Source organism: Rhizobium sp. L9, assembly GCF_002531885.1.
Classification (GTDB): domain Bacteria; phylum Pseudomonadota; class Alphaproteobacteria; order Rhizobiales; family Rhizobiaceae; genus Rhizobium.
Window position 1 is genome coordinate 114,218 of the sequence record NZ_NWSZ01000021.1, and the last position, 57,231, is coordinate 171,448.

Here is a 57,231-nt window from a genome sequence, read left to right on the forward strand (position 1 = left end):
GAAATACATGCCGGAGGTGCGCTTCCGGGACGACACCAGCTTCGACAACTACAAGAAGATCGACGAGCTCTTGCGTTCGCCCGAGGTGAGCCGAGATCTCGACGGCGACAACGACGAACAATAATAGAAGAGACTGATGTCCAAACCACGCAAACCCAAGGGCCGGCCGATTTCCGGCTGGCTGATTCTCGACAAGCCGGTGGATTTCGGCTCGACGGAAGCCGTTTCCAAGATCAAGTGGCTCTACAAGGCGCAGAAGGCCGGCCATGCCGGCACGCTCGATCCGCTCGCCTCCGGCATGCTGCCGATCGCGCTCGGCGACGCGACCAAGACGGTTCCCTATGTAATGGACGGCCGCAAGATCTATGAATTCACGGTGAGCTGGGGAGAGGAGCGCGCGACCGACGACCTCGAAGGCGAGGTCACGCAGACATCCGACAAGCGTCCGACCGAACAGCAGATCCGCGACATCCTGCCAAAATATATCGGCACGATCAGCCAGGTCCCGCCGCAGTTTTCCGCCATCAAGATAGCGGGTGAACGCGCATACGACCTGGCGCGCGAAGGGGAAGCCGTCGAGATCCCCTCGCGCGAGGTGGAAATCTTCCGGCTGACCCTGCTTGCCTGCCCGGACGCCAATACCGCGCATTTCGAAGTGGAATGCGGCAAGGGCACCTATGTCAGGGCGCTGGCCCGCGATTTCGGCCGCGAGCTCGGCTGCTACGGCCATATATCAGGGCTGCGGCGCACCTTTGTCGCGCCCTTTTCGGAAGACGCCATGGTGCCGCTCGCAAATCTCGTGGCACTCGAAGCGATCGAGGATATGGACGAGCGGCTTGCCGCCCTCGACGCGCTGCTGATCGACACCTGCGAAGCATTGTCGGCCCTGCCCCACCTCGTCATCAACGACGACCAGGCGCACCGGCTGAAGATGGGCAATCCGATCCTGGTGCGCGGTCGCGATGCACCGATTACCGAGAGCGAAGCCTATGCGACGGCACGCGGCAGGCTGATCGCGATCGGCGAAATCGGGCAGGGCGAGTTTCGACCGAAGCGAGTTTTCGCCTGAGTCGGCACCACTGACGATTGTCAGGCGGTAGCGATGCGATATCTTCCTTTCGGGCCATAGCGCCCGAGGGGCCATGGTGGCCCGACAAGGGGATGAAAATGCGCGCAACCGCTATCGGAGTACTGACGTTCTTTTCGATGTTCCTGACCATCGCCGGCGCTCAATCCGCCGAGCGCTGGGCCGAGCTGCCGGCCTTTCCTTCGATGCCCGCGGCGACGACGAGCGGCGTGGCCGATGTGAACGACATCAAGATGTATTATGCCGAATATGGTGAAGGCGAGCCGATCCTGTTCATCCATGGCGGCCTTGGAAATGCCGACGTCTGGGGTCACCAGATCGCCGATTTCGCCAGGGATCACTTGGTCATCGTCGCCGACAGCCGCGGCCATGGCCGCTCGACGCGCAGCGGGCAAGCTTTCGGCTACGATCTGATGACATCGGATTACGTGGCCCTTCTCGACCATCTGAAGATCGGCAAGGTGACGCTGGTGGGATGGTCGGACGGCGGCATCATCGGCATCGACATGGCAATGAAACATCCGGAAAAGCTGACCCGCGTCATTGCCCAGGCGGCAAACGTCACGACCGACGGCGTCAAGGCCGACGTCATGGAAAACCAGACCTTCAAAGCCTACATCGATGTCGCCGGCGATCAGTACCGAAAGCTTTCGCCGACGCCGGACGAGTACGATGCCTTCGTCACGCAGATCTCCCACATGTGGGAGACCCAGCCGGCATGGACGGCCGGCGATCTTGGAAAGATCACGGTTCCCGTCACGCTCGCGATCGGCGATCACGATGAAGCCGTCAAGCTCGATCATACGGAATTGATGGCCAAGGAGATTCCCGGCGCCAAGCTCGTGATCCTGAAGGATGCCAGCCATTTCGCCATGCTGCAGGATCCCGAAGGTTATGATGCAATGATCCGGGACGCCATGGCGGGCCGTTGAAAGCGGCTGCGGGGGTCCCCTCTTTCCATCGCTGCAGATTTGGTTTATAGGCAGCGCCAGCGTCAGGTTCGCCTGCTCGCATTCACGGCCAAAGCTGGACGGCATCCCGGCTTGTGGCGACTTCTTCTCCTCTCATAGAAAGGAACGTCCGATGTCGATCACTGCTGAGCGCAAGGCTGCGCTGATCAAGGAATATGCAACCGCCGAAGGCGATACCGGTTCTCCGGAAGTCCAGGTTGCGATCCTGACCGAACGCATCAACAACCTGACCGAACACTTCAAGGACCACAAGAAGGATAACCATTCCCGCCGTGGCCTGCTGACGATGGTTTCGAGCCGCCGCTCGCTTCTTGATTATCTCAAGAAGAAGGATGAAGGCCGCTATTCCAAGCTGATCAACAGCCTGGGTATTCGCCGTTAAAATTGTCCGGCGGACGCTTTTAAGCGTCCGCCGGATCTGTTTCGGGACGACGCTCCCGATGAAATGTTCCGCCCGCGCCCTATCTCATGCGGTGGAACGACCGGCAGACCCGGATGGGCCGGTTCTGCCAAACCAACCGCTGACCTGTCATGGGGCAGGATTGCCGGATGCTTTCGGCCAAAGCTCTCCAAGGCTTTGGCCCAAGTTTCTCAGGAACTCTCAAGTTCGGGAAACTGCCGATGAAAAGCCTCCCGTTGTCTTGCCCGTGATACGTCACATTGATTGCGGTCGACTGTGCGCTGCGCCCTGATATCGGCGATGGCGCGTGCTCCCGCATTGAAGGACAAGATATGTTTGATACACACACAGTGGAAATCGAGTGGGCCGGCCGCCCGCTGAAGCTCGAAACCGGCAAGATCGCCCGTCAGGCCGACGGTGCGGTTCTCGCTACTTATGGTGAGACGGTCGTTCTCGCCACCGTCGTCTCGGCCAAGGCGCCGAAGCCTGGCCAGGACTTCTTTCCGCTCACCGTCAACTACCAGGAAAAGACCTACGCGGCCGGCAAGATTCCCGGCGGCTATTTCAAGCGTGAAGGCCGTCCGAGCGAAAACGAAACGCTCGTCTCCCGCCTGATCGACCGCCCGATCCGCCCGCTCTTCCCGGAAGGCTACAAGAACGACACGCAGGTCGTCGTCACCGTCGTCCAGCACGACCTCGAGAACAATCCCGACATCTTGTCCATGATCGCCTCTTCGGCGGCGCTGACGCTTTCCGGCGTTCCCTTCATGGGTCCGGTCGGCGGCGCGCGCGTCGGCTACATCAATGGCGAATATGTTCTCAACCCGCATCTCGACGAGATGGATGAGTCGAGCCTCGACCTCGTCGTCGCCGGCACCTACGACGCCGTGCTGATGGTCGAGTCCGAAGCCAAGGAACTGCCCGAAGACGTCATGCTCGGCGCCGTCATGTTCGGCCACAAGGGCTTCCAGCCGGTTCTCGACGCGATCATCAAGCTCGCCGAAGTCGCTGCCAAGGAGCCGCGCGACTTCCAGCCGGAAGACTATTCCGAGCTCGAAGCCGAGATGCTGAAGCATTTCGAGGCAGAGCTCCGCGAAGCTTACAAGATCACCCAGAAGGCCGATCGCTACGCCGCCGTCGACGCCGTCAAGGCAAAGGTCAAGGCGCATTTCCTCCCCGAGGAAGGCGAAGCCAAATATACGGCCGAGGAAGTCGGCGCGATCTTCAAGCACCTGCAGGCCAAGATCGTCCGCTGGAACATCCTGGACACCAAGAGCCGCATCGACGGCCGCGATCTTGAAACCGTTCGTCCGATCGTTTCGGAAGTCGGCCTTCTGCCGCGCACGCACGGTTCGGCGCTCTTCACGCGCGGCGAAACGCAGGCGATCGTGGTTGCCACGCTCGGCACCGGCGAAGACGAGCAGTATGTCGACAGCCTGACCGGCATGTACAAGGAGCGCTTCCTGCTCCATTACAACTTCCCCCCCTTCTCGGTTGGTGAGACCGGGCGCATGGGCTCCCCAGGTCGCCGCGAGATCGGCCACGGCAAGCTCGCATGGCGTGCGATCCGTCCGATGCTGCCGTCGGCTGAGCAGTTCCCCTACACGCTGCGCGTCGTTTCCGAGATCACCGAATCCAACGGCTCGTCGTCGATGGCAACCGTCTGCGGCACGTCGCTGGCGCTGATGGATGCAGGCGTCCCGCTCGCCAAGCCGGTTGCCGGCATCGCCATGGGCCTGATCCTCGAGGGCGATCGCTTTGCCGTCCTCTCCGACATTCTCGGTGATGAAGACCACCTCGGCGACATGGACTTCAAGGTTGCCGGCACGGCCGATGGCATCACTTCGCTGCAGATGGACATCAAGATCGCCGGCATCACCGAAGAGATCATGAAGGTCGCTCTCGGCCAGGCCAAGGGCGGTCGCGCCCATATCCTCGGCGAAATGGCCAAGGCCATCACCGAAAGCCGCGGCCAGCTTGGCGAATTCGCTCCGCGCATCGAAGTCATGAACATCCCGGTCGACAAGATCCGTGAAGTCATCGGCTCCGGTGGCAAGGTCATCCGCGAAATCGTCGAAAAGACCGGCGCGAAGATCAACATCGAAGACGACGGCACCGTCAAGATCGCCTCCTCTTCCGGCAAGGAGATCGAAGCGGCCCGCAAGTGGATCCACTCGATCGTCGCCGAGCCTGAAATCGGCCAGATCTACGAAGGCACCGTCGTCAAGACCGCCGACTTTGGCGCTTTCGTCAACTTCTTCGGCGCCCGCGACGGCCTCGTCCACATCTCGCAGCTCGCTTCCGAGCGCGTCGCCAAGACGACTGATGTCGTCAAGGAAGGCGACAAGGTCTGGGTCAAGCTGCTCGGCTTCGACGAACGCGGCAAGGTTCGCCTGTCGATGAAGGTCGTCGACCAGGCTACTGGCCAGGAGATTCCGAACGAGAAGAAGAAGGAAGAAGCGGCCGAATAAGCCGCCTCTGCCAGCTCCAATTCCGGGCGCGGAATCTTCCGCGCCCTTTTTCTATTCTAAATGAGACGATATCCATGAGCCGCGAAACGCTGAAGACCCTTTTCCATCCCTTTGCCAGCGGCACAATCGCGGCGCCCGGCGAAGGCGAGCGTGTGCTCTTCCTCGGCGCCGAGGCCGGGTTTGCGCTGCCGGAAGGCTTCGCCGCCTCGCTCAGCGCCGTCCAGGGCTTCCGGCCGCTCTACCGCCAGCTGCTGGCGCAGCGGATCGAAGCGACGCCTGAAATCGACGGCGAGGATTATGACGCAGCACTCGTGCTCTGCACCAAGCACAAGGGCGAGAACGAGGCCAACCTCGCCGCCGCAATCGCCCGCACGCGAGCCGGCGGGCTGATCGTCGTCGCCGGCGCCAAGGAAGACGGCATCCAGCCGTTGCGCAAGCGGATGGAAGGTTTTGGGTTCGCCATCGACCATATGCCGAAATATCACGGCGTCGCCTTCTGGTTCGGCCGGCCGGCCAATGCCGACGACATCATCTCGAAACTGGCAAAGGCGCCGGTGCGCGTCGACGATCGCTTCCATGCGACGGCCGGCATGTTCTCGCACGACCGGATCGATGCCGGATCGGAACTGCTCGCTTCGCGCCTGCCGCAGGATTTTACCGGCGACGTTGCCGATTTCGGCGCCGGATGGGGTTATCTCTCGATCGAGATGGCGCAGAGATCGCGCGGACTGGCGCGCCTTGACCTCTACGAGGCCAATCACGCGGCCCTGGAGGCCGCGCGGGATAATCTGGCGGAGAACTGCCCGAACGCGCCGGTGCGCTTCTTCTGGCATGATCTGGCGGGCGAGCCGATCAAGGACAAATACGATCTCGTGATCATGAACCCGCCCTTCCACGAGGGCCATGCGGCCGAGCCATCGCTTGGCCAGGCGATGATCAAGACAGCCGCCTCCGCCCTTCGCGGCGGCGGCCGGCTGATGCTCGTCGCCAATCGCGGCCTGCCCTATGAGCCGGTTCTGGCGGCGAACTTCAGGGAAAGCGGCGAAACCTGCCGCAATGCACGTTTCAAGGTGCTGTGGGCGAAGAAATAAGGCTCAAGCCGCCTTTGAGCCGACTTGCAGGGAAAACAAAAAGGCCGTGCGCAGGATCTGCGCCCGGCCTTCGAATTTCAATCAACTGCGTTTATTCCACGTCCGCCGTACGCAGGGCATCCAGTGTCGGCATCGAGGTGATGTTGAAGCCGGCATCGACGAAGTGGATTTCGCCGGTGACGCCGGCTGAGAGATCGGAGAGCAGGTAGAGCGCCGAACTGCCGACCTGATCGATGGTCACGGTCTTGCGCAGAGGCGCATTACGCTGGTTCCAGGAGAGGATCGCGCGTGCGTCCGATATGCCGGCACCGGCAAGCGTGCGGATCGGGCCGGCGGAAATCGCATTGACGCGGATGCCGCGCGGGCCGTAGTCGGCGGCGAGATAACGAACCGAAGCCTCGAGCGCCGCCTTGGCGACGCCCATGACGTTGTAATTCGGAATAACGCGCGTCGAGCCGTTATAAGTCAAAGTCAGCATCGCGCCGCTGCCTTCCATCAAGGGGGCGCAGCGCCTGGCGATCTCGGTGAAGGAGAAGCAGGAGATGACCATGGTGCGGCTGAAATTCTCCCGCGTCGTATCGGCGTAGAGGCCCTTCAGCTCGTTCTTGTCGGAGAATCCGATGGCATGGACAATAAAATCGAGCTTGCCCCAGCGCTCGCCGAGCGCGTCTACCACGGCATCGACCGAAGCGATGTCCTCGACGTCGCAAGGCAGCACGAAATCCGAGCCGACTTCGGCGGCAAGCGGCCTGACGCGCTTGCCGAGCGCATCGCCCTGATAGGTGAAGGCGAGGTCCGCACCCTGCGCGGCAAGCGCTTTTGAAATCCCCCAGGCAATCGAATGGTTGTTTGCGACGCCCATGATGAGGCCGCGCTTACCCTGCATGATTCCAGTCATGTTGTTATCCGTTGTAGCGCTGGAAGACGAGCGTGGCGTTCGTCCCGCCGAAGCCGAAGGAATTGGAGAGAGCGATATCGATCTTCGCATCGTCGATACGCTTGCGCACGATCGGCACGCCTTCGAATTCGGGATCGAGCTCGGTGATATGGGCGCTTTCGCCGATGAAGCCTTGCTGCATCATCAGCAGGGAATAGATCGATTCCTGCACGCCGGCCGCACCCAGCGAATGGCCGGTCAGCGATTTGGTCGATTGGATATGGGGGATCTTGGCGCCGCCGAATACCTCGCGGATGGCGCCGATTTCCTTGCTGTCGCCGACCGGAGTCGAGGTGCCGTGAGTGTTGATATAGTCAACATCGCCTTTGACGGTGGAAAGCGCCTGGCGCATGCAGCGGATAGCGCCCTCGCCGGAAGGCGCGACCATGTCGTAACCATCGGAGGTCGCGCCGTAGCCGACGATTTCGGCGTAGATTTTGGCGCCGCGGGCCTTGGCGCGCTCCAGCTCCTCCAGCACCAGCACACCGGCGCCGCCGGCGATGACGAAACCGTCGCGGTTGACGTCATAGGCGCGCGAGGCAGTCTCGGGCGTATCGTTATATTTAGAGGACATGGCGCCCATGGCATCGAAGAGATTGGACATCGTCCAGTCGAGATCCTCGTGGCCGCCGGCAAACATCACGTCCTGCTTGCCCCACTGGATCATCTCAGTGGCGTTGCCGATGCAATGGGCGGAGGTCGAGCAGGCCGACGAGATCGAATAATTGACGCCGTGGATCTTGAACCAGGTGGCAAGTGTGGCCGAAGCGGTGGAGGACATCGCCTTCGGCACGGCGAAGGGACCAATGCGCTTCGGGCTGTTGTTCTTGGTGGTGATCTCGGCCGCCTCGATCAGCGTACGGGTGGACGGTCCGCCGGATCCCATGATGATGCCGGTGCGCTCGTTCTGGGCATAGTCCTTCTCTTCCAGGCCGGAATCGGCGATCGCCTGCTTCATGGCGACATGGTTCCAGGCGCCGCCCTGCGACAGGAAGCGCATGGCGCGGCGATCGACCAGTTCGGCAAGTTCCGCCGGGCCGAGCTTCGGGCTGCCCCAGACTTGGCACTTGAAGCCGTGTTCGGCGAAATCGTTGGAAAAGGAAATGCCCGACTTTGCCTGGCGCAAGGATTCGGTGACTTCGGCCGCATCGCTTCCGATCGAGGAAACGATACCCAGACCCGTGACAACTACCCGTCTCATCTGATCAAACCTTTGTTGTTTTCGTCAGCCGCTCGAAATGCCGTCAGGCGGTCTTGTCTTTCGATAGACCGACGCGAAGGTCGGACGCCTGGTATATGGTCTCGCCGTCCGCCTTCAGCCAGCCGTCGGCCGTGCCGAGCACGAGGCGACCGCGCATGACGCGCTTGAAGTCGATGCCGTATTCGATCAGCTTGGTATGCGGCCGGACCATGCCCTTGAATTTCACTTCGCCGGTTGAAAGCGCCATGCCGCGACCTTCCTCGCCGAGCCAGCCCAGAAAGAAACCGGTCAGCTGCCACATGCCGTCGAGGCCGAGGCAGCCCGGCATGATCGGATTGCCTTCGAAATGGCAGGGAAAATACCAGTCGTCGGGGCGTACGTCGTATTCGGCCCTGAGATAACCCTTGTCGAAGGCGCCGCCTGTTTCGGAGATGTCCGTGATGCGGTGAACCATCAGCATGGGCGGCAGCGGCAGCTGCGCATTACCGGGTCCGAACAGCTCGCCATGGGCGCAAGCGATGAGTTCTTCATACGAGAAGCTGGACTGTCTGGTGGTCATAAAATTTCTTTTTCCCCCCGCGTGAAGCCGATGGATGTGAACGTGTAGTCCAAGCTCTTCAGAAAATGAAGCACAAGCAAGGCAGCTTCATTCATCGGTTTGGACCAGGCTTACGCCATTATTTGGTGGTCGCATACAGGAAGGCCAGAGCTGCGACCAGACCTATTTGCATCAAAAGCCCGTTTTTGCCGCGTTTATCAGGCTCCCGTCCCCACTGAACTATTGAAAGGCTCCGATGCAAAAGTTATACCGCTTGAAGAAACATGATTGCTTTATGCAGGAATAATCGGAGTTCGTGTTGATGACGGGTACACTCCCGATCGCAATAGAGGTAAGGCTGCGCGGCGCGGGCCTGCGCCCTACACGCCAGCGCGTCGCGCTCGGCGACCTCCTGTTTGCCAAGGGCGACCGGCATTTGACCGTCGAGGAACTGCATGAGGAGGCGGTTGCCGCCGGCGTGCCGGTTTCGCTGGCGACCGTCTACAATACGCTGCACCAGTTCACCGAAGCCGGTCTCATCCGCGTTCTCGCCGTCGAGAGCGCCAAGACCTATTTCGACACCAATGTTTCCGACCACCATCATTTCTTCATCGAAGGACATAATGAGGTGCTCGACATTCCCGTCAGCAACCTGACGATCGGCAATCTGCCGGAGCCGCCCGAAGGCATGGAGATCGCTCATGTCGACGTGGTGATCCGCCTGCGGGCCAAACAAGGCTGACGGCACCTAAAAGATTCACATCACATCGTCTGGATGCCGACCGGGCTTATGTTTGTAGATCGGGAAGGTCCAACCGAACCAAAGAGCGCCGCCGCGAACAGCAAAGGCCGCCACGACACCGCAGCCCGAGGCCAGATAGAGCGGCATCCCCAGCGCGTTGGCGAGCGTAAACACGCCGGCGCCGATCAGCGCCGCCGTCACATAGATTTCCGGCCGCAACAGCACCGAAGGCTCGTTTGCCATCAGATCGCGCAGGATGCCGCCGAAGGTTGCCGTCAATGTACCGGTGACGATCGCGATGGTCGGCGAGCCGGTGGCGGCAAGTCCCTTGGCGGCACCCAGAACGCAATAGGCGGCAAGACCGATCGCATCCAGCCAGATCAGCAGGCGATAACGCGATTCCAGCAGGTGGGCGGTGAAGAAGACAATCACGCCCATGATGCAGCAGACGAGGATATAGGCGGGGTTCAATACCCAGAAGACCGGCACGCGGCCGAGCACGATGTCGCGCACCGTGCCGCCGCCGGTTCCCGTCACCATGGCGAAAAACAGAAAGCCGATCAGATCGAGCTGCTTGCGCGAAGCGGCGAGCGCGCCTGTCGCGGCAAACAGCGCAATACCGGCATAATCGAGATAGACAAGCAAGGACATGCGGACCCCGGGACCGGCGAACAGTTTCCGGAAAGAACCATGGCGGCAAGGGCGGCGCAAGGCGGCGCGGCCATAAAGCATCGGTCTTTATTCGATGCATGTCACTATCCATAAACTGCTGCACAGTTTTGGGCGGCATGCATGGACTACGGAGCCTTTGCCCAAAAGAGGAAAGCTTGTGAAAACGCTGGTGCTCGCCGTTCTCAACATCGTCCTGTTGCTTGCCATGCCGGTTGCCGCGCTTGCCCAGCAATCGCTGATCTCCGACCCCGAGATATACGAGAAGAAGCATTTTCAGGAGCAGTGCAAGGCGGCCGAATTCGCTGACGGCTTCATCACCCGGCAGGACATCAACAATGACGGGCTGATCGACGCCGTGGTCAATGAAGGCCAGCTGACCTGCGACGGGCAGAAGGGGCCGCAATGCAACGACGACGGCTGCACCTATAACTTCTATCTGCAGGTCGCAGAAGGCGGTTATTTCATGATCGCGACGGCGCAGATCTACGGCTATGACTTCGTCCAACGCTTCGGCAACATGGTGCTGGCGATGAAGATGCATCCGCGTTTCTGCGACCGCACCGAAGGCGACCCCTGCATCGTGACCGCGCGTGTGCGCGGCACGAAATTCGTCACCATCTCGAAGAAATAAGCTTAGCGCGGATAAAGCTCCGACGTCCGGCCGGCGAGATAGTAGCCGACCAGGCCGTACCATTCGCGGATCGCCGTTGCCATATTCTGGGCATTGAGGTTCGGCTGGGTGAAATCCAGGCCCGGACTCACCCGCCCGTCGGTCCGATAGTCGGTTGGCCAGGGCACGATGTCGATGCCGAGCTTACGAAAGATGCCGACGGAACGCGGCATATGGAAGCCCGAGGTGATCAGCAGGCAATTGGAAAGCCCCTGGCTCGCCAGGAATTCCTTGGTATTGACGGCATTTTCGAAGGTTGTGCGCGATTGCCGCTCCTCGATCAGACGATCCCTCGCGATGCCGAAGAGCGGGAAGAAGCGCTCGGATGCCGCCGCATCGCCTTCGTAAATGCCTGAGAGTGAGCCGTCGCCGCCCGAGATCAGAATCCGCGACTGCGGAAATTTCTGCGCGAGCCGCAGGGCTTCGACGAAGCGGTCGGCGGCAGGGTTGAATTCAATGCCGTGACGCGCCGTATTCACCTCGTTTTCGAAGGCGCCGCCGAGCACGATCATGCATTCGAGGCTATCGGGATCTGCGGCGGGTTTGGCGAAGCGCTGCTCCAGACCCTGCATCAGAAGGTTGCCGGCCGTGGTGTAGAGCGTGACGAAGAGGATGAGGGCTGAAGCCATCGCGCCGAGAATGCTTAAGCTGCGCCAGCGCAGGAGGCCGGCGGCAAAGGCGAAGAAGACGAGAAGGAATGCCAGCGACAGCGGCTGGGCAAAAATCCAGACGAGCTTCGAAATGACGAACAAGACCTACTCCTTAAGGACGAGCGGCATCCTTCCTATCCGATTCGACGGTAACAGGAATGCGACGGGTCCTATCTCTAGCGCAGGGCGCCCGTGTGGTGCGGCGCGAGCTTCTGGTTGAAGCGCCGCTGAAGCGGCCGGGGAATGAACATGGCGACAAGCGCCAGCGCCATGGCAAAGATGGAGACCAGCCACAAGGCATGGGCGCCGCTCAGCCGCGTCAGGACCGCACCGGCGATCGCGCCGAGCATCATGCCGCCCCAGGGTACGAGCTGGATGGTCCATTCGATACGGCGATCGCCGATGATCCAGCGGCCGATGCCGCGGCCGAAACGCGACAGCGCGCCTGTCACATAAGTCAGGCCGATCGGCAGACCTTCGATATGTTCGACGGCGGCGTTCACCATGCCCATGGATAAAACGATCATGTAGAACCGCGCGAGCATCAGGCCCTCAGCCGTCGTCATCGAAGCAAGCGCCAGAAGGGCGCCGACGCAGCCGAGCACGACGAAGATGCGCCGCTCGGAGACATGGGCGATGACGATGCCGGCCGCATTGCCGAGCACGAAAACGAGAATGGCGGAGATCAGCACCGCCGCATGATAAAGATTGCCCTGGCTGAGGGCGAGTGCAGCCCGGGTCGTATTCCCCGTCATGAAGGAGACGAAATCGCCGGTCAGCAGCAGCCCGGTCGCATCGGTCATGCCGGCCAGAAACGAAATTGAACCAACGAGGGCGAGCCCAGTCAGGGTTCGTCGTGTACGAATGATACGGCGGCGTCTTGCTCTGGTCATTGTCGAAGGGTCCTGAAGCCGAATCACTGAGATTCTTGCATGAAGGATAAGTCCTCTTCTTGAGGAATTGGCAAAGGATTGGCCGAGACGGACGCTTGCACGGCCGCATTTTTTCGGCGATAAAACGGCGTCGCTTCAGACCGAAGCTCCGTAAGCGTTTACGTCAATCAACGCGCAACCCGCCGGTCGGCGCTGCGCGATTGTTCGATCGGCATCTTACGGAGATTCAAAATGTCCAAAGGCAAACTCCCCAAGCGTTACAACTCGATCGTCATGCCGCTCATCCTCTCGCTGCTGATGACATCCGTCGTCTCGGCGATCAGCATCGTCAGAGCACAAGGCCTGACCACGGCTGCACTTGCCGTGTGGCCATCCGCCTGGGCTCTCTCCTGGGCAATCGCCTTTCCCGTGCTGCTCCTGGTGCTGCCGGTGGTGAAGCGGTTGACGGCAGCGATCGTGGAGGCTTGAGACGAAAGACGCCGGCAGGCTGTGGGGGCGGTCTGCCGGAGTTGACGGGCTGGTTAAAGTCTTTTCTTTGCGAATGCTCTGCCGGATGCCGACTTCAAGTATCTCTCAAAGGCAAAGGCTTGAGCTTCGTCGGAGAAAGCGAGATAGGTCTTCAGAGACCAAGGGACGTATTTTGAAGTGTGCGAGACCTCTCCAGCATTGTGTTTTGCCAGACGCGACTTAAGGTCGCCCGTCACGCCAACGTAATAGCGATCCGGAAAGGTGATGCTATGGAGAATGTAGACATATTTCATGAAGGAATCACGGCCCGCCTACGTTGCTTCGCAACTTCGTTGCGGCAGCCTCCGCTTCCTTCTCGTCTTCGTCCGCCAAGCCTTCCGGCTTGCCGAGCCGAAGCTCGAAGAGCGTAGGCTGGTGGAGCTAAGCGGGATCGAACCGCTGACCTCTTGCATGCCATGCAAGCGCTCTCCCAGCTGAGCTATAGCCCCATCAAGGCAGTCCGGCGTGGCCGGTCCTGGGATGCTCCGGAGGGCGTTTCCTCTGGAGTGGCGGCTTCTTACTTGCGGTTTTCGCAGATAGCAAGCCTAAAAAATCCGACCCGGAAATTTTTTGTCATCCGGGCCGGCATTTGTCTGATCAGACTTCGTCTTCGTCGCCGGTCACGCCGATGATGTCGCTCATGTCGTCGTCATCGTCGTCTTCGTCAGGCGTGAGGAAGGTGTCGTCATCGTCGTCGCCTTCGATTTCGACATCGTCATCGCCGATATCAGGGATGTCGTCGCCGCCGGCGGCGTCATCGGCATCCTCAAGCGAAACCAGTTCGACTTCGGTGTTTTCGGTATCGACTTCCGCGACCTCGTCTTCCTCGGCAACGTCGGCGATTGCCGAGGTTTCCTCGAAGAAGGACAGGGGATAGGACTTGCCGGTATAAGGGGAAACGATCGGATCCCGGTTCAGATCATAAAACTTCTTGCCGGTTTCCGGATCGGTGCGCTTGGTTCCAAGTTCCGCTTTCGCCACTATAAGCCTCGTGAGAATGGCCGAATCCGCGATTCGGCAAAATGCCGTGCAAGCCGGCGTTCCATCGGAATTTATAAGCCGGTCCCCTTAATCGCTGTGGCTTCCCATGTCAAAGCCAAACTTTATCATCTCCGTGCGGCCGTTTTCGCCGGCTGGCGGATGACCGCTGACGGCGTTTGTGGTAACGAGCCACGGCGGTAGAAGAAGCGGACGAAGGCAGCAGCCGGCCAGGCCGACGCTTCGGAAGAAATGCGCTGCAGTTACAGAGGATTACGCGATGCATGGCTCTGCGCCGCAGCCCGCCGCCAGCTTCCAGCTGTTCCAGCCGCATCCGCGCAGGATGACCCCTTCGGCGCCTCGCGGCGCATCATTGCAGGATTGATCCCCATGGCAACAAAGAGTTTCACCATCGCCATCGACGGTCCGGCGGCGGCCGGCAAGGGGACGCTTTCGCGTCTTATCGCTGAGCGATACGGCTTTCACCATCTCGACACGGGCCTGACCTACCGCGCGACCGCCAAGGCGCTGCTCGATGCCGGCCTGCCGCTCGACGACGAGGCGGTGGCGGAAAAGATCGCGCGGGAGGTTGAACTTGCCGGGCTGGATCGCGATATACTTTCCCGACACGAGATCGGCGAAGCCGCCTCGAAAATCGCTGTCATGCCGGCGGTGCGCCGGGCCCTGGTCGAGGCGCAGCGTCGGTTTGCGGCAAAGACGCCGGGCACGGTGCTCGACGGACGCGATATCGGCACGATCGTCTGCCCGGATGCGCCGGTCAAGCTCTATGTGACGGCGTCGCCGGAGGTGCGCGCCAGACGGCGTTACGATGAGATCCTCGGCAAGGGGGCGACGGCGGATTTCGATGCGATTTTCGAGGACGTCAAGCGGCGCGACGAACGCGACATGGGACGGGCCGACAGCCCTTTGAAACCAGCCGATGATGCGCACTTGCTTGATACGTCGGAAATGAGTATAGAGGCCGCGTTTCAAGCCGCTCAATCGATCATCGATGCGGCCTTGAGCCGAAATGCCTAAATTCAAGCGATTTTGCATGCTCAGACGCATGGATCGCTTTAATGCAGCCTGAAATTCCGTCCAAGCGCCGGATTGCCTTCGTGAAAGAGGGCGGACTGGGTTCAGGCCCATTCAACTCGAACCAACCGGCGCATACGTGGGCCTTGAAGCTATCGAAGGCCACGCAGGAGATTTTATGTCAGTAGCAACTCCCTCTCGCGAGGATTTCGCGGCCCTTCTCGAAGAGTCCTTTGCCAAGAACGATCTGGCTGAAGGCTATGTCACCAAGGGTATCGTCACGGGCATCGAAAAGGATGTCGCCGTTGTCGACGTCGGCCTCAAGGTCGAAGGCCGCATCGCGCTCAAGGAATTCGGCGCACGCGCCAAAGACGGTTCGCTGAAGGTCGGCGACGAAGTCGAAGTCTATGTCGAGCGCATCGAAAACGCGCTTGGTGAAGCCGTCCTGTCGCGCGAGAAGGCTCGCCGCGAAGAAAGCTGGATCAAGCTCGAAGCCAAGTTCGAAGCCGGCGAGCGCGTCGAAGGCGTGATCTTCAACCAGGTCAAGGGCGGCTTCACCGTCGACCTCGACGGTGCAATTGCCTTCCTGCCGCGTTCGCAGGTCGACATCCGCCCGATCCGCGACGTCACGCCGCTGATGCACAACCCGCAGCCCTTCGAAATCCTCAAGATGGACAAGCGCCGCGGCAACATCGTGGTTTCGCGCCGTACGGTTCTGGAAGAGTCCCGTGCCGAGCAGCGTTCTGAAATCGTTCAGAACCTCGAAGAAGGCCAGGTTGTTGACGGCGTCGTCAAGAACATCACCGATTACGGTGCGTTCGTCGACCTCGGCGGCATCGACGGCCTGCTGCACGTCACCGACATGGCATGGCGCCGTGTGAACCATCCGTCGGAAATCCTGAACATCGGCCAGCAGGTCAAGGTTCAGATCATCCGTATCAACCAGGAAACCCACCGCATCTCGCTCGGCATGAAGCAGCTCGAGAGCGATCCGTGGGATGGCATCCAGGCGAAGTATCCGGAAGGCAAGAAGATTTCCGGTACCGTCACGAACATTACCGATTACGGTGCGTTCGTCGAGCTGGAGCCGGGCATCGAAGGCCTGATCCACATCTCGGAAATGTCCTGGACCAAGAAGAACGTTCACCCCGGCAAGATCCTGTCCACGAGCCAGGAAGTCGAAGTCGTCGTTCTCGAAGTCGATCCGTCCAAGCGCCGTATTTCGCTCGGCCTCAAGCAGACGCTGGAAAACCCGTGGGCAGCATTCGCCCGCAGCCATCCGGCCGGCACTGAAGTCGAAGGCGAAGTCAAGAACAAGACCGAATTCGGCCTGTTCATCGGCCTCGACGGCGATGTCGACGGCATGGTGCACCTCTCCGACCTCGACTGGAATCGTCCGGGCGAGCAGGTCATCGAGGAGTACAACAAGGGTGACGTCGTCAAGGCTGTCGTTCTCGACGTCGATGTCGAGAAGGAACGCATCTCGCTCGGCATCAAGCAGCTCGGCAAGGACTCGGTTGGTGAAGCAGCCGCTTCGGGCGACCTGCGGAAGAACGCAGTTGTTTCCTGCGAAGTCATCGCCATCAACGACGGCGGCATCGAAGTGAAGCTCGTCAATCACGAGGATATCACTTCCTTCATCCGTCGCGCCGATCTCGCCCGCGACCGCGACGAGCAGCGCCCTGAGCGCTTCTCGGTCGGCCAGATCGTCGACGCCCGCGTCACCAACTTCTCCAAGAAGGACCGCAAGATCATGCTGTCCATCAAGGCTCTGGAGATTGCGGAAGAGAAGGAAGCCGTCGCTCAGTTCGGTTCGTCCGACTCGGGCGCTTCGCTCGGCGACATCCTGGGCGCAGCCCTGAAGAACCGCAGCGGCGAATAAGCCTCGCAGTCACGTCTGAAATATGGAACCCGCCGGAGCGATCCGGCGGGTTTTTTATTTTCAACTAATGAAAACCGCTATTCCCAGCCGACCATGCGCTGATAGAGCGCGTAGACCGGATCGGCTGCCGTGTCGGGCCGATACGCCGACGGCTCGGTGTCGATCATCCTTGGCGTCCTGCGCTCTGGTGCCGCTTCCGCCCCGTCAGCATCGGGCTCGGCATCCTCACCGCCGGATTTCGCCTGCTGCTCGTCCTGCGGCGCACCGTCCTGGTGATGGTGATGCTGGTGACTGGTTTCACCGGCCTTTTCGTTCGACGGCGTATCCATGGCGAACTGATAGGGCAGCTGGGCATAGGCAAAGCCCTCCGGCACCCTGGCCGCGAGCGGCACATAAGAGGCCTCGGCCATCTCGGGAAGCGGCATCGGTTGCGGCTGTGCGGCGATTTCTTTCGACTGTCGGGCGGCGGCAGCCGTGGCTCCGGTTTCCATCTGCGACGGGTGGAGCGCTGCGGACCGTCGAGCGTCGGCGGCGGCCAGATCTGCCGGCTGTCTCGTCAAGGTCTCCTTCGCTTCGCTGATGACGGCTTCGTCGAGAATGACATCGATCTCCACCGCCGCCTCGACAGCACCATCCTCCATCACGTTTTCCGAGTCCTGCTCGCGGATGATGGTGACGATCATCTCGGAGACCTCTTCGGTCATCGAGGCGACGATTCCCGTCCAGTTCCGGGGAATGACAGGATCGGCTTTTTCCGACGTTGCGCGAGGCTGAATGACCGGCAGTTCCGTCACCTCGGCCGTGTCGTCACCTGGCTCCGCCGGTGCCGGGCGCCGAGCTTCGACCTTCGGGGCAACCTCTGCTTTTGTCGCCGAAGCGGAGCGAATCCGGTTTTCAGACTGCGAAATTTCAGCATCAGCGGCTTCCACGGTTGCGACGGTCACCGCTTCCTCGGTTGCCGCAAGCAGGGCGGTCTCGAACAATTTGCCGGCTTGTTCGGTTCGCTTTTCCGCCGGCTGGCGCATCGGGGCGGGCAGGCTGTCTTCATGCAGCTGGATCTCGGGCCGGGCTTCGGCACGCATCGGCGACGCGTCGTTCTGGCCATAGGAGCGGACAACGGCACGGGCGGCAAGATCGCGATCCTTGTAACGCACCATTTCCAGATAGGCGATGATACGCGCCGCCTCAGGCCCCGCCGGGTTCTTCAGGGCTTCGGCGATCATCCGGAGCGGCAGGTTGTGACCTTGCTCATTCAGCTGGCGTTCGACCTCATCGATTCTGGCGGCCGGCAGCCGCTGAATGGCGTCGGCAAGCCGAGAGGCGAAGGCCAGATTGGTCTCGTCTTCACGGCGATCGTGGGAAATGGAACGGCCGGCCGCATCGATGACATCGAAAAGGGCTTCGACCATGCGCTCGCGCGCCGCAAGGAGCAGGATATTGAGCTTGCCGGCAATGGCGGAATTCAGGTCGGCGGCTTCGACCGCGTTGACGGGCGCGGGGGCAATCACCAAACGGTCAAGACCGCCGGCAACGATCGCCGCAGTCTGGCCCTGAGATGAAAAGCTTGCATTGGACGCTGCACGAACGGGGGTCAACATGGCATGCCCTTTCGTAAAGTGACGATGAAAGCAGGCTCTATGAAAGGACCGCGCTCATCCGGTCCCTTGCATCCCGAGCAGATCCTCCTGTCCGCATGACGCAAGCGGCGCCATCGAATGCCTAAAAATTAAATCGGATATTAAGAAACAGAGATTAACCAATCGCTAACGCCCGCGGATCAGTTCATCCGCGGCTGCAGACAGTGGAGACTGACGGCAATTCGCTTAGCTGTGAGCGAAGATATCGGCCTCTTCCCAGCCGAGAAGGTCGAGCTTGGCGCGGGTCGGCAGGAATGCGAAGCAGGCCGTAGCGTGGTCGAAGCGGCCGTCGCGGATCAGGCGGGCCGTCAGCTTGTCGCGAAGCGCGTGCAGATAAAGCACGTCGGATGCGGCATATTCGAGCTGGGCCGGCGACAGTGTCTCGGCCGCCCAATCGGAAGATTGCTGCGCCTTGGAGACGTCGACATCGAGCATCTCCTTGAGATTGTCCTTGAGGCCGTGGCGATCGGTGTAGGTGCGGCAGAGGCGCGAGGCGATCTTGGTGCAGAACACCGGGTTCGGCGTGACGCCGAAAGTATGGAAGAGCACGGCGATATCGAAGCGGCCGTAATGAAAGATCTTCTGGTGCGTGGGATCTTCGAGCAGAGCGGCGAGATTGGGGGCCTCTTTCTGGCCGGCAGCGATGCGGATGATGTCGGCGGTGCCGTCGCCCGGAGAAAGCTGGACGACGCAGAGACGATCCCGCCGCGGCACCAGGCCCAGGGTCTCGGTATCGATCGCGATCGCGCCGGTATAGCGGGCCGCATCGCTCGCGGAAATATCGCCTTCGTGATAACGGATGGTGGCGGCCATGAGACTGTCTTTCGTTCGGATATTCTCCACTCGCGCTATAGCGCAAAGGCACACATTGCGAAACTGCTTCCTGCTGCGGCTGGTTCAGAATGTCGGCGGCGTGTTGATCCAGAGGAGCACGGTTTCGCCATCGTGGCGGTTGCGCCAGGAATGGTAGCGGCGGCTTTCGAAATACAGTGAATCGCCCGGGCCGAGATCGAAGAACTGGTCGCTGTCGAGCACCAGTTCCAGCCGGCCGGACAGGACATGCATGAATTCCTCGCCTTCGTGGCGATAGGCGCCCTCGCTGGCGGCGCCCGGCGCCAGCACGAAACGATGGCAATCCATCATCCTGCGGCCTTCGGCAAGCAGCTGCACCGTAACTCCGGGGGTCGTTTCCGGCCAGGTGCGCCACTCGCCGGCGCGTATCACTGCCGGCACCTCCTCGCTTTCCTCGCCGGAGAGGCGGGAGACGGTGGTGGCGTAGTATTCGGCGAGGTCGTGAAGCGTCTTGAATCCGACGCCTTGCGAGGTGCGCTCCAGCGTCGAGAGCGTCGAAGCGGTGATGCCAATATCACCGGCGACCTGATCAAGCGTTTTGCCTGCGGCGTGGCGGAGGCTCCGCAATTTACGGCCGAGGCCGGAATCCTGGCCGGGTTCGGCACCGTCGGCGGAAGGTCCCTCGCTCTCCAGCGCCTCGCGAATGGCCGCGGGATTGAGACCGCGCTCGGCCCGATACCAGGAGATGCGCTTCAGTCGCGCCACGTCGTCGGCGCTGTATTGGCGATGGCCGGTTTCGGAGCGGCCGGGAACGACCAGACCCTGGCTTTCCCAGAGGCGCAACGTCGAGGCGGAGACGCCCGCCAGCCGCGCGGCCTCCGCCACCTTGTAGCGCACAGGCCCGTTGTCACTCATCAGCCAATACCCCGATTCTCGTTGCGCGAGCATTCATCAAATCGCGTGATGTTTGAAGCAAAAAATGCCGCTTGTTTTCTTGCAGAAAAAATGTAGGAATTTCCAGAGCATCTTACAGAACTTATGTAAGATAAATCCAAAAACTTCAAACGGGAGCAGATCGATGACCGCGACACACCTTACCGACCGGAAGAATGCCGCGATTTCGCGCGGTGTCGGCATGACCACCCAGATCTATGCGGACCGCGCAGAGAATGCCGAAATCTGGGACAAGGAGGGCCGCCGCTATATCGATTTCGCTGCCGGCATCGCCGTGCTCAACACCGGTCACCGCCATCCCAGGGTTATTGCAGCCGTCAAGGAGCAACTCGACCACTTTACCCACACCTGCCATCAGGTCGTGCCCTACGAGAACTACGTCAGCCTTGCCGAACGGTTGAACGCGCTGTTGCCCGGCAATTTCCAGAAGAAGACGATCTTCGTCACCACTGGCGCCGAGGCGGTCGAGAATGCCGTCAAGATTGCACGCGCGGCAACCGGCCGCTCGGCCGTCATCGCCTTCAGCGGCGGTTTCCATGGCCGCACCTTCATGGGCATGGCGCTGACCGGCAAGGTCGTGCCTTATAAGATCGGCTTCGGCGCGATGCCCGGCGACGTGTTCCATGTTCCTTTCCCGGTCGAACTTCACGGCGTCTCCGTCGACCAATCGCTTGCAGCGCTGAAGAAACTCTTCGCCGCCGATGTCGATCCGCAGCGCGTCGCCGCCATTATCCTCGAGCCGGTGCAGGGCGAAGGCGGCTTCTATCCGGCGCCCGTAGCCTTCATGAAAGCACTGCGCGAACTCTGCGACCAGCACGGCATCCTCTTGATCGCTGACGAGGTGCAGACCGGTTTTGCCCGCACCGGCAGAATGTTCGCGATGGATCATCACGAGGTGGCCGCCGACCTGACGACGATGGCGAAAAGCCTTGCCGGCGGCTTCCCACTTGCTGCCGTCACCGGCCGCGCCGAAGTCATGGACGCGCCGGGACCGGGCGGGCTCGGCGGCACATACGGCGGCAACCCGCTCGGCATCGCAGCTGCCCATGCCGTCCTCGACGTCATCGCGGACGAAGACCTCTGCAGTCGCGCCAACCAGCTCGGCGGACGGCTGAAGCAGCGGCTTGAATCCTTGCGCGAGAAGGTGCCGGAGATTGCCGATATTCGCGGACCCGGCTTCATGAACGCCGTCGAATTCAATGACCGGACGACGGGATTGCCGAGTGCTGACTTCGCCAACAAGGTGCGGCTGACAGCGCTCGACAAGGGGCTGATCCTGCTCACCTGCGGCGTCCATGGCAACGTCATCCGCTTCCTCGCGCCGATCACCATTCAGGACGAGGTCTTTGGCGAGGCGCTCGACATTCTCGAGACGTCAATGCTGGAAGCAAGCACGGGCAAGTGACCGCATCGGAACCGCATTCAATTCCCAATGAGGATATGACATGGCTTTCACCACCGCACTGACAAAGCACGTTCCTTTCTCTTCTCCCTTGCTTCGCGACGCCGGCTACATCAACGGCGTCTGGACATCAGGCAATGCTGCTGGAACTTTCGACGTGCTCAACCCGGCAACCGGCGAGCTGCTCGCCTCCCTGCCCGATATGGGCGCAGCCGAAACGCGAACGGCGATCGATGCGGCCCATGCCGCCCAGCCGGCCTGGGCTACCCGCCCGGCCAAGGAGCGCAGCGTCATCCTGCGCAAATGGTTCGACCTAATGGTCGCCAATGCCGACGAACTCGCGGCGATCCTGACGGCCGAAATGGGTAAGCCCTTCGCAGAAGCACGCGGCGAGATCCTTTATGCCGCCGCCTATATCGAATGGTATGCGGAAGAGGCCAAGCGCATTTACGGCGAGACGATCCCGGCGCCTTCCAACGATAAACGCATGATCGTCATCAAGCAGCCGGTCGGGGTCGTCGGCACGATCACGCCGTGGAATTTCCCGGCGGCGATGATTGCCCGCAAGATCGCGCCGGCGCTTGCCGTCGGCTGCACTGTCGTGTCGAAGCCGGCCGAGCAGACGCCGCTGACGGCGATTGCCCTTGCCGTGCTCGCCGAACAGGCCGGCATTCCCGCCGGCGTCTTCAATCTCATTGTCGGGCTCGATGGCCCGGCGATCGGCCGCGAGCTCTGCGGCAATGAAAAAGTGCGCAAGATCAGCTTCACCGGCTCGACCGAGGTCGGCCGTATCCTGATGCGGCAATGCGCCGACCAGATCAAGAAGGTCAGCCTGGAGCTCGGCGGCAACGCGCCGTTCATCGTCTTCGATGATGCTGATCTCGACGCCGCCGTCGAGGGCGCGATCGCCTCCAAATATCGCAATGCGGGCCAGACCTGCGTTTGCGCCAACCGCCTCTATATCCAGTCCAGCGTCTATGACGCCTTTGCCGCGAAACTTGCCGCGAAGGTCGCCGAGATGTCGGTCGGCGACGGGTTCAAGCCCGGTGTCGAGATCGGGCCACTGATCGACGAGCAGGGTCTTGCCAAGGTGGAGGACCATGTCGGCGACGCGCTTGCCAAGGGCGCCAAGGTTCTGACCGGCGGCAAGCGCCTCGACGGCGCCGGCACCTTCTTTGCGCCGACGGTGCTGACCGGCGTGACCCGCGGCATGACGGTGGCGCGCGAGGAAACCTTCGGGCCGGTGGCGCCGCTCTTCCGCTTCGAGACGGTCGAGGACGTCATCGCTCAGGCCAACGACACGGAATTCGGGCTGGCCGCCTATTTCTATGCCGGAGACCTCAAGAAGGTCTGGCGGGTGGCGGAAGCGCTGGAATATGGCATGATCGGCATCAATACCGGCCTGATGTCGTCAGAGACGGCGCCCTTCGGCGGCATCAAACAATCGGGCCTCGGCCGCGAGGGCTCGCGCCACGGCGCCGACGATTATCTGGAGATGAAATATCTCTGCATCGGCGGGGTCTGACCTGCTGCATTGATCGGGGAAGCACTGGCAGGCGGCGCAATGCCGCCATGCCTTCAATAGTGCGGCGGCCGGGTAATCGCCGGGGCTTCCAGCGTCTGCTCCTCCAGCGACAGGAACCGTTCCGTCAGCCGGTCGAGCTTGGTGCGCATCTGCTCGACGATCTTCCATTGCTCGGCGAGTTGATCGGAAAGCTCTTCGATCGTCTTTGCCTGATAGGCCAGCATTTCCTCCAGCCGGGTGATGCGGTTGGTCTCGTCGGACATTGATCCTCCTTTGCCGGCACCGGCAGAACAGATGATTTTCCCAAAGCGGAAATAGGCCACCGCGTCAATGCTTTCGAGGGCGGGCGCGCCCACGCGCGAAACCGAACCGTTTGGTTACTAAAAGGCCTTGCCGTGCCTGATGTTGTGGGGTAGGCCCTAATCCATCAGGGAGGAATACTGATGGATGCAGGCGACGGCTTTCTTCATCCGGACCGGCTCTTTCCGGCCGACCCGGCGACACGGACGATCGCGCGAAACCTCTACGAGACGGTGCGCAATCTTCCGATCGTCAGCCCGCACGGGCACACCGAGCCATCCTGGTTCGCCGACGACAAGCCCTTCGAAGATGCGGCCTCGCTGCTGGTCATTCCCGATCATTATCTCTTCCGCATGCTGCACAGCGTCGGCGTTGCCCTGGACCAACTCGGCGTTCCCAGGCTCGACGGCAAGCCGGTGGCCGAGGGCCGTGCCATCTGGCGGACCTTTGCCAAGCATTACCATCTCTTCCGCGGAACGCCCTCGAGCCTCTGGGTGGACCACGCGATGTCAGCCGTTCTCGGCTGCACCGAGCCGCTGACGGCTGATAATGCCGACGCGCTCTACGATCACATCAATGCCCAGCTCGCCCTTCCCGAATTCCGCCCGCGGGCGCTGCATCAGCGATTCGGCATCGAAACGATCGCGACGACGGAAGGCGCGCTCGACCCGCTTGTCCATCACCAGAAAATGGCGGCGGAGGGCTGGATCGGCAAGGTGCGGACCACCTACCGGCCGGACAGCGTCACCGATCCTGATGCCGTCGGCTTCCGCGACAATCTCGTCAAATTCGGAGAGATCACCGGCGCCGATGTCACGCGCTGGGACGGCCTGATCGAGGCGCATCGGCGCCGGCGTGCCTCTTTCCGCCAGTTCGGCGCGACCGCGACCGATCACGGCGTACCCACGGCCTTCACGGCTGATCTGCCGCTTGCAGAAAAGCAGGCGCTGCTCGACAGGGCATTGAAGGGCCCGCTTTCGGCTGTTGATGCCGAGCTTTTCCGCGGCCAGATGATGACGGAGATGGCCGGTCTTTCGGCCGAGGACGGCATGGTGATGCAGATCCATGCCGGTTCGAGACGCAATACCGACAGCGGGCTCTTTACCACCCGTGGCCCCAACATGGGCGCCGACATTCCGACACGCACCGACTGGATCGGCGGCCTGAATGCGCTGCTTTCCAAGTATGGTCACGCGCCGGGCCTGCGTATCCTCCTTTTCACGCTCGACGAGACGACCTATGCCCGGGAGCTCGCGCCGATGGCCGGCCACTGGCCCTGCCTGATGATTGGCCCGCCCTGGTGGTTCCATGACAGCCCGCTCGGCATCCGCCGCTATCTCGACCAGGTGGTAGAGACAGCAGGTTTTGCCAATATGGCCGGGTTCAACGACGATACGCGCGCGCTGCTGTCGATCCCTGCCCGCCATGACGTCTGGCGCCGCGAGGTCTGCCGCTTCCTCGCCGGGCTCGTCGCCGAGCACCGGATTTCCGGGAAGGACGCCGAGTTCGTGGCGCGCGAACTCTCCTATGACAATGCGAAGAAGGCCTACAAGCTGTGAGCGACAGACTGCAGAACGTGACCGGCCTTGCGCCGACGGCGAAGCTTCCCGCCTATAACAGGAATGCACTGAAGGCCGGCATCCTGCATCTCGGCCCCGGCGCCTTCTTCCGCGCCCATTTCGCACCCTTCACGGATGCGGCGCTCGCAGCCGCAGGCGGCGACTGGGGTATCGAGGTGGCGAGCCTGCGCACGCCCGATGTCGCGGACAATCTCTCCGCCCAGAACGGCCTCTATACGATGCTGATCCGCGATACGTCGGGCACGACGGCCGAGGTGATCGGTTCGATCCTGAAGGCGCATGTGGGGCCGCGCGATCCGGCCGGGCTGCTGGCGCGGCTCGAGGATCCTGCCATCCGCATCGTCAGCATGACGGTGACGGAAAAGGCCTATGGTTTCGATCCCGCAACGGGCGGCCTCGACCTCAAACATCCCGATATCGTCGCCGACCTCGCCAACCGGCATGCGCCGCGCGGCGTTATCGGCTATCTCGTCGAAGGCCTCGCGCGCCGCCGGCAGAAGGGCATCGCGCCCTTCACGCCGCTCAGCTGCGACAATCTGCCGAGCAACGGCGCCGTGCTGAAGCGTCTCGTGCTCGAATTCACCTCCCGCATCGATACCGACCTGCACCGCTGGATCGAAGCGAATGTGCCCTTCCCCTCAACGATGGTCGACCGCATCACGCCCGCCAGCACCGAGGCGACCTATGCCGATGCCGAGCGGCTGACCGGCCGCACCGACTTGGCAGCGATCGAGACCGAGCCCTTTACGCAGTGGGTCATCGAAGACCATTTCGCCAATGGTCGTCCGGCCTGGGAAAAGGTACGCGGCGCACTGATGGTCGAGGAAGTCTCGGCGTACGAAAAAATGAAGCTCCGGATGCTGAACGGCGCCCATTCACTGCTTGCCTACCTCGGTTATATCGGTGGCTATGAATTCATCCGCGACGTGATGGACGATGCCGGTCTCGCCGCCCTTGCCTATCGCCATATGCATGCGGCGGCGCGTACCCTCGATGCGGTGCCCGGCATCAATCTCGATGACTACGCGAATGAATTGATAGCGCGCTTTGCAAATAAGGCGATTGCGCATCGCACCTATCAGATCGCCATGGACGGCACGCAAAAACTGCCGCAGCGGCTGCTGGAGCCGGCCTGCGAGGCGCTGGCCCATGGCGACCGTGCGGAGACCTATGCGGTCGCCGTCGCGGCATGGATGCGCTATGCGATCGGCGAGCGCGGCAATGGCGAGCGTTACGAGCTGCGCGATCCCCGTGCCGGCGAAATCGCCGCGCTCATTGCCGATGTGCCCCGCACCGGTCCGGCGATTTCGGCGGCGCTCTTCACCCTCCCCGGCCTTTTCCCGGCGGCTTTGACGGGCCATCGGGCGTGGACGCAGGATGTGTCGGATAAGCTGGAGATTCTAATCCAGGATGATCGGCTGCCTCTGTTTTAAGGCTTGGAGCCTTTCGGGAAAGAGAGGGTGTGCCGTGTGACACCCCCCTCTGCCCTGCCGGGCATCTCCCCCACAAGGAGGGAGATCGGCTGGGCGCGATGGCTTCCCCAACCACCTCAGGCCCAAACAACTCAAGCATTGTGGTTGTCGGTGCCCGTTTGAGAGGGAGCGATGGTCAAGCCTCTTGCCGATCTCCACCCTTGTGGGGGAGATGGCCGGCAGGCCAGAGGGGGGTGCCACACGATACACCCTCTCCTTGAGTCAGCTCAGCCCTTCACCCGCGCCATATCGGGATCGTAAAGCGGCGACAGCGACACTTTGCAGGGAATGCGCTCCCTGGCGACATCGAGCTCATAGGTGCCGGAGAGGACGAAATCCTCGGTCAGCCCCTCGGGATTGCGGACATAGCCGTAGCCGATCGCCTTCCCAAACGTATAACCGAAGCCGCCGCTCGAGAGCCAGCCGACACGCTTGCCGTCGCGATAGATGGTTTCGCGGCCGAGCAGCACTGTATTGGGATCGTCGGGAACGAAGCAGCCAAGGCGCTTTTTCACGCCGTCCTTCAGCTGCCGCTCGATCGCCCCGCGACCGCGGAAGGGGATGTTCTTGCGGATCTTCACCGCCCAGCCGAGGCCGGCTTCGACAGGCGTGTGATCGGGGCCGATATCGGATCCCCAGGCGCGATACCCCTTTTCCAGACGGCAGCTCTCGATGGCGCGATAGCCGGCATTGATCAGGCCGAATTCGCCGCCTGATGCCATCAGCACGTCATAGACTGTGGTGGCATATTCGACTGGGACATGCAGCTCGTAGCCGAGTTCGCCGACATAGGTAATGCGCAGCGCGCGCACCGGGCAGCCCGATATGCCGATGGTCCTGACCTGGCCGAAGGGGAAGGCCGCATTGGAGACATCGGCGCCGGTCACGTTTTCGAGCACCGCTCGCGCATTCGGCCCCATCAGCGACAGAACGGAATAGGCTGACGTGACGTCGACAAGTTCGGCATGCATCTCGTCCGGAATATTGCGTGCGATCCAATCGAAGTCGTGGGTGGCGAAACCCGTGCCGGTGACGATGTAATATTCGTTCTCGGCGATACGGGCGACGGTCAGATCGCATTCGATGCCACCCCTGTCGTTCAGCATCTGGGTGTAGACGAGCGATCCCACAGGCTTTGCGACATCGTTGGAAGCGATCCAGGAGAGTGCTGCCTCGGCATCCCTGCCCTTCAGCACGAATTTGGCAAAGGAGGTCTGGTCGAAGATGACCGCCGCTTCGCGCACCGCCTTATGCTCGCGGCCGACGGCCTCGAACCAGTTCTGACGGCCATAGCTGTACATATCCCGTGGCTCTTCATTGGCGAAGAGATCGGCAAACCAGTTCGGCCGCTCCCAGCCGAGCTTCTCGCCGAAACAGGCGCCCTGTGCCTTCAGCCGGTCATAGAGCGGCGATTTGCGGCAGGGGCGGCCGCTCGAATGCTCCTCGAACGGCCAGGCCATGGTGTAGTGTTTGCCATAGGCTTCGAGCGTGCGGGTGCGCACCCAGTCGGTATCGAAATGCGGGCGTCCAAAGCGGCGGATGTCGACCGGCCAGAGATCATAGGGCGGTTCGCCCTTCGTCACCCATTCGGCCAGCGCCATGCCGGCGCCGCCGGCAGACGCGATGCCGAAGGCGTTGAAGCCGGCGCCGACGAAGAAATTCTTCAGTTCCGGCGCCTCGCCGAGAATGAAGTTGCCGTCGGGCGTGAAGCTTTCCGGGCCATTCAAGAGCTGCTTGACGCCGACATTCTCCAGCGCCGGAACACGGCCGAGCGCCTGCTCCATGATCTGCTCGAAATGCTCAAAATTGCTGTCCAGCAGCGTGTAGTGGAAACCCTCGGGGATCCCATCTTTCGCCCAGGCAATCGGGTTCGGCTCATAGCCGCCCATAACGATGCCACCGACCTCCTCCTTGTAATAGGTCAGGCGATCGGTATCACGCAGCGTCGGCAGGTTAGAAGGCACACCGAAGGATTCGGTGATGATATATTGGTGCTCGACGGAGACCAGCGGCACGTTGACGCCGAAGCGGGCGGCGAAGGCGCGTGTCCATTGACCGGCACAGACGACGACCCGCTCGCATTCGATGCGCCCCTCAGCGGTGATGACTGCACGGATCTTTCCCTTGTCGATGTCGAGGTCGAGAACCTCGGTATCCTCGAAAATCGAGACGCCTGATATACGGGCGCCTTTGGCCAACGCCTGGGTGATGTCGGAGGGGTTGGCCTGACCGTCGGTTGGTAGAAAGGCGGCGCCGACGAGATCGTCAATCGTCATCAGCGGCCAGAGATCGAAGGCTTCTTGCGGCGTCAGCAACTGCATGTCGAGGCCGAAGGACTGCGCAGTGGTCGCCTGGCGCCTAACCTCCGTCCAGCGCTCCTCATTGCAGGCAAGCCGCAGGCCGCCATTCATCTTCCAGCCGGTGCCGAGGCCGGTTTCCGCCTCCAGCCGCTTGTAGAGATCGACGGAGTAACCGAGCAACTGGGTGATGTTGGCGCTCGTGCGCAGCTGGCCGACGAGACCGGCAGCATGAAAGGTGGTGCCGGAGGTGAGCTTCTTGCGTTCGAGCAGGACGGTATCCGTCCAGCCGAGCTTGCCGAGATGATAAGCTGTCGAGCAGCCGATGATGCCGCCGCCGATGACCACGGCCTTTGCCGTCTTCGGTAATTGTCTCGTCATTTATTGATCCCGTTCAAAGGCTTGGTAGGCGCGCTCGAAACGAGCGAGATTCTCGGCCGTATAGGCGGCATAGTCGAAATCGATCGTGGAATGGATTTCCGAAATCATGCTCCAGAACGTCTCGCGGAGCAGCGAGGCGCATTTCATCGCGGCGTATCGTCTGATCAGCTCATCGGCTGGCGGCCGGTCGAAATAAATTTCCAGCATCAGCCGCTCGGCCGATTCCGGCAGTTCGTTGTTGGAGGCCAATCCACCTAGATCGAAAAGCGGCGTGTTGAAGCCCGCATAATCCCAGTCGATCAGCCAAAGCCGCTTGCCGTCATCGAGAAAATTGGCTGCCAGCAGATCATTGTGGCCGAAGGCGATATCGAACGGCCCTGCCGCTTCTTCCAGTGTCTCGGCGTTGGTGACGAGTTTCGCAAGCAAGGGAAGGTAGGCGCTGCCTGCCGCTTTCAGGTTGGCGGCATAATCGCGGATGACGTGGAAGACCCAGAAGATCATCGCCGGGCCGCGGAAATGCCGGGCGATATCGTGGTGACAGGCACGCACCAGCGGGACCACCCGGGCAAGCATGCCAGGCGCCCTGATATCCTCCGGCAAGAGCGCCCTCGCCTCGATATATTCGAGCACCAGCACGCCAGGAGAATGGTGAATGACGGCAGGCGACAGGCCGGCGGCATGTGCGGCGCGGCTGGCGGCAAGCTCGTTCTGGCGGCTGATGTGATGGATCGGAATGTCGGTGCCCAATCTCACCACGCAACGCGCGACGGCATCGCTGACCAGAAAGTTCCTGTTGGTGATGCCGCCTGCTATCGGCGATATTTCGATCGAGCCCTGCCAGATGCCAAGCGCATGAATCCTATCCTCAGGCGTCATGCTCACCCCTCCTTGCGGCCCCTTCCGAAATGATGGGACAGAGCAGGATCGGCTGTCAAGGAGCGGCGGCAGCGCCACGCATCCTTCCGGACTCGCGGGAGCGCTCCCGAGAGTCAGATCGTTTTACCGGCGGCGTCGAATACGTGGCAGCGGGCGGGATCGAAGAAGGTCTTCACATTGGCGCCCCGCTCGACCTTCTGCTGGCCGTCAAGGGCGATCGTCAAGAGCTGCCCATCCGGCGTCGTGGTGTAGAGCATGGTGGCGCCGCCAAGATTTTCGACGAGATCGACATTGACGGTCGAGAGCGTGATCGCACCCTCTGCAAGCGAAAGATGTTCGGGACGAATGCCGAAGGTGACCTCCTGACCGGCCTCGCCTTTCAGCCGGCGCGGCAGGCGGACGGAGTTGCCGCAGACGTGAATGCTGGTTTCGGCCTCGCCGACCTTTTCGATGCGGGCCCTGAGGAAATTCATCTTCGGGCTGCCGATGAATCCTGCGACGAAGCGGTTGGCCGGGTTGTTGTAGAGATCGAGCGGCGCGCCGACCTGCTCGATGCGGCCTGAATTCAACACGACGATCTTGTCTGCCATGGTCATGGCTTCGACCTGGTCATGCGTGACGTAGATCATGGTGTTGCCGAGCTGCCGGTGCAGGCGGGAGATCTCGACACGCATCTGCACGCGCAGTTCGGCATCGAGGTTGGACAGCGGTTCGTCGAACAGGAAGATGCGTGGCTCGCGCACGATGGCGCGGCCGATCGCCACGCGCTGGCGCTGGCCGCCGGAGAGCGCTTTCGGCTTCCGCTCAAGGAGCTTCTCGATCTGCAGGATCTCGGCGGCGCGCTTTACTTTCGGCTGGATCTCGGCCTTCTTGTACCCCGCCGTCTCCAGACCGAAGGCGAGGTTCTTGTAAACGGACATATGCGGATAGAGCGCGTAGGACTGGAAGACCATGGCGATGCCGCGCTTGGCCGGCGCCACCTCGTTCATGCGCTCGCTGTCGAGCAGCAGCGCGCCGCCCGAGATCTCCTCGAGGCCGGCGATCATCCGCAGAAGGGTGGATTTGCCGCAGCCCGAGGGGCCGACGAAAACGACGAATTCGCCGGGATCGATCGTCAGGTCGATGCCATGGATCACATCCATTGCGCCGTAGCGCTTCTCGACCTTCTGAAGAACGACACTGGTTGCCATCTTCTCAAAACCCCTCTCTTTTGCAGGTTACTTCGTTCTTGCGCGCCAATCGGCGTATTTCGGACTGTCGGGACCGACCGGCAGCGGCACTTCGGCGCCGCTGTCGGAAGACTGGTAGATGGCGGTGACGAGTTCGAGCGCACGGCGCGCATCCTTCGTAGTCACCGGCAGGGGTCCAGTGCCGCTGAGGAAGGCGTGGAACTGACCCATCTGGGTGGTGAAGCGCGGCGCAACGGGCTGCCAGTCGCCGACCACGCGATCGATCTTTTCCTGAACGTCGTCATTGGCGGCGATGATCTTCCAGGGATCCTTGCCCGGCGTATAGGGTTCGTGCGTGCTTTCGAAGGTGACATTCTCGAAATGCAGTCTCAGCCGGCTGATCTGTTCCTGCGAGCCGAGCGTGCAGGACAGCGAGACGAAGGCGCCGTTTTCCATCAGCAGGCTGGCGGAGGCACAATCCTCGACCTCGATATCATTGACGCGGGTGGCGACGCGGCCGAAGACCCTTGCCGCTGGACCCATCAGATGCATCAGCATGTCGTGCAGGTGCAGGGCATGGGTGACGAGCACGCCGCCGAGTTCGGTCGCCCATTTGCCGCGCCAGGGCACGGCGTAATATTCGGGCTTGCGCAGCCAGAAGGTTTCCACGGAAGCCGTATAGGGCTTGCCGGCAATGCCGGCATCGATGATCCGTTTGGCCTTCTGGATGCCGTCGCCGTAGCGGTACTGGAAGATCGGCATCAGCACGCCTTTGGCGGTCTTTTCCGCTTCCATGATCGTATCGACGCCGGCTAGCGAGCCCGTCAGCGGCTTTTCGCAGATGACATGCTTGCCGGCACCGAGAGCGGCGACCACCTGCTCCAGATGAATGCCGGGAGGGGTGCAGATATCGATGATGTCGATCGTTTCGTCGGCCAGCAACGTCTCGAAAGAGGTGGTGCGGCGTTCGATGCCGAACTCGTCGCCGACGGCAGCCATGCGTTCTTCGTTCAGATCGCAGATCGCCGCCACCTTGAACTTATCGGAATGCGGCAGATAGCCTTCGACGATATGCGAACGGCCAATGCCGCAGCCGACGATCGCGACGGTCTTGATGCTCATGTCACTCTTTTCCATTGCCGCCATCAGCGTTTCATGCCGGTCGTGGCGATGCCTTCGATCAGCAGGCGCTGGAAGAACAGGAAGAAGAAGAACACCGGCACCAGCGTCAGGGTCGACATGGCGAAGAGACCACCCCAATCCGAAGCGCTGGTGGAATCCACGAAGGTGCGCAGACCGAGCTGGATCGTGTAGGTGTTCATGTCGTTCAGGTAGATCAGAGGTCCGAAGAAATCGTCCCAGGTCCAGATGAAGGAGAAGATGGCGGCCGTTGCCAGCACCGGCAGCGACAGCGGCAGCATGATCTTCCAATAGATCCGCCAGGCGCTGCAGCCGTCCATCATCGCTGCCTCGTCGAGTTCGCGTGGGATGCCGCGGAAGAACTGCACCATCAGGAAGATGAAGAAGGCGTCACTTGCCAGGAACTTCGGCACGACGAGCGGCAGGATGGTGTTGACCCAGCCAAGGTTGAGGAACAGCACATATTGCGGAATCAGCGTCACGTGATAGGGGATCATCAGCGTGCCGAGCATGATCGCGAACCAGAAGTTCCGGCCGGCAAAACGTAATCTGGCAAAGGCGAAGGCCGTCAGCGAGCAGGCGATGACATTGCCCGTCACGACCAGCAGCGAGATGACGAGCGAATTCCAGAAGAATCGGCCGAAGCTGACGTCGAGGCCGACCCACCCGCGCGCATAAGACGAAAAATCGATCGACGACGGAATGAGCGAAGTCGACGAGAATATCTCGGTTTCCGGCCTGACCGAAGCCGAAACCATCCACAGCAACGGATAGACCATGAGCAGCGAAGCGGCGATCAGCAGGGCGTGGACAATGAGCGACCCGGGCAGGCTGCGTTTGGTGATATCGGATGGCGGCCTGGCCGCAGTCACGGAAGCGGTCATCTCAGTCATCGTAGTGCACCCAATAACGCGAGCTCAGGAAGGAGAAGGCGGTGAAGATCGCGATGATAACTACCAGGATCCAGGCAAGGGCCGAGGCATAGCCCATGCGGAAATTGCCGAAGGCCTCCTGGTAGAGGTAGAGCGTGTAGAACAGTGTCGAGTTGATCGGGCCGCCGGTGCCGCCCGATATGATGAAGGCGGGCGTGAAGGCCTTGAAGGCTTCGATCGTCTGCACGACAGCGTTGAAGAAGATCACCGGCGTCAGAAGCGGCAGCGTGATCTTGTAGAACTGCCGGAATTTCGAGGCGCCGTCGAGGCTGGCCGCCTCATACATGTCTTGCGGGATCTGGCGCAGGCCGGCGAGAAAGATGATCATCGGCGAACCGAACTGCCAGACGGACAACGCGACCAGCGTATAGATCGAATAGTTCGGATGCGAGATCCAGCTCGGCCCTTCGATGCCAATCTGGGCGAGGGCGGCGTTGACGAGGCCGTCGCTGGCGAAAAGCTGGCGCCAGAGCACGGCGATCGCGACGCTGCCGCCGAGCAGCGACGGCAGATAGAAGATGGCACGGTAGATAGGCAGACCGCGCAGGCCGCGGTTCAGAGCCATGGCGACCAGCAAGGCAAAGGTGAGCTTGAACGGCACCGAAAAGACGACATAGGTCAGAGTGACGTGCATGGCGGCCGAGAATTTCGGATCCGCCGTGGCGATGCGCACGTAATTCGCCATTCCCACCCACCGCGGCGACTGCAGCATGTCGAAATCGGTGAAGGAGAGGTAGAGCGAAATCAGGGCCGGCCCGAGCGTCAGCCCGAAAAAGCCGATGAGCCACGGAAGGAGGAAGAGATAGCCGGGAGCATTGGCATTCCAAAGACGCCTGAATCGTCCTTCGGCCACGGCCCCCTGATATCTTTCCACTGATATGGCCCCTGCGGGCGTGCGCATCGCATTGCTCATACGGGATCAGCCTCGTGCGAGAATCTGCGTAATTTCAGTGACAAGCTGCTTGCCGCCGTCGGAGGGAGAGAGCTGTCCGAAACCGACCTGTTCGGCAATGTTGCGCAGCATCAACTCGCCTTCGCCGGCACCGGCCGGGGGCGGCGGCGGCAATTTGCCGGCGAGATCGCCAAGGCCGCTGACATAGGCCAAGGCAACCTTGCCGTTGTCATCGAGCTTCGCCGCGACGACCTCGCGCATGGCGGCCGATTCCGGAATGCCGCGCTCGACATCCAGTAGCAGCACAGCCTCGGGGTTCTTGACGAAGAAGTTGATGTAATCAACCGCCTGATCGATCGACTTCGACTGCGCCGAGACCGAGAAGAACATCGAAGGCTTGCGATAATGGCCGCCCTTCGAATCCGGCTTGATGCGCATGTAGTTGGTGAGCGCCAGCTTGTCCTTGTTCATGGCCTGATAGGCGACGAACTGGTTGGAATGGGCAAAACCGGCGGCAGCCTTGCCGAGCGACACCGTGTTGGTTTCGATATCATTCTTGTCGAGAGCCTGGATATCGGCAGGTACGCAGGCGCCGGCCGCACGGAACTTGGCCCACATGTCGTACCATTCCGATGCGTCGTCCACGTCGAAGGCGATCTTGCCGTCGGCGGTATAGAGCGCCTTGCCGCGCTGGCGCAGCCAGTTTTCGAACAGCGGTTCACCGCCGCTGCCGTCGGCGAGGCCGAACATGCCCTTGCGTTTGCCCGCCTTCGTAATTTCCGCACCCATGCGGGCGAATTCATCCCAGGTGGTTGCCTGCGTCGGCAGATCGACGCCGGCTTCTTTGAAGGCCGTTGTGTTCAGCACCGTTGCAGCCGAATTGGCGCCCAGGCTGACGCCATAGAGATGGCCGTCGACGCTGCCGCCTTCGATCTGCGCCTTGTCGAAATCGTCGAGATTGAGCTTGGCCGGCATGTAGGATTCAAGCGGCGCGAGCGCGCCGCGCCGGGCGTATTGAACGATGTAGCGATAGTCCATCTGAATGACGTCGGGCGCATTGCGGCCGGCAACCTGGGTCGCCAGACGCGGCCAGTAATCGCCCCAGCCAAGGAATTCGCCGGTAATCGAGGTGCCCGGATTCTTCGATTGATAGAGCTGCGACACCTTGTTGGTGCGGTCGGCGCGAGGCTGCGAGCCCCACCATAGGAGACGCAAGCGCGTTTCCTGTGCCAAGGCGCTGGTTCCGAGCGCCGAGAGCGACAGAAGCGCTGCGCTTCCTGCAACGAAATTACGTCTGCTAACACGTAGAGTCATGTTTTCCTCCTCCAAAGGGAAGCGCCTCCACACGCTTCCAATTTAGTTTTGCTTGCGCAAATAACTAATTGGTTACAAGCTACGAGCAAAGCGGCAAGCCTGTCAAGCGGTGTCGGTCAGAGCATGATGCCGAAAGCGCTAGAGGTCACGGCGACATCATGCTTTCAGCATTCCGATCCAGCGGGCCGCCCTTCCAAATTCGGTTTTTACAATTTCGAACCGAAGGCTTATGAGCACAACACGTGAAGACAGGGGTGGAGCGATGAACGACAGCGGGGGAAACAGGGACAAGAAACAGACGCGGCGACCGTCCACGGAGCGGACGGCGCAACGCGATCCGGAGCGGACGCGCGCCGCGATCCTTGAAGCGGCAACCCGGGAATTTGCCGAAAACGGCATGGGCGGAGCCCGTGTCGACGCCATCGCCGAACGCGCCGGCACCAACAAACGCATGCTCTACCATTATTTCGGCGACAAGGAGCAGCTCTACCTCAAGGTGCTCGAAGAGGCCTATGTCGGCATCCGCACGGCCGAGCGCGCGCTGCATATCGGCGACCGCAGCCCCGAAGAAGGGATCGGCGAACTCGCGCTCTTCACCTGGCGTTATTTCCTCCAGCACCCGGAATTCCTGAGCCTGCTCGGCACCGAAAACCTGCACCGCGCCCGGTGGCTGCGCCAATCCGTCCGGCTCAAGGAGCTGCATTCGCATCTGATCGGCGAGCTTTCCCAAGTGCTCGAGAAGGGAAAGAAACAAGGCGTCTTCATCGAGACCGCCGATCCCCTGCACGTCTATCTGACGATTGCCTCGCTGGGTTATTTCTACCTTTCCAACCAGTACACGCTTTCGACGATCTTCGGCCGCGACCTGATCGAGCCAGCCAATCTCAGTGCCTGGGAGAGGCATATCGTCCATGTCACCCTTGCCTCGATCCGGCGCTGATACCGAAAGCAGGATTTGACTATTGACAGGCTCGCCGCTCTTCTGCCATCAAGTAACCGTTTAGTTACCGGCTTGGGAGAGCCGGGCAGGACGCCCGCTCCCGCCGCAAAAGATTGCAGGGAGGAAAACATGGCACGCTTGGGGATCATCTTGCACGGCGTCACCGGCCGCATGGGTTACAACCAGCACTTGGTGCGCTCAATCCTGGCCTTCCGCGACCAGGGCGGCATCACGCTGAAATCGGGCGAGAAACTCGAGATCGACCCGATCATCGTCGGCCGCAACAGCGCCAAGATGGAAGAGCTGGCGAAGAAGCATAACATCAAACGCTGGTCGATCGATCTTGATGCTGCGCTCGCCAATTCCGACGACACGATTTTCTTCGATGCCGGCACGACGCTGATGCGCGCCGAGCTTCTGTCCAAGGCTCTCGACGCCGGCAAGCACGTCTATTGCGAAAAGCCGATTTCCGACGATCTGCAGGTGGCGATCGAGCTCGCCCGCAAGGCACGGCGCTCCGGCCTCAAGCACGGCGTCGTGCAGGACAAGCTTTTCCTGCCGGGCCTGCGCAAACTTGCGCTGCTGAAGGATTCCGGATTCTTCGGCAAGATCCTCTCCGTGCGCGGCGAATTCGGCTACTGGGTTTTTGAAGGCGATTGGGGCGTGCCCGCCCAGCGTCCCTCCTGGAACTATCGCAAGGGCGACGGCGGCGGCATCATCCTCGACATGCTCTGCCACTGGCGCTACGTGCTCGACAACCTGTTCGGCGAAGTAAAGGCTGTCTCCTGCCTCGGCGCCACCCATATTCCCCGGCGCATCGACGAGCAGGGCAGGCCCTATGATTGCGACACGGACGATGCCGCCTATGCGACTTTCGAACTGGAGGGCGGAGCGATCGCGCAGATCAACTCCTCCTGGGCGGTTCGTGTCCGCCGCGACGACCTCGTCACCTTCCAGGTCGACGGCACCCATGGTTCGGCCGTCGCCGGCCTGACGAAATGCTGGAGCCAGCATCGCGTCAACACGCCGAAGCCGGTCTGGAATCCGGACCAGCCGCAGACGATCGATTTCTACAGGACCTGGGACGAGGTTCCGGACACACAGGCCTTCGACAACGGCTTCAAGGCGCAGTGGGAAATGTTCATTCGCCATGTCGTCGAAGATGCGCCGTGGCCCTATGGCTTGGAAGCCGGCGCCAAGGGCGTGCAGCTCGCCGAGCTCGGGCTGAAATCCTGGGCCGAGCGCCGCTGGCTCGATGTTCCCGCACTGGAGTTCTGAGCCGTGACGACGATCAATCTCCCCCTCGACGGCAAGATCGTTCCCTACACACTGACCGGCACGCCGATCGAACTGAAGAAGCGCGACGCCAAGAGTTTTCCGCGCATCGCCTTTGCCGCCGCCCATGTGGTCGCCGATCCGTTCACCGACAATGATCCGTGGCTGACCCCAGCAATCGACTGGGAGCGGACACTCGCCTTCCGCCACCGGCTCTGGGATCTCGGTCTCGGCGTCGCCGAAGCGATGGATACGGCCCAGCGCGGCATGGGCCTCGGCTGGCCGGAGGCGCGCGACCTGATCCGCCGGGCGCTTGGCGAAGCGGCCGGCCGCAAGGACGCCCTGATTGCCTGCGGTGCCGGCACCGACCACCTGTCGCCGGGTCCCGACGTGACCGTCGACACGATCATCAAGGCCTATGAAGAGCAGATCGAAACGGTGGAGGCGGCCGGCGGACGCATCATCCTGATGGCGAGCCGGGCGCTTGCCGTCGCGGCAAAAGGGCCGGACGACTACATCAGGGTCTATGACCGCATCCTCCGCCAGGTCAGGGAACCGGTCATCATCCACTGGCTGGGCGAAATGTTCGACCCGGCGCTCGAGGGATACTGGGGCAACGGCGATCACCTGAAGGCGATGGAAACCTGCCTTGGCGTGATCGAAGCCAATGCCGCCAAGGTCGACGGCATCAAGATCTCGCTGCTTTCCAAGGAGAAGGAAGTGACCATGCGCCGGCAATTGCCGAAAGCGGTGCACATGTATACCGGCGACGACTTCAACTATGCCGAACTGATCGCCGGCGACGAAGCGGGCTATTCGGACGCGCTGCTCGGCATCTTCGACGCGATTGCGCCGGCGGCTTCGGCCGCTCTCGACGCGCTCGGCCGCAAGAGCAATCACGAGTTCTTCGATCTGCTCGAGCCGACCGTGCCGCTATCGCGCCACATCTTCAAGGCGCCGACCCGCTTCTACAAGACCGGTGTCGTCTTCCTCGCCTATCTCAACGGGTTGCAGGATCATTTCACGATGGTTGGCGGCCAGCAGAGCACGCGTTCGCTGACGCATTTGGCTGAACTTTTCCGCCTAGCCGACAAGGCCCGCGTTCTTGCCGATCCGGAACTCGCGACTGATCGCATGAAACAGGTGCTTGCCGTCCACGGCGTTCACTGAGTGCCGGTGCGGCAATGGGAGAGAAATGACATGCAGGTCGAAGGACTTTCGATCAATCTGGCGACGATCCGCGAGCAATGCGGCTTTGCCGAAGCCGTCGATATCTGCCTGAAGCACGGCATCACATCGATCGCGCCCTGGCGCGACCAGGTCGCCAAGGCGGGTCTCGACGAAGCAGTGCGGATCGTCAAGTCGAACGGCATCAAACTGACCGGCCTTTGCCGCGGCGGCTTCTTTCCGGCGGCAACCGAGGCCGACTGGCAGAAGAACCTCGATGACAACAGGCGTGCCATCGACGAGGCGGCGGCCTTTTCCGCCGACTGCCTCGTGCTCGTCGTCGGCGGCCTGCCGGGCGCTTCGAAAGATATCGTCGCGGCTCGTCAAATGGTCTTCGATGGCATTGCGGCCGTGCTGCCGCATGCGCGGGCCGCTGGCGTGAAACTTGCGATCGAGCCGCTGCATCCGATGTATGCCGCCGACCGGGCCTGCGTGAACACGCTCGGCCAGGCGCTCGACATGTGCGAGCCGCTCGGCGAGGATGTCGGCGTTGCGATCGACGTCTACCATGTCTGGTGGGATCCCGATCTTGCCAATCAGATTGCCCGCGCCGGACGCATGAACCGTATCTTCGCCCATCACATCTGCGACTGGCTGGCGCCGACGAAGGACATGCTACTCGACCGCGGCATGATGGGCGATGGCGTCATCGACCTGAAGGGCATAAGACGGATGATCGAAGCCGCCGGTTTCTTCGGCGAGCAGGAAGTGGAGATCTTTTCGGCCGAAGACTGGTGGAAGCGTCCGGCCGACGAGGTGATCGCCACTTGCGTCGAGCGCTTCTGGAGCTGCTGCCAGATCTGATTCTTGAGCATTTCCGTTTTTCTTCGAAACACGAAAATGCTCTATCTCTTTGTTTTTACGCAGTTCCCGACGCAAAAACCGCTGCACACTTTTGCTGGAATTGGACTGAAATCCAATTGTTTCATCACGTATGAAAGAGGAGTCATTCGATGGAGAAACGCCGTTTTGCCCTGATCGGCACCGGTAACCGCGGCACCACCATGTGGGGCAAGGACCTGCTTGCCGGCTGGCGCGAGCATGTCGATCTCACAGCCATCGTCGAAAAGAACGCGCTTCGCGGCGAGCGCGCCCGCACCATGATCGGCAGCAATGCGCCGCTCTATGACAACATCGATTCCATGCTTGCCGAGCAGAGGCCGGATCTCGCCATCGTCTGCACGCCCGACCATACACATGACGATATCATCGTTCGGGCGCTGGAATCGGGCATCGACGTCATCACCGAGAAGCCGATGACCACCTCGATCGAGAAAATTCGCCGGATTCTCGACGCCGAGAAGCGCACCGGCCGGCGGGTCGACGTCTCCTTCAACTATCGCTATGCGCCGACAGCTGCGAAGATCAAGGAGCTTCTGAATGCCGGCGAGATCGGCCGGGTGACCTCGGTCGATTTTCACTGGTATCTCAACACCAAGCACGGCGCCGACTACTTCCGCCGCTGGCATGCCTATACGGAAAATTCCGGCAGCCTGTTCGTTCACAAGGCCACCCATCATTTCGATCTGCTGAACTGGTATCTCGACAGCGATCCCGAGGCAGTCACCTCTTTCGCCGATCTGCAGAACTACGGCCGCAAGGGTCCTTTTCGCGGACCACGCTGCAAGCTCTGTCCGCATGCGCAGGAATGCGACTATTATCTCGATCTCGAAAAGGATCCGTTCCTCTATCAGCTTTACGAGGATCCTTCGAAGATCGACGGCTATTTCCGGGACGGCTGCGTCTTCCGCGAGGATATTGACATCCCCGACACGATGGTCGTGTCCATCCGCTACCGCAACAACGTCCATGTCTCCTATTCGCTGAATACCTTCCAGCCGATCGAGGGCCATCACCTCGCCTTCAACGGTACCAAGGGACGCATCGAGCTTCGCCAGTATGAGGCTCAGCCTTGGGAAGTGCCGAAGGAAGACACGATCCTTCTCATTCGCAATTTCCCGAATGGGAAGGAGGCGGTGGAACGCATCGTCGTGCCGCATTTCACAGGCGGCCATTACGGCGGCGACGACCGGATGCGCAACATGATCTTCAAGCCTGACATGGAAGATCGGCTCAGCCAGCGCGCCGGCACACGGGCGGGCGCCATGTCCGTGCTCTGCGGCATTGCCGCGCTGACGAGCTCGCGCACCGGCAAGGTGGTCGATATCGCCGAACTGATGCCCGAGCTCGCCAATGACGGTTCGCCTAATTCGTTGAGAACACCGCGCTGACCGCATGGCCAGCGTGATGGCGCGCGTCAGGCGATGTTTTCGAGATCCTGCCGGCGGATCTGGTAGAGCAACGGCCGGCCTGTTGTAAAACGCTCGACCTCGTCCGCCGCCATCGCGCCGAGACGCGCCCGTTCCAGGCCGATGGCGCCGGCAATATGCGGTGTCAGGAAAACATTCGGAAGATCGTAGAAGATCGAACCTGCCTCCGGAATTTCCGGATCGGTGACGTCGATGACCGCATCGATGCGGCCGGTCTTCAGCTCCGACAGCAAGGCGGCCTCATCGATGAGAATGCCGCGCGCGGTGTTGATGAGCGTTGCCCCATCCTTCATCAGCGACAGTCTTCGCGCATCGATCATATGCCGCGTCGACGGTAGTGATGGCGCGTGCAGGGAAACGATATCCGCGCGCCGCATCAACTCGTCGAGATCGACCTTTTCCGCGCCCAGTCCGGCTGCTTCGGTCGCTCCGAGCATTGGATCGAACAGCAGCACCCTGTAGTCGAAGGGTTTCAGGAGTTCGATCACCCGCCTGCCGATGCGCGAGGCGCCGACGATCCCGAGGGTGCGGCCATAGTTGCCGATCGCTTCGCGTTGCATCGGATAGGTCCGATCGCGATTGCGGTCGGCGACGTAAAGATCGTGGAAGCGGAAGGCGCGTTTGCCGGCAAAGAGGATCGCGGCGAGCGTGAATTCGGCAACGGGAACCGCATTGGCCTCGGCCGCGTGGCTCACCGCTATACCGGCTTCGAAGATGGCATCGTCGATGATGCCCTTCACCGTGCCCGCCGCATGGACGACGAGACGAAGCCGCGGCGCAGCGGCGAGAATTTCAGAGCCGATATAGGGCGCTCCCCAACCGGTGATCAGGATCTCCGCTTCTGAAAGCAGGCGTCTTGCCCGCACGTCGTCCAGCCGCTGCAGCGGCTCGGGATCGAGCAGACGGCCGATCGTATCGAGCCCGCGCAGGATCTCGTCGGGCAGGACATGTTCCGTGCGCGACGGTTCCATGGCAAGGACGATGGCCGGGCGGCTCATGGCATCTGACCGGGCGCTTCGATGGCGCTGACGGTTACGCCCTTTTCCCGCACCAGCGCCTCCAGCGCCGTAATATCAGGCGCTTTCGGCGGCCGCGCCCAGGCCGAGGAAACGGCAGCGGGATCTTCGAGCGCCAGCACCGCCGTCACCAGGATGGTCTCACCTGCCGGGATCTGACCGCGCAGTTGCGGCACGATGGTCTTGGCGACGATTACATTGGTATTGGGCTGGGCCTTCTGCGCGAGTCCGGCGCGTTTGATCGACGATCCCAAGTCGAGAATGCCGGTGAAATCGGCTTCGCCGATTGCATAGGCAGCGCCATCCGAAGCCGACAGCGTGTCCAGCTCGAAATCCCGGCGGGCGATGGCGAAGCCGCCTTCGGCGACCCTCAGCGGCCGGGCCGCCCTGATCCGGTGGAGGCGGATATGCCAGGGGGCCGCGGGCGCGAGCCAGCTCTCGACGCTGACATCGGGGGAAGGTGACCATTTCGCATAAAGCACGTCGCCCGCGAGTTTTGCCTCTTCATTCGTCTCTCGCACGCGGTAGTGCAGGCCGTCTTCGCTGAAAGCCAGCATCGAATCGAAGGCGGCGAGGGCAAAGCCGCGCTCATCGGATTCGACGCTGAAGCCATAGCGGGTGGAATAGGCGAATTTGGCGTATTTTTCCGTGCCGAAACGCATCTGCAGGTTTTCCTGGCCGGAAGACAATGCGACGACATCGCTGCCCGCCCGCATGATCACCATGCCGGGATGGCGCTGGGGAACGACTGCCGACGTCTGCTCCGGCGCCTTTTCTTCAGCGGTCCAGAACGGGTGGTCCTCCGAGATCGCAAGCGGCAGAAAAGCCTTCAAGGCCCAATAGGGCGAGCCGGCGGAATTATAGCTCTCCGACATCAAGAGGTTTGGATAGCCAAAACCGATCGACAGCACGCCGTCGCGGTCGGCAATCGGCTTGTCCCTCCACCAGCGCAGATGCTGCAGGCAGAGATGCTTGACCTCACCCCAGGGCAAAGCCTCGACATCGGCAAAGGCGAGCGCTGACCAGAAGCCGGCGCAGGCAAAACGATAAGTCAGGCTGCGGCCGAACGGAATCGTCGCCCCGTCAGCGGCAAACCAGTGGCGGAAATCCCGGGCGAAAAGGACGGCGCGCTCGCGGTAGCGCTTGGCGTAATCGTCACCGACGAGCTTCGAATAGATCAGGCCATAAAAATGCATGGCGAAGGGGATGTAATGGTCGATGCGGCGCACGTTGCCGTCGCGATACCAGCCGTCGCCGATATAGAAGCCCTCGAGTTCCTGCAGATATTGCCGCGTCAGGCTGCGGTCGAATTCGGTGCCGAGACGATCGAGGGCGATATCGACGAAGATGCGGAAAAATTTCCAATTATTGTCGGCATAGTCGAACTGCCTGGCATGTTTGAGATAGGCGACGACATTGCTGCGGGCGCGCGCATCGAGCGGCTCCCAGATCTCTTCCGGCACCAGCGCCAGGGCAAAGCCGAGGGCAGCAAGCTCGACCATCCGCTGATCCCGGCCATTGACCGTTCCCCAATATTCGGGATGGGCAGGGTCGGTGCCGTTTGCCAGACCTTCGGCAAAACGATGCCAATGGGCGAAGTCGCCGCCGCCGGCGCCAAAAGGCGCCAAGCCCCAGAGCGGCCGGGCAAAGCCCTCGAGATCGGCGGCTGCCCGGTCGAAATGGGCGGCGGCGCCACTGAGCCTGACGCGGGCATTGCCCTTGGAAAAACAGGGAAGCAGCGGATCGAAGAGAGCAAGCAGCGCGCGGCTCATATCGGCGCGGGTTTCAAGCGGATTGCCGGCAAGCGGATTGGCGCTGGCGGGATCGTAAGTCATCGACACCTCTTACTGGTTCTCGGCATTGGCAATGGTCCCCCCCGGAACGGGAACGACCGCCTGGCAGATCTGGCGCGCAGCCGCTGTCCTGTTGCGGAATCGGGACAGCATCAGGGATACGGCTTCCCGCCCGAGAGCGGCACGATCGACGCGCATGGTGGAAAGTCGCGGATTGGTCATCAATGCGCAGGGCAGATCATCAAAGCCGATGATCGCGAAATCCTCCGGCACCCGCAGGCCGGCCTCAGTGACAGCTTCGAGAACGCCAACGGCAATGAAATCATTCATGCAGAAAGCCGCTGTGAAGCCGGCATTCTCGGCAAGGACCGCCGCCGTGCTTTCATGAGCCTCGCGGCTTGCGCTGCCCTGGAGCGCGAGCGAAACGAATCGCCCTTCGGCGCCGGGGACGGCGGCGACCGCCGCCTCAAAGCCGCGAATGCGTTCCCGAATCGTATGGCGGTGAGAACCGCTCAGATGCAGGATGCGGCGGTGGCCAGCGCTTGTCAGCCGACTGGTGGCTTCAAAGGCACCAAAGAAGTTAGCCGGAGAAACACCGTCGAACTGCATCCTGGGATCAGTGCCGTTGACAAGCACGGTCGGTATTGTGCTGGCCTGCAGCCAGTCGCGCAAGGCTTCGTTGGGATCGATGCCGACGAGAAAGAGGCCCTCGGCCTCCGCATCCCGCATATAATCACGTACGGCATCCGGCGTGATACGATCCTCGCGGGCTAGGCGAATTTCAAATGGCATTCCCGCCTCGGCGGCTCCAGTGCGCAAGCCGTCGACGATCGCTTCGTAGAAGACGCTGAGCCCGCCCGTGATGCCGTCGCTGGCGATCAGCGCCAACCCGCCGGCAACGGCCTCGGCGGTAGGCCTGACGGGATAACCGTGGTCAGCCGCAACCTTCAAGATATGACGGCGGACGCTTTCGCTGATGCCCGGCTCATTGGCAAGCACGCGCGACACCGTGGAGACGGAGACGCCGGCCAGAGTGGCTATGTCGGCCTGCCGCGGCCGCTTCGTTTTATGCTCGTTCATACAGCAAACACTATGCAAATAATGCAAATTTGCAAGATATTGATTAATTCTTGCAACAGAAATATTTTTGCGTACTCTATCCGCCGAGTGTCCCGGCACGCCGTTGGAGGATGGCAGAGGACATATTGGGAACAAGGAGGAATATGATGCATCTCAATCGCCGTTCATTCCTAGTGAGTTCGGCCGGCGCCGCCGCCGGCTTTGCCTTTGGCGCGGGAAGCGCTATCCCGGCCTTTGCCGAGGAGGCGCAGCTGCGCGCCATGTGGTGGGGATCCAACGACCGTGCCAAACGCACGCTCGATGTCGCCAAGCTCTATCAGTCGAAGACACCCGGCGTCACGATCGTCGGCGAATCGCTTTCCGGCGAAGGCTACTGGACGAAGCTCGCCACACAGATGGCCGGCCGGGCCATTCCGGACGTTTTGCAGCTCGAGCCGGGAACAATCTCCGATTATTCCAAGCGCGGCGCCTGCCTGCCGCTCGACGAATTCGTCCCTTCGACGCTCAAGGTCAACAGCTTCGGCCCCGACATGCTGAAACTGACCACCGTCGACGGCAAACTCTATGGCGTCGGCCTCGGCCTCAACTCGTTTTCGATGTTCTTCGACACGGTCGAATTCGAAAAGGCGGGCATTCCGCTGCCGACGACAGATCTTACCTGGGATGAATATGCCAAGCTTGCCGTAGAACTCGCCAAGTCCTCGGGCAAGGGCGGTGGCCCCTATGGGGCGCGTTACAACTATGTGTTCGACGCGTGGCTGCGCCAGCGCGGCAAAAGCGTCTTTGCCAAGGAAAGCGTCGGGCTCGGCTTCGCGGCCGATGATGCCAGGGAGTGGTTCGACTATTGGGAGAAGCTGCGCAAGGCGGGGGGCACCGTTGCCGCCGACGTCCAGACGCTCGATCAGAACACCATTGACACCAATTGCCTCGGTCTCGGCAAATCGGTGATCGGCATGGCCTATTCCAACCAGATGATCGGCTATCAGCTGATCATCAAGAACAAACTCGGCATTACCATGCTGCCGCGCGAAAAGAAGGGCGGCCCTTCCGGACATTATTATCGCCCGGCGCTGATCTGGAGTATCGGCGCGACCACAAAGCATGGCGAAGCGGCCGCGAAATTCATCGACTTCTTCGTCAACGACATCGAAGCCGGCAAGATTCTCGGCGTTGAGCGCGGCGTGCCGATGTCGCCAGCCGTGCGTGAAGCCATTCTGCCGCAGCTGAACCCGACAGAGCAGGAAACGGTCAAATACGTCAACATGCTCAAGGATCAGGTCGGTGAATATCCGCCGCCGGTGCCGATGGGTGCGACCCAATTCGACCAACGCGTGCTGCGCCCGATCTGCGACGAACTCGCCTTCGAGCGGACTTCGCCCGCCGACGCAGCGACCCGGCTCGTCGAAGAGGGTAAGGCAACGCTTAAGGGATGATCGCTTGCCCGATATGAAAGGAGGGCCCGCAGACGCCCGCGGGCTTCTCTGACGCCCGGCTGAAGCGCGTGTGGACCTTGATTGCGTGCTTCAGCTTGCTACTTCCAACCTCGCCTCGCAAACCGCGGCATGCGCGACATGGCGCTTAGTTGGCGGCCAGGCTTTTCACCACGCGCCAGTCAGGCCGGCCGAGATTGAACGGCCAGGCATGCACCTCCTGATCATTGAAATAGACCACTTCCTGAAGGTTCGGGAAGGCGCTCTGTTTCAACGTCGCGGTTTCGATCCACGGCCTCATATAGGCGTCGCCGCCTTCGTAGCCGAGCTCTGCGACCCAGATGGGCTTTCCATAGCCGGCGACAAGATCATAGCCCTGCTTCAGCGCTTCTGAGAAGGTCCGGTGCTTGTTGTAGGCAAGCTCGTCGTAGCGCTCCAGCCCGAAAACCGAGAGCCCGACAAGATCGACATAATCGTCGCCGGGATAATAGTCCTGCAGGCCGGGCACGCCCTTCGGCGACCACATTGTCTCGGTGCCGGGCGCCTCGTCGCGAACGATGTCCATCATGCGTCTGTAGGCGGCGATGAAGTCTTGCGGGTTCCAGCCGGCCCACGAAAACCGCCCGGATTTGTCTTCCATTTCCTGTCCCCAGCGGATGATCACGGGGCTTTTCAGCTGGGATATCATCTGCGCGATCGCCCGCATGTTGACATCGTAGTCGCCGCGCAGAACCTTTGCGCGAAGCTCGCCAGAAGTCAGCCGCCGTTCAACGTCCCAGGACCAAGGCTCCACCGTTATCAGCAGGTTGCGGCCCCTGGCCAACGCATAGGCATCCGCAACGCGCAGCGTCTCCAGGTCAACGTCTTCCCAAGGCAGGAACAGGGCTTCAGTCGAGACATTGGCCTGAGTGCCGAAATCCCCATGCGGGTCGTAGGCACCGAACTTGATGCCGTCGGCGTGAACGACCGGGCGTTTGTCGATGATCGTCCGCGCGCTCGCCGCCGGGTTCGGCGCAATGCCCGCATATTGCACCTCGCTTCGGCCCGGCAGCCCTGCGGTGCACAACAGCAGCAGCGCGATTGCGGCGGTCGAGAGGTGGTTTTTCGTCAGCCGCTTCATGCTCACCCTCCTTTTCGAGCTATTTCCTGATTCAGCAGGAGCTGCTTCAGTTCAAACGCCTTGGCGCTGACGGTATCTGCGGAGACGAGCTTGCGGAATTCGTCATCCTCGCGCACAGAAGAATGGCGGAAGATGTACCAATTGCCGTCCGGCTGGCGGCGCTGGTAGATCGTGTTGCCGATCTTGCGATGACCGAAACAGGTGCTGGCACGCGCAGCCCCCTCGGCATTCGTCCAGGTCGCGCGCATGCAGAGCTGGCCGAGATCGTCGACCACCCATCTGCCTTCGGCGAAGGACTGCTTGCCCTTGTCGTTGGTCCAGGCCACGAACCGCCGTCCTTCATCGAAGAAACGACCGCCGCCGGTGGCCCAGGTCCAGGTCTTGTCAGCGTAGATGCGGTAGAGTTCATAGGCGCTGAGCGGCGTCGGCGGATTCTTCTCAGCGGCCTCGGCAGCGTGCGCCGCCAACGGCAGACACAGGCTGAGAGCCAGGGCTGCGCCATACAGTCTCGATTCGATGCTCATTATATGCTCCTCCTCGACACGTCCGGGTTGGCCGGTTCATACACCCTGTTGGTCCCGCCCGGTGTTTCCGAATCCATTCCACCTGAGACGAAACTTCACGGTCCTGGTCTTGCCGTGACCGGCCCCGGCCACCGCAAATTGCGATTGGCTGAAACTGATGAGCGTCTGGCCATGGGAAAGCGCCTCGAGACTGCGCAGCCCATGGCTGCCGGTCTGCATGCCGCCGGTGACACAGATCGCCAAACCCGTAGCCGTCGCAAGCCAGAGGCCGCGCGATTGCGGCAGCAGCGGCAGGCCGTTCTCGAACGCATGGCGAACGACGATTAGCACGGTTAGCGACAGATAGAGCGCGAGGTTCATCGCAGCGAAAAGATAAAAGCCCTGAGCGGCAGCGGCCTCGCCGGCGAACACCATGGCCGCGGCGCAAAGCCCCGCGAGAGCAATATAGGGCGCAACGACGCGCAGCGGCAAAGACTGCTGCTGCTGCCTTCCCTTCGGGGTGATGCGAAAGTCGACGAAAGAACCGGAGAAATGGTCGCGAATGGCCGCCATGCTGCCGGCCAGCGACCATGGCCAGCGCAGAAAAATGAAGGCCAGCCCTTCCCAGCCAAACAGTTTCGCGTCGTGCGGCCGGAAGGTTCCCGTGGCCCGCCAGAAGAAAGCAAAGAGCATCAGCACGATCGACAGCGGCGCGAAATGCAGCAGAAAATCCGGATAGGTCACGTTGACGAAGACCTGGCCCGTCAGCAAGGCGGCAACCGGCAGCAGGAACATCACTGCCATGACGGCGGAAAAGAGCGGATACCACAGCTGCGAAAAGACGAACTGGAATTTCAGCCGCCAGGGCAGATTGATGACGTAGCGGCGGGAATATTGCAGCAGGATGGTGACGAGGCTGCGCGACCACTGGAATTCCTGCACGGCGAGATCGACGAAATTCGCCGGGCCGTCGCCATGAGCGATCGCATCGATCGCGTGGACGCCGCGCCAGCCGCCGGCGTTCATCATCAGCGTCGTCGAATGATCTTCGGCAAGCTCGGGGCCAAGGCCCCCTATCTGGCGAAGGGCTGATGTGCGGACCGCATAGTGGGAGCCGATGCAAAGGGGCGCCCAACCATGGTTGTAACCGGTCTGCAGCGAGCCGTGCAGACTTGCCTCCGCATAGAGCCTGCCGCGCGCGACCCAACTCGTCGCGGCATTCGCATCACAGATGCTGGGTGCGGAAACATAGCCGACGGCAGGATCGGCGAAAGGGCGCAGGACTTCACGGAGATAGGTCGGTGTCGGCACATGATCGGCATCGAACTGGGCGACGAAATCGTAACGCGCATAGCCGAAATGGTCGTAGAAATAAGCAAGATTGCCTTCCTTGCACCGCGTCCGGCGCGGCCAGGTCGTGCGGTGATACTCCGCCACGCCCTTCCGCGTCGAGATCAGCACGCCGTGCTCGGCGCACCAGCGTCTGGTTTCCGCGGACGGATCCTCGTCGGCCAGCCAGACATCGAACTCGACACCAGTCTGATCGAGCATCGCCTGAAGCGTGGCTCGGACGACGGCAAAAGGTTCGGACGGCGCCTTGGTGACGACCATCGCCACGCGTCCTTCTGGCAGCCGGGCGCGCGAACCGATCGTTCTCGCATCGAGGAAGATCAGGATGAAATAGGCGGGGACAAGCGTAATCCAGGCAAGCACGACGGTGACGAGCACGAAGGCTGACCAGGAAATGATGTGGGCGGACTGACACCACCAGCTCCAGAAATAGCCGAGCGCCGCCAGCCAGCAGAGGATGCCGAAACCATAGGCGACACGATTCCACCCTGTGAACACGGGGTTGAATGGGTCCGCAGCAGCTTTCGCCGTCCTGACCCGGTGATCGATCTCCGAAACCAGGCTCATGCCGTCACCTCCAGCCCGAAGGTCGGGCCGGCCGTGCGGATGATCGTGTCGAGATCGGAAAGAGCCGGCACGAAGCCGAGCTCTGCCTTCGCCCGTGCTGTATTGGCAAAGAGGATCGGCGGGTCGCCGGGGCGGCGGGCGCGATAACGGACGGGGACTTCGCGGCCGCTGGCGCGATAGACCGCGTCGATGATCTCGCGCACTGACGTGCCACGGCCGGAACCAAGATTGACGCTGAGCGAGGCGCCGTCTGCGATCAGGTGGTTGACGGCGGCCAAATGTGCCTGTGCGAGATCGCTGACATGGATATAGTCGCGAACGCAGGTTCCGTCCTCGGTCGCATAATCGGTTCCGAAGACATCGAGCCGGTCCAGTCTGCCGGCGGCAGCAAGAAGGGCGCGGGGGATAAGATGTGTCTCGGGCTCGTGACGCTCGGCAAGCTCACCCTCCGGATCGGCGCCGGCCGCGTTGAAATAACGCAAGGCAGCGAAGCGGATGCCATAGGCAGCGGCAAAATCCTCGAGCGCCATCTCGAAGATCAGCTTGGTGCGGCCATAAGGATTGACCGGCTGCTGCAGACTTTCCTCCCGTATCGGCAACGAGGCGGGAACGCCATAGGTGGCGCAACTGCTGGAAAAAACGATCTTGTCGATTTCCTGGTCGAGACAGGCCTCGAGCAGCGTGAGACTGCCGACGACATTGTTGCGGTAATATTTCCGCGGCATGTCGACGGATTCGCCGACATAGGCATTGGCGCTGCAATGGATGACGCAATCGGGCGAAAATTCGGCCATCGTCCGGCGCAGCGCAGCGGCGTCGCCGAGTTCCCCGCGGACGAGCGGGCCCCAGCGGACGCTGTCGGCATGTCCGGTCGAGAGATTGTCGTAGGTAACGGGGATCATCCCGGCGCGCGACAGCGTTTTGCAGATATGACTGCCTATGAAACCGGCGCCGCCGGTGACGAGTATATAGCGGGGCATCTCATACGGCCTCCGCCTGTTCCGTCCCGGCAAGCAGACCGTCGAAATATTCGACGGTGCGCGCCAGGCCGGCTTCGAGCTCGATATGAGGCTGCCATGCCAGTTCCGTCATCGCCCGTGAGATATCCGGCCGCCGCTGGCGTGGATCGTCGACGACAGCCGGAAGGTGAACGATGCGGGAACGCGAATTTGTGAGGTCCCGGACGATTTCCGCCAGGCGTCGAACGGTGAACTCGCCCGGGTTGCCGAGATTGATCGGACCGTGGCATGCGCTGCCGGCTGCCGAGAAGCGCAGAAAACCTTCGATGAGATCATCGACATAGCAGAAAGAGCGAGTCTGCTGGCCGTCGCCGTAGATGGTCAGGTCGGCGTTGCGCAGGGCCTGCACGATGAAGTTGGAGACCACCCGCCCGTCATCGGCGCGCATGCGGGGCCCGTAGGTGTTGAAGATGCGGCCGACCTTTATGTCGACGCCGTAGGTCCTGTGGTAGTCGAAAAACAGGGTTTCGGCACTGCGTTTTCCCTCATCGTAGCAGGCTCGCGGCCCGATGGAGTTGACATTGCCGCAATAGGATTCGCGTTGCGGGCTCTGGGTCGGGTCGCCATAGACTTCCGACGTCGACGACTGAACGACGATCGCGCGGGTCTTGCGCGCACAATCCAAGGTGTTGACGGCGCCGAGTACGCTGGTAAGCAAGGTGCCCACCGGATCCCGTTGATAGTCGGGCGGAGAGGCAGGAGAGGCGAAGTTGAAGATCAGCGACGCTTCGATATCGAAGGGCTGACGCACATCGTGCTCGATGATGCGAAAGCGGGGGTTCGATGCGAGATGCTCGACATTTGCACGGCGGCCGGTGGAAAAGTTGTCGAGGCATATGACGCTGTGGCCGCTTAGCAGAAGCCTTTCGCAGAGATGCGAGCCAAGAAAGCCGGCTCCGCCATTTACAAGAGCGGTGCCCAGATTCTTGAGCACCGCTATGTTCTTTACTTCCGAATAGCCTTCGCCGGGAACGAAACTACGCATTACAAACTCCTCCCCACGCTTTAGTCTTTTGTATTATTTACGCGGCTTACATCTTACCCTACTCGGATGGATATTCATGCAATTGCGTACCAATACATGAATAAGTTCGAGGTTATTCTTCAGTTAACTCATTTACTATTGAAATGATAAGGCGATTGTTATCAAGGTCAACTTCAAAAAACATAAAATATCCCAAATAATTACGCAGTTGTTCTTCAGAGTAACAAATGATTAATCATTTTACTTATTTTTTCACGTAAGACGGGAAACACGCCGTTGCTCAAACTTTGCTTAATAAAGATGGGATAGAAGAAGGAGAGGTCGGCTTCGCAAGGGCTGCGCCACCGGTCTTGCATCCGGAAGCGTCCTATGAGAGGGATTTGGCATGTTCAAAAATCGCGCCACAGCCCAGCCGAAAGGCTGGCGTCCATTTCATTTTGCGATGCTTGCGGGGGGAGTGACGCTTCTTGCGATCGGAGCGACGGCTTGTGCGGTCGTTGACGACGACATGGCCGCTATCGCGAAAAAGAATGTTGTCGTCGTCGAGACGCGACCCGTTTCGAAGGCTTACACCTACCCGGAAAATCGAACCGCTCGGCCTGTTGCGGCACGAGCCCGCATCGTCGCCTATCACGGGTCCGCGCCCTATATCTGCTCTCCAAGCGGCTTCGGACAGAAGTCGCGCTGCTTTGCCCGTCGCTCGACCTGAAGCAAAAGCGCAACCCAAGCGCAACTCAAAGTGTGATAGCGTTCTTTGCGCGCCTGAAAAAGCGCGGCGCTATCGATCAGTTGCGCCACCGGCTGGACATGTCGTCATCGCCGACCGGATGGTCGTTGAAGAAGCGAGACGCTGCTTCCGTACGGTTTCGCACGTTCATCTTCTTATAGATGTTGCGGACGTGAACCTTCACTGTGTTTTCGGAAAGATGCAGCTTGTCGGCAATAATCTTGTTCTGCGTCCCCTTGCAGATGAGATCCAGGATCTGAACCTCCCGGGTCGTCAAGGCGGAGATGCTGTCGCGTCTCAGCTTGAGCGCATTGTTGCGGGCGGCATCAACCGACTTGGTCTGATAAAGTGAGGGCTCCAGTTGGGTCCCCTTATTGGTGAGGCGGTTGAGAAGCGCCGAGGGAAAATGCTCCCCGCCCTTCATCAGCAGATCCACCGCGGCCATGAAGACATCAAGCCGAAGATTGAGCGGCAGGACACCGTCGATGATCCGTGCCTCGACCAAACGGCTGACATAGGGCTCCATCATGTCGATGGCTTCGACGACAAGTCCGATCGAGGTTTCCGGATGATTTTCCCTGACCGCCTGCAGCGCTTCTTGCAACTCCGGCGTAGGTATATGGTAAAATAAAACCAGCTTTATATCGCTGCTATCCTTTGCCAGCATCGGAGTTGCGTTCGTTATGCTTGGCACATCGCAATTTGGAAATTTCTTTGCCAGCGCCTCCACCATGCATTCTGAAAACAGATCAGCCTTGGCTACTACAAGGATAGTATCTCCGGATGGGCTAGACTTTCTCGTCTGGTCCGCATTCTCCATTCCTGAACCTGTCATGAACATATACGCCTCCCCTAGCGGTACACTTTACTCAACATGAAGCGATGGCAGGTATAAGATAGTATGAAATGCCGGTCTTATTGTGTCATCGCCTTTTTCTTTAGACATTTCTTAATTATGTTAATACGGATTGAGAAGGAAGGAAATGGCCCAAAGTGATTAGTTTTAGGGAGCGAGAAACAATAAGATACTACGTATCGGTTGTATTTTTGCTCACCCTTATACTTCGAGGTTATATTTGCCCCCACTATAGATAATTCAGTAAATGTAATATTTCAGTACAAATTGTAATATTTTTTCGCCCGCCCCTGATGATTACGAGACTCGCAAGTTGTCACTCAACCCGGTCACTCCTGGCAAAAGCCTCGCATTCCCGGCTGCTTATGCCGGGCCGTGATCTCTGCAAGGCCAGCGCTGCGCTCGAAAGTGTCCGGTCGGTCGCCAGGGCAGCGCATCGCAGAGGCTGATATCGTCCAGAGACCCTCGTGCGCTGGAACAGCGGGCACCAGCAAGATGAAGAAGGCGCGGCGTCTGCACTGGCGCACCTGCGCGGCTGTTGAAATGCACTCGACCGGGCGCATCATCACCATGCTCTTTGATTTTGAGCTGCAATCGCTGCTAAAGAGGCGTGAGCCTATTTTGCACTCCTCAGTGAGACGTCATGCAGATCGATGCGGACAGGGCAGAACGGGAACGGCTTCTGGCCATTCTCGATTTCTGGCATAAGATCGAGTTTTTCATACCTTATGATCTCTCCACTCGCCTCGTCTCGGGCGAAGGACGCACCGTTTTCTGGCTGCATGCAGAGACGCTCTTGCAGGACAGCGCTGCACTCAGCCGTCCTGTCATACCCGAGGAGAAGCAGATCACCGGCTTTACCTTGTTTCTCGGCGTTTTCAGCAAATCCGAGATCTCCGACGTCCGCAGGCACTTCGACAGCGCTGCGGTCGACATTGCCGAGTGTGAGGATGCCGAACGCAGCGATCTCGATGGCGATACCTGCTTTGCCAGCCTGCAGCTTACTCCGCTCGGACAGCCGATGTTCGAAACATTTTCCGTCTCGACGCTTCCGTGGGCCCTCGGACGGGTACGGAAAACCGGTCTCTCCTCGCTCAGCCATGAGGCATTTGCCAACGGCAAGCGGCAGCTGTTGGAATTGCTTCAAAACTTTCAGGCGCAGCGACAGCTGGGGTCTTCATCCTTCGAGGCTGCCACCGATCAGCCGATCGATGCCGGCGAAATCGTGGCGCTGCATGAATTGCTCTGCGATTGGGCAGGTTTTGCCTCACGCCAGGAAAAGCCCATCGCCGCCGTTGAAATACGCTACCGCGACAGGTCGGAAAGACCCGAGCTCATCTCGTTGCCGCCTCAACAGGAGGATCATGCACCCAACGCCGATGAGGAAGACGAAAGTGCCAGCCTTGATGAAGACATTGGCATTCTGAACAGCTTCTTTATCGAGGATATCGAACGGGCGATGATCTGCGTCAAGCAGGGCAATGTCCCGGAGCCGCTCCGGCGGTACCTCAACCCGCCGGCAGATGAAAATCGGGTCGACCTTTATTCGGAAGAAGGACGCCGGGCGATCATTCGGGCGCTGCATCCCGGCAATCTCAACCGTGGACGCTGGCTGAGCGAGCCTCATCTCGCAATGAGCCTCATGCAACAGTTCGCGATCAATGCGGCGATCGGCGGCCTGTCGGAAACGGGATTATTCTCGGTCAATGGCCCGCCGGGCACCGGAAAGACCACGCTGCTGCGTGACATGTTCGCGGACAACATCGTTCGGCGCGCCCGGGTGCTCTCCTCCCTGACGACGGCGCGCGACGCCCTTGACGGCTCGCCACGCCGTGTCGGTTTTACGGATCGGAGCACCGCCTCCATATCGGCGCTGATCCCAGCCCTTGCCGGATTCGAAATGGTCGTCGCCTCTTCTAACAATGCCGCCGTGGAGAATATTTCGCGCGACCTTCCCAAGCGGAGCTCGATCGCGAGCACGTCTTCGTTTCAATATTTGCAGACGGTTGCACACAAGATCGCCTGCCAGAAAGACAACGGAGCGGTCGTCAAGCTCCCTGACGGCGACCGCCCATGGGGGTTGATCGCCTGCGCGCTCGGCAATTCCAGGAACCGCCGGGCCTTCAAAGAACGTTTCGCCTTCATGGAGATCGCCGAAAGACCGAAGCCCGGCTGGTCGGGCGCAGCAAAGCCGCAGACCATCTGGGAATGGTTGAAGAGCTATGAGGGGCCAAGCTTCGCCGAAGCGGCATCGGCTTTTCATGCCGCCGACGAGATGGTTCGCGAAAAGATCAGCCAATATGCGCGCTATGCCGATCTGCGTGATGAGATAGCGCCCGTTTCGCAGGATGCATTCTGCCGCGAAGCGCTCGAGAGGGTGGCTGTCGCCGCGGACGAAGTTTTGCATGCGCAGAATCGATGCGACATGCTGGTGACCGAAATGCGCCGCATCGCCGACGGTTTGTCTTACCTGAAGGAGGAGGAACAGCTGCTCGACCGCAGCGCCCCTGCGCGATGGAGGAGAGTGCTCTCGACCAACCCGGCCCGGCAGCATCGCCAGGATGTCGTCACCAATGCGCGGAAGCAGCTGGAACTGCGCAAGGCGCTGGCCGAATGCGAAGATCAGCTTGCGAAAACCGATAAACCCACATTGGAACGGGCTTTGCGAGAGCATGACCGGGCCGAACGGGCACTGCGGTCACGACAGAAAATCTGGTCTGCGAAAAAAGAGGAACTCGAGCGGCTGGGGGAAATTCTCGATCATCCCGCCGCACCGGAGCGTCTCACCGATCTCGATGAGGATCAGGTGCAGATCGACGGTCTCTGGCATCAGGACGAACTGGCGGCTCTGCGTTCGGCATTGCTGGAAGCAGCGTTGACGCTGCATGAAGCTTGGTTGGCCGATGTCGGCAGGAAGGGCGGAGGTTTTGGCGGAAATATCGTTGCCGTCACCAAAGTGCTTTCCAACAACAATCCCGTCGATGACAAGCACATTACATCGATCTGGCAGAGCCTTTTCATGATCGTTCCGATCGTCTCCACGACATTCGCGTCTTTTGCCAAGCAGTTCCGCGGGCTTGGGCCCGCGATCGGCTGGGTCTTCATCGATGAAGCCGGCCAGGCGGAGCCGCAGGCGGCGGTCGGGGCGTTGATGCGGGCACGTCGCATCATGGTGATCGGCGATCCCTTGCAGATCGAACCGGTTTTCACGCTCCCCAGCGCGCTGATTTCAGGCGCTTCGGCTCTTTCACCCCACACGGCGGCAGGCCAATATTCGCCGAACAGGGCGTCTGTGCAGATGCTGGCCGATGCCGCCAATCGCTACGGAACGACGCTTCAGGGGGAGGAGGCAGATGGGCTCTGGATCGGCAGCCCGCTCAGAGTGCATCGACGCTGCATCGATCCGATGTTTAGCCTTGCCAATCAGATCGCCTATCGGAACAAGATGATCTTCGGGCTGGAAGAGCGCCGGCCGGCCGGCGACGCATCGCCCTTTTATGGCGACAGCGCCTGGATCGACGTAAAGGGAAAGGTCTCGGGCAAACAGGTCGTTGCCGAGCAGATAGACTTCATCGTCGACCTCCTCGCCGCGACTTATCACCGGGACGGTGCATTGCCGGACATCTACATCATCTCGCCGTTCAAGGAGATCAAGACCGGTTTGAGACAGGCTCTTTCTCATGCG

General features: G+C 61.0%; 51 protein-coding genes and 1 tRNA gene (2 of these 52 only partly in view). 23 read left to right on the top strand and 29 right to left on the bottom strand.

The annotated features are described in order from the left end of the window. From rbfA to CO660_RS21750, 6 genes are all read left to right on the top strand, one after another. Window positions 1-124 carry the end of a 30S ribosome-binding factor RbfA gene (rbfA, locus tag CO660_RS21725; RefSeq protein WP_009993666.1) on the top strand. It extends 281 nt beyond the left edge of the window, so 124 of the gene's 405 nt are visible here — the last part of the coding sequence; the start codon falls outside the window, past its left edge; it ends in the stop codon at window positions 122-124. 12 nt (window positions 125-136) lie between these two features. Then, complete coding sequence (truB, locus tag CO660_RS21730; protein ID WP_097600456.1) at window positions 137-1,069, top strand: tRNA pseudouridine(55) synthase TruB; 933 nt, start codon at window positions 137-139, stop codon at window positions 1,067-1,069. A gap of 98 nt (window positions 1,070-1,167) precedes the next feature. Then, window positions 1,168-2,019: an alpha/beta hydrolase gene (locus CO660_RS21735; protein ID WP_097600496.1), complete on the top strand. Its 852-nt coding sequence runs from the start codon at window positions 1,168-1,170 to the stop codon at window positions 2,017-2,019. 151 nt (window positions 2,020-2,170) lie between these two features. Then, window positions 2,171-2,440, top strand: coding sequence for a 30S ribosomal protein S15 (gene rpsO / locus CO660_RS21740; protein ID WP_009997779.1), 270 nt, complete (start codon window positions 2,171-2,173; stop codon window positions 2,438-2,440). A gap of 350 nt (window positions 2,441-2,790) precedes the next feature. After that, complete coding sequence (pnp, locus tag CO660_RS21745) at window positions 2,791-4,929, top strand: polyribonucleotide nucleotidyltransferase (RefSeq protein WP_097600457.1); 2,139 nt, start codon at window positions 2,791-2,793, stop codon at window positions 4,927-4,929. 74 nt (window positions 4,930-5,003) lie between these two features. Then, on the top strand, window positions 5,004-6,020 hold the full coding sequence (locus CO660_RS21750) for a class I SAM-dependent methyltransferase (protein ID WP_097600458.1): 1,017 nt from the start codon (window positions 5,004-5,006) through the stop codon (window positions 6,018-6,020). A gap of 91 nt (window positions 6,021-6,111) precedes the next feature. On the opposite strand, the gene fabI is transcribed toward CO660_RS21750, so the two are convergent. The 3 genes from fabI to fabA are packed head-to-tail and all read right to left on the bottom strand — an operon-like array spanning window position 6,112 to window position 8,717. After that, a complete protein-coding gene (gene fabI, locus CO660_RS21755; protein ID WP_097600459.1) occupies window positions 6,112-6,918 on the bottom strand; it encodes an enoyl-ACP reductase FabI in 807 nt (268 codons plus the stop codon). Between the two features lie 4 nt (window positions 6,919-6,922). Continuing rightward, a complete protein-coding gene (gene fabB, locus CO660_RS21760) occupies window positions 6,923-8,158 on the bottom strand; it encodes a beta-ketoacyl-ACP synthase I (RefSeq protein ID WP_085776507.1) in 1,236 nt (411 codons plus the stop codon). A 43-nt stretch (window positions 8,159-8,201) separates the two neighbouring features. Beyond that, window positions 8,202-8,717, bottom strand: coding sequence for a 3-hydroxyacyl-[acyl-carrier-protein] dehydratase FabA (gene fabA, locus CO660_RS21765; protein ID WP_020920068.1), 516 nt, complete (start codon window positions 8,715-8,717; stop codon window positions 8,202-8,204). A gap of 301 nt (window positions 8,718-9,018) precedes the next feature. Here fabA and irrA point away from each other — a divergent pair, with 301 nt between their 5' ends. Beyond that, entirely contained in the window at window positions 9,019-9,438 is a 420-nt protein-coding gene (irrA, locus tag CO660_RS21770) for an iron response transcriptional regulator IrrA (RefSeq protein ID WP_085776506.1), read from the top strand. Between the two features lie 15 nt (window positions 9,439-9,453). Here the strand turns inward: irrA and CO660_RS21775 are convergent, their stop codons facing one another. Beyond that, window positions 9,454-10,089, bottom strand: coding sequence for a trimeric intracellular cation channel family protein (locus CO660_RS21775; protein WP_064805816.1), 636 nt, complete (start codon window positions 10,087-10,089; stop codon window positions 9,454-9,456). Window positions 10,090-10,267: 178 nt separating this feature from the next. On the opposite strand from CO660_RS21775, the gene CO660_RS21780 reads away from it, so the two are divergent. Further along, on the top strand, window positions 10,268-10,741 hold the full coding sequence (locus CO660_RS21780) for a hypothetical protein (RefSeq protein ID WP_097600460.1): 474 nt from the start codon (window positions 10,268-10,270) through the stop codon (window positions 10,739-10,741). 2 nt (window positions 10,742-10,743) lie between these two features. On the opposite strand, the gene CO660_RS21785 is transcribed toward CO660_RS21780, so the two are convergent. Together CO660_RS21785 and CO660_RS21790 are read right to left on the bottom strand one after the other, a co-directional pair. Beyond that, window positions 10,744-11,532, bottom strand: a complete 789-nt coding sequence (locus CO660_RS21785) for a YdcF family protein (RefSeq protein ID WP_097600461.1) — start codon at window positions 11,530-11,532, stop codon at window positions 10,744-10,746. Between the two features lie 74 nt (window positions 11,533-11,606). Beyond that, window positions 11,607-12,323: a YoaK family protein gene (locus CO660_RS21790; protein ID WP_097600462.1), complete on the bottom strand. Its 717-nt coding sequence runs from the start codon at window positions 12,321-12,323 to the stop codon at window positions 11,607-11,609. Between the two features lie 231 nt (window positions 12,324-12,554). Here CO660_RS21790 and CO660_RS21795 point away from each other — a divergent pair, with 231 nt between their 5' ends. Further along, window positions 12,555-12,791, top strand: a complete 237-nt coding sequence (locus CO660_RS21795) for a DUF2798 domain-containing protein (protein WP_097600463.1) — start codon at window positions 12,555-12,557, stop codon at window positions 12,789-12,791. A gap of 53 nt (window positions 12,792-12,844) precedes the next feature. Here the strand turns inward: CO660_RS21795 and CO660_RS21800 are convergent, their stop codons facing one another. The 3 genes from CO660_RS21800 to CO660_RS21810 all read right to left on the bottom strand — a co-directional run bounded on the left by CO660_RS21800 (window position 12,845) and on the right by CO660_RS21810 (window position 13,811). Further along, window positions 12,845-13,084 (bottom strand): GIY-YIG nuclease family protein, encoded by a 240-nt coding sequence (locus CO660_RS21800; RefSeq protein ID WP_097600464.1) that lies wholly within the window; start codon window positions 13,082-13,084, stop codon window positions 12,845-12,847. Window positions 13,085-13,203: 119 nt separating this feature from the next. Next, window positions 13,204-13,279 (bottom strand) — tRNA-Ala (locus CO660_RS21805). A gap of 148 nt (window positions 13,280-13,427) precedes the next feature. Beyond that, on the bottom strand, window positions 13,428-13,811 hold the full coding sequence (locus CO660_RS21810) for a TIGR02300 family protein (protein ID WP_085776500.1): 384 nt from the start codon (window positions 13,809-13,811) through the stop codon (window positions 13,428-13,430). A 387-nt stretch (window positions 13,812-14,198) separates the two neighbouring features. Between CO660_RS21810 and cmk the strand changes: the two genes are divergently transcribed. Both cmk and rpsA read left to right on the top strand, forming a co-directional pair. Continuing rightward, window positions 14,199-14,846, top strand: coding sequence for a (d)CMP kinase (gene cmk, locus CO660_RS21815; RefSeq protein ID WP_097600465.1), 648 nt, complete (start codon window positions 14,199-14,201; stop codon window positions 14,844-14,846). Window positions 14,847-15,021: 175 nt separating this feature from the next. Beyond that, a complete protein-coding gene (rpsA, locus tag CO660_RS21820) occupies window positions 15,022-16,725 on the top strand; it encodes a 30S ribosomal protein S1 (RefSeq protein WP_085776498.1) in 1,704 nt (567 codons plus the stop codon). 77 nt (window positions 16,726-16,802) lie between these two features. Here the strand turns inward: rpsA and CO660_RS21825 are convergent, their stop codons facing one another. The 3 genes from CO660_RS21825 to CO660_RS21835 form a co-directional block, all read right to left on the bottom strand. Continuing rightward, window positions 16,803-18,323: a hypothetical protein gene (locus CO660_RS21825; protein ID WP_097600466.1), complete on the bottom strand. Its 1,521-nt coding sequence runs from the start codon at window positions 18,321-18,323 to the stop codon at window positions 16,803-16,805. Between the two features lie 225 nt (window positions 18,324-18,548). Beyond that, window positions 18,549-19,175 carry a ribonuclease D gene (locus CO660_RS21830; RefSeq protein ID WP_097600467.1) on the bottom strand — a complete coding sequence of 209 codons (627 nt, stop codon included), beginning with the start codon at window positions 19,173-19,175 and terminating at the stop codon, window positions 18,549-18,551. An 84-nt stretch (window positions 19,176-19,259) separates the two neighbouring features. Beyond that, window positions 19,260-20,069: a MerR family transcriptional regulator gene (locus tag CO660_RS21835; protein ID WP_097600468.1), complete on the bottom strand. Its 810-nt coding sequence runs from the start codon at window positions 20,067-20,069 to the stop codon at window positions 19,260-19,262. Window positions 20,070-20,232: 163 nt separating this feature from the next. Between CO660_RS21835 and CO660_RS21840 the strand changes: the two genes are divergently transcribed. Then, the gene (locus CO660_RS21840) at window positions 20,233-21,513 is read left to right on the top strand and encodes a 4-aminobutyrate--2-oxoglutarate transaminase (RefSeq protein ID WP_097600469.1); all 1,281 of its coding nucleotides are present in this window, start codon (window positions 20,233-20,235) and stop codon (window positions 21,511-21,513) included. Window positions 21,514-21,553: 40 nt separating this feature from the next. Beyond that, window positions 21,554-23,035 (top strand): NAD-dependent succinate-semialdehyde dehydrogenase, encoded by a 1,482-nt coding sequence (locus CO660_RS21845; RefSeq protein WP_097600470.1) that lies wholly within the window; start codon window positions 21,554-21,556, stop codon window positions 23,033-23,035. A gap of 53 nt (window positions 23,036-23,088) precedes the next feature. Here the strand turns inward: CO660_RS21845 and CO660_RS21850 are convergent, their stop codons facing one another. Next, a complete protein-coding gene (locus CO660_RS21850; protein WP_064707860.1) occupies window positions 23,089-23,298 on the bottom strand; it encodes a SlyX family protein in 210 nt (69 codons plus the stop codon). 180 nt (window positions 23,299-23,478) lie between these two features. Between CO660_RS21850 and uxaC the strand changes: the two genes are divergently transcribed. Beyond that, complete coding sequence (gene uxaC, locus CO660_RS21855) at window positions 23,479-24,894, top strand: glucuronate isomerase (RefSeq protein ID WP_097600471.1); 1,416 nt, start codon at window positions 23,479-23,481, stop codon at window positions 24,892-24,894. Then, entirely contained in the window at window positions 24,891-26,348 is a 1,458-nt protein-coding gene (locus tag CO660_RS21860; RefSeq protein ID WP_097600472.1) for a mannitol dehydrogenase family protein, read from the top strand. Before uxaC ends, CO660_RS21860 begins: the two co-directional genes overlap by 4 nt. A gap of 266 nt (window positions 26,349-26,614) precedes the next feature. On the opposite strand, the gene CO660_RS21870 is transcribed toward CO660_RS21860, so the two are convergent. The 7 genes from CO660_RS21870 to CO660_RS21900 all read right to left on the bottom strand — a co-directional run bounded on the left by CO660_RS21870 (window position 26,615) and on the right by CO660_RS21900 (window position 35,388). Then, entirely contained in the window at window positions 26,615-29,065 is a 2,451-nt protein-coding gene (locus tag CO660_RS21870) for an FAD-dependent oxidoreductase (protein ID WP_097600473.1), read from the bottom strand. Then, window positions 29,066-29,941 (bottom strand): phosphotransferase, encoded by an 876-nt coding sequence (locus CO660_RS21875; protein ID WP_097600474.1) that lies wholly within the window; start codon window positions 29,939-29,941, stop codon window positions 29,066-29,068. A gap of 113 nt (window positions 29,942-30,054) precedes the next feature. Next, on the bottom strand, window positions 30,055-31,131 hold the full coding sequence (ugpC, locus tag CO660_RS21880) for a sn-glycerol-3-phosphate ABC transporter ATP-binding protein UgpC (RefSeq protein WP_097600475.1): 1,077 nt from the start codon (window positions 31,129-31,131) through the stop codon (window positions 30,055-30,057). A gap of 27 nt (window positions 31,132-31,158) precedes the next feature. Then, complete coding sequence (locus tag CO660_RS21885) at window positions 31,159-32,256, bottom strand: Gfo/Idh/MocA family oxidoreductase (RefSeq protein ID WP_176536343.1); 1,098 nt, start codon at window positions 32,254-32,256, stop codon at window positions 31,159-31,161. Then, window positions 32,256-33,143 (bottom strand): carbohydrate ABC transporter permease, encoded by an 888-nt coding sequence (locus CO660_RS21890; RefSeq protein WP_088396864.1) that lies wholly within the window; start codon window positions 33,141-33,143, stop codon window positions 32,256-32,258. Before CO660_RS21890 ends, CO660_RS21885 begins: the two co-directional genes overlap by 1 nt. Further along, window positions 33,136-34,095 (bottom strand): sugar ABC transporter permease, encoded by a 960-nt coding sequence (locus CO660_RS21895; protein ID WP_176536344.1) that lies wholly within the window; start codon window positions 34,093-34,095, stop codon window positions 33,136-33,138. Before CO660_RS21895 ends, CO660_RS21890 begins: the two co-directional genes overlap by 8 nt. A 6-nt stretch (window positions 34,096-34,101) precedes the next feature. Next, window positions 34,102-35,388 carry an extracellular solute-binding protein gene (locus CO660_RS21900; RefSeq protein WP_085776485.1) on the bottom strand — a complete coding sequence of 429 codons (1,287 nt, stop codon included), beginning with the start codon at window positions 35,386-35,388 and terminating at the stop codon, window positions 34,102-34,104. Between the two features lie 262 nt (window positions 35,389-35,650). Here CO660_RS21900 and CO660_RS21905 point away from each other — a divergent pair, with 262 nt between their 5' ends. From CO660_RS21905 to CO660_RS21925, 5 genes are all read left to right on the top strand, one after another. Then, the gene (locus CO660_RS21905) at window positions 35,651-36,328 is read left to right on the top strand and encodes a TetR/AcrR family transcriptional regulator (RefSeq protein WP_097600476.1); all 678 of its coding nucleotides are present in this window, start codon (window positions 35,651-35,653) and stop codon (window positions 36,326-36,328) included. 129 nt (window positions 36,329-36,457) lie between these two features. Continuing rightward, a complete protein-coding gene (locus tag CO660_RS21910) occupies window positions 36,458-37,606 on the top strand; it encodes a Gfo/Idh/MocA family oxidoreductase (RefSeq protein WP_097600477.1) in 1,149 nt (382 codons plus the stop codon). A 3-nt stretch (window positions 37,607-37,609) separates the two neighbouring features. Next, window positions 37,610-38,773 carry a dihydrodipicolinate synthase family protein gene (locus tag CO660_RS21915; RefSeq protein ID WP_097600478.1) on the top strand — a complete coding sequence of 388 codons (1,164 nt, stop codon included), beginning with the start codon at window positions 37,610-37,612 and terminating at the stop codon, window positions 38,771-38,773. Window positions 38,774-38,803: 30 nt separating this feature from the next. Then, a complete protein-coding gene (locus CO660_RS21920) occupies window positions 38,804-39,634 on the top strand; it encodes a sugar phosphate isomerase/epimerase family protein (RefSeq protein ID WP_097600479.1) in 831 nt (276 codons plus the stop codon). A gap of 149 nt (window positions 39,635-39,783) precedes the next feature. Further along, entirely contained in the window at window positions 39,784-41,061 is a 1,278-nt protein-coding gene (locus CO660_RS21925; protein ID WP_097600480.1) for a Gfo/Idh/MocA family oxidoreductase, read from the top strand. Window positions 41,062-41,087: 26 nt separating this feature from the next. On the opposite strand, the gene CO660_RS21930 is transcribed toward CO660_RS21925, so the two are convergent. From CO660_RS21930 to CO660_RS21940, 3 genes are read right to left on the bottom strand one after another with little or no spacing between them, the layout of a single operon-like run. Next, window positions 41,088-42,098 (bottom strand): hydroxyacid dehydrogenase, encoded by a 1,011-nt coding sequence (locus CO660_RS21930; protein WP_097600481.1) that lies wholly within the window; start codon window positions 42,096-42,098, stop codon window positions 41,088-41,090. Next, complete coding sequence (locus CO660_RS21935) at window positions 42,095-43,951, bottom strand: DUF2264 domain-containing protein (protein ID WP_097600482.1); 1,857 nt, start codon at window positions 43,949-43,951, stop codon at window positions 42,095-42,097. Before CO660_RS21935 ends, CO660_RS21930 begins: the two co-directional genes overlap by 4 nt. A gap of 9 nt (window positions 43,952-43,960) precedes the next feature. Next, window positions 43,961-44,989, bottom strand: coding sequence for a LacI family DNA-binding transcriptional regulator (locus CO660_RS21940; protein WP_097600483.1), 1,029 nt, complete (start codon window positions 44,987-44,989; stop codon window positions 43,961-43,963). Window positions 44,990-45,135: 146 nt separating this feature from the next. Between CO660_RS21940 and CO660_RS21945 the strand changes: the two genes are divergently transcribed. Next, the gene (locus CO660_RS21945; RefSeq protein ID WP_097600484.1) at window positions 45,136-46,422 is read left to right on the top strand and encodes an ABC transporter substrate-binding protein; all 1,287 of its coding nucleotides are present in this window, start codon (window positions 45,136-45,138) and stop codon (window positions 46,420-46,422) included. 145 nt (window positions 46,423-46,567) lie between these two features. On the opposite strand, the gene CO660_RS21950 is transcribed toward CO660_RS21945, so the two are convergent. The 5 genes from CO660_RS21950 to CO660_RS21970 are packed head-to-tail and all read right to left on the bottom strand — an operon-like array spanning window position 46,568 to window position 51,963. Further along, window positions 46,568-47,539 carry a glycosyl hydrolase gene (locus CO660_RS21950; protein ID WP_097600485.1) on the bottom strand — a complete coding sequence of 324 codons (972 nt, stop codon included), beginning with the start codon at window positions 47,537-47,539 and terminating at the stop codon, window positions 46,568-46,570. A gap of 2 nt (window positions 47,540-47,541) precedes the next feature. After that, a complete protein-coding gene (locus tag CO660_RS21955; RefSeq protein ID WP_097600486.1) occupies window positions 47,542-48,063 on the bottom strand; it encodes a DUF995 domain-containing protein in 522 nt (173 codons plus the stop codon). A 36-nt stretch (window positions 48,064-48,099) separates the two neighbouring features. Beyond that, on the bottom strand, window positions 48,100-49,959 hold the full coding sequence (locus tag CO660_RS21960; protein ID WP_097600487.1) for a glycosyltransferase family 2 protein: 1,860 nt from the start codon (window positions 49,957-49,959) through the stop codon (window positions 48,100-48,102). After that, the gene (gene galE / locus CO660_RS21965) at window positions 49,956-50,939 is read right to left on the bottom strand and encodes a UDP-glucose 4-epimerase GalE (protein WP_097600488.1); all 984 of its coding nucleotides are present in this window, start codon (window positions 50,937-50,939) and stop codon (window positions 49,956-49,958) included. Before galE ends, CO660_RS21960 begins: the two co-directional genes overlap by 4 nt. A gap of 1 nt (window position 50,940) precedes the next feature. Then, window positions 50,941-51,963 (bottom strand): UDP-glucuronic acid decarboxylase family protein, encoded by a 1,023-nt coding sequence (locus tag CO660_RS21970; RefSeq protein ID WP_097600489.1) that lies wholly within the window; start codon window positions 51,961-51,963, stop codon window positions 50,941-50,943. 385 nt (window positions 51,964-52,348) lie between these two features. Here CO660_RS21970 and CO660_RS21975 point away from each other — a divergent pair, with 385 nt between their 5' ends. Next, window positions 52,349-52,672, top strand: coding sequence for a hypothetical protein (locus CO660_RS21975; RefSeq protein ID WP_097600490.1), 324 nt, complete (start codon window positions 52,349-52,351; stop codon window positions 52,670-52,672). 76 nt (window positions 52,673-52,748) lie between these two features. Here CO660_RS21975 and CO660_RS21980 read toward each other — a convergent pair whose 3' ends face one another. Then, complete coding sequence (locus CO660_RS21980) at window positions 52,749-53,531, bottom strand: response regulator transcription factor (RefSeq protein ID WP_085776469.1); 783 nt, start codon at window positions 53,529-53,531, stop codon at window positions 52,749-52,751. A gap of 658 nt (window positions 53,532-54,189) precedes the next feature. Between CO660_RS21980 and CO660_RS21990 the strand changes: the two genes are divergently transcribed. Beyond that, window positions 54,190-57,231: the 5' portion of a DEAD/DEAH box helicase gene (locus CO660_RS21990; RefSeq protein WP_097600492.1), read on the top strand. The gene runs 375 nt beyond the window's last position; the window shows 3,042 of its 3,417 coding nt (coding positions 1-3,042); the start codon lies at window positions 54,190-54,192; its stop codon lies off the right edge, out of view.

Excerpts from the sequence above, each read along its gene's own strand:
- truB (WP_097600456.1), top strand. The coding sequence starts at position 137 with ATGTCCAAACCACGCAAACCCAAGGGCCGGCCGATTTCCGGCTGGCTG.
- CO660_RS21735 (WP_097600496.1), top strand. The coding sequence starts at position 1,168 with ATGCGCGCAACCGCTATCGGAGTACTGACGTTCTTTTCGATGTTCCTG.
- rpsO (WP_009997779.1), top strand. The coding sequence starts at position 2,171 with ATGTCGATCACTGCTGAGCGCAAGGCTGCGCTGATCAAGGAATATGCA.
- pnp (WP_097600457.1), top strand. The coding sequence starts at position 2,791 with ATGTTTGATACACACACAGTGGAAATCGAGTGGGCCGGCCGCCCGCTG.
- CO660_RS21750 (WP_097600458.1), top strand. The coding sequence starts at position 5,004 with ATGAGCCGCGAAACGCTGAAGACCCTTTTCCATCCCTTTGCCAGCGGC.
- fabI (WP_097600459.1), bottom strand. The coding sequence starts at position 6,918 with ATGACTGGAATCATGCAGGGTAAGCGCGGCCTCATCATGGGCGTCGCA.
- fabB (WP_085776507.1), bottom strand. The coding sequence starts at position 8,158 with ATGAGACGGGTAGTTGTCACGGGTCTGGGTATCGTTTCCTCGATCGGA.
- fabA (WP_020920068.1), bottom strand. The coding sequence starts at position 8,717 with ATGACCACCAGACAGTCCAGCTTCTCGTATGAAGAACTCATCGCTTGC.
- irrA (WP_085776506.1), top strand. The coding sequence starts at position 9,019 with ATGACGGGTACACTCCCGATCGCAATAGAGGTAAGGCTGCGCGGCGCG.
- CO660_RS21775 (WP_064805816.1), bottom strand. The coding sequence starts at position 10,089 with ATGTCCTTGCTTGTCTATCTCGATTATGCCGGTATTGCGCTGTTTGCC.
- CO660_RS21790 (WP_097600462.1), bottom strand. The coding sequence starts at position 12,323 with ATGACCAGAGCAAGACGCCGCCGTATCATTCGTACACGACGAACCCTG.
- CO660_RS21795 (WP_097600463.1), top strand. The coding sequence starts at position 12,555 with ATGTCCAAAGGCAAACTCCCCAAGCGTTACAACTCGATCGTCATGCCG.
- CO660_RS21800 (WP_097600464.1), bottom strand. The coding sequence starts at position 13,084 with ATGAAATATGTCTACATTCTCCATAGCATCACCTTTCCGGATCGCTAT.
- cmk (WP_097600465.1), top strand. The coding sequence starts at position 14,199 with ATGGCAACAAAGAGTTTCACCATCGCCATCGACGGTCCGGCGGCGGCC.
- rpsA (WP_085776498.1), top strand. The coding sequence starts at position 15,022 with ATGTCAGTAGCAACTCCCTCTCGCGAGGATTTCGCGGCCCTTCTCGAA.
- CO660_RS21825 (WP_097600466.1), bottom strand. The coding sequence starts at position 18,323 with ATGTTGACCCCCGTTCGTGCAGCGTCCAATGCAAGCTTTTCATCTCAG.
- CO660_RS21830 (WP_097600467.1), bottom strand. The coding sequence starts at position 19,175 with ATGGCCGCCACCATCCGTTATCACGAAGGCGATATTTCCGCGAGCGAT.
- CO660_RS21835 (WP_097600468.1), bottom strand. The coding sequence starts at position 20,069 with ATGAGTGACAACGGGCCTGTGCGCTACAAGGTGGCGGAGGCCGCGCGG.
- CO660_RS21840 (WP_097600469.1), top strand. The coding sequence starts at position 20,233 with ATGACCGCGACACACCTTACCGACCGGAAGAATGCCGCGATTTCGCGC.
- CO660_RS21845 (WP_097600470.1), top strand. The coding sequence starts at position 21,554 with ATGGCTTTCACCACCGCACTGACAAAGCACGTTCCTTTCTCTTCTCCC.
- CO660_RS21850 (WP_064707860.1), bottom strand. The coding sequence starts at position 23,298 with ATGTCCGACGAGACCAACCGCATCACCCGGCTGGAGGAAATGCTGGCC.
- uxaC (WP_097600471.1), top strand. The coding sequence starts at position 23,479 with ATGGATGCAGGCGACGGCTTTCTTCATCCGGACCGGCTCTTTCCGGCC.
- CO660_RS21870 (WP_097600473.1), bottom strand. The coding sequence starts at position 29,065 with ATGACGAGACAATTACCGAAGACGGCAAAGGCCGTGGTCATCGGCGGC.
- CO660_RS21875 (WP_097600474.1), bottom strand. The coding sequence starts at position 29,941 with ATGACGCCTGAGGATAGGATTCATGCGCTTGGCATCTGGCAGGGCTCG.
- ugpC (WP_097600475.1), bottom strand. The coding sequence starts at position 31,131 with ATGGCAACCAGTGTCGTTCTTCAGAAGGTCGAGAAGCGCTACGGCGCA.
- CO660_RS21885 (WP_176536343.1), bottom strand. The coding sequence starts at position 32,256 with ATGGCGGCAATGGAAAAGAGTGACATGAGCATCAAGACCGTCGCGATC.
- CO660_RS21890 (WP_088396864.1), bottom strand. The coding sequence starts at position 33,143 with ATGACTGAGATGACCGCTTCCGTGACTGCGGCCAGGCCGCCATCCGAT.
- CO660_RS21895 (WP_176536344.1), bottom strand. The coding sequence starts at position 34,095 with ATGAGCAATGCGATGCGCACGCCCGCAGGGGCCATATCAGTGGAAAGA.
- CO660_RS21900 (WP_085776485.1), bottom strand. The coding sequence starts at position 35,388 with ATGACTCTACGTGTTAGCAGACGTAATTTCGTTGCAGGAAGCGCAGCG.
- CO660_RS21905 (WP_097600476.1), top strand. The coding sequence starts at position 35,651 with ATGAACGACAGCGGGGGAAACAGGGACAAGAAACAGACGCGGCGACCG.
- CO660_RS21910 (WP_097600477.1), top strand. The coding sequence starts at position 36,458 with ATGGCACGCTTGGGGATCATCTTGCACGGCGTCACCGGCCGCATGGGT.
- CO660_RS21920 (WP_097600479.1), top strand. The coding sequence starts at position 38,804 with ATGCAGGTCGAAGGACTTTCGATCAATCTGGCGACGATCCGCGAGCAA.
- CO660_RS21925 (WP_097600480.1), top strand. The coding sequence starts at position 39,784 with ATGGAGAAACGCCGTTTTGCCCTGATCGGCACCGGTAACCGCGGCACC.
- CO660_RS21930 (WP_097600481.1), bottom strand. The coding sequence starts at position 42,098 with ATGAGCCGCCCGGCCATCGTCCTTGCCATGGAACCGTCGCGCACGGAA.
- CO660_RS21935 (WP_097600482.1), bottom strand. The coding sequence starts at position 43,951 with ATGACTTACGATCCCGCCAGCGCCAATCCGCTTGCCGGCAATCCGCTT.
- CO660_RS21940 (WP_097600483.1), bottom strand. The coding sequence starts at position 44,989 with ATGAACGAGCATAAAACGAAGCGGCCGCGGCAGGCCGACATAGCCACT.
- CO660_RS21945 (WP_097600484.1), top strand. The coding sequence starts at position 45,136 with ATGCATCTCAATCGCCGTTCATTCCTAGTGAGTTCGGCCGGCGCCGCC.
- CO660_RS21950 (WP_097600485.1), bottom strand. The coding sequence starts at position 47,539 with ATGAAGCGGCTGACGAAAAACCACCTCTCGACCGCCGCAATCGCGCTG.
- CO660_RS21955 (WP_097600486.1), bottom strand. The coding sequence starts at position 48,063 with ATGAGCATCGAATCGAGACTGTATGGCGCAGCCCTGGCTCTCAGCCTG.
- CO660_RS21960 (WP_097600487.1), bottom strand. The coding sequence starts at position 49,959 with ATGAGCCTGGTTTCGGAGATCGATCACCGGGTCAGGACGGCGAAAGCT.
- galE (WP_097600488.1), bottom strand. The coding sequence starts at position 50,939 with ATGCCCCGCTATATACTCGTCACCGGCGGCGCCGGTTTCATAGGCAGT.
- CO660_RS21970 (WP_097600489.1), bottom strand. The coding sequence starts at position 51,963 with ATGCGTAGTTTCGTTCCCGGCGAAGGCTATTCGGAAGTAAAGAACATA.
- CO660_RS21975 (WP_097600490.1), top strand. The coding sequence starts at position 52,349 with ATGTTCAAAAATCGCGCCACAGCCCAGCCGAAAGGCTGGCGTCCATTT.
- CO660_RS21980 (WP_085776469.1), bottom strand. The coding sequence starts at position 53,531 with ATGTTCATGACAGGTTCAGGAATGGAGAATGCGGACCAGACGAGAAAG.